This is a genomic window from Ruegeria sp. AG7 (assembly GCF_056541545.1).
Map to the genome: position 1 here is coordinate 56,125 of NZ_JBQFYP010000008.1, position 55,543 is coordinate 111,667.

At 57.2% G+C, this 55,543-nt stretch carries 59 protein-coding genes (2 of these 59 running past the window's edge); 28 read left to right on the forward strand and 31 right to left on the reverse strand.

The window, feature by feature from the left end; translation table 11 throughout:
- Positions 1-937: the 3' portion of an efflux RND transporter periplasmic adaptor subunit gene (locus ACR0BF_RS12370; RefSeq protein ID WP_480553804.1), read on the forward strand. Its footprint begins 290 nt before the window's first position; the window shows 937 of its 1,227 coding nt (coding positions 291-1,227); its start codon lies off the left edge, out of view; its stop codon occupies positions 935-937.
- A complete protein-coding gene (locus ACR0BF_RS12375) occupies positions 934-4,713 on the forward strand; it encodes an efflux RND transporter permease subunit (RefSeq protein ID WP_480625005.1) in 3,780 nt (1,259 codons plus the stop codon). The genes ACR0BF_RS12370 and ACR0BF_RS12375 overlap by 4 nt, the downstream gene beginning before the upstream one ends.
- A 43-nt stretch (positions 4,714-4,756) precedes the next feature.
- On the opposite strand, the gene ACR0BF_RS12380 is transcribed toward ACR0BF_RS12375, so the two are convergent.
- Genes ACR0BF_RS12380 through ACR0BF_RS12390 form a run of 3 tightly spaced genes read right to left on the reverse strand, consistent with a single transcriptional unit; the run spans position 4,757 to position 8,475 of the window.
- Complete coding sequence (locus ACR0BF_RS12380) at positions 4,757-5,155, reverse strand: DUF2147 domain-containing protein (RefSeq protein WP_480473428.1); 399 nt, start codon at positions 5,153-5,155, stop codon at positions 4,757-4,759.
- Positions 5,156-5,213: 58 nt separating this feature from the next.
- Positions 5,214-7,037: an ABCB family ABC transporter ATP-binding protein/permease gene (locus ACR0BF_RS12385; RefSeq protein WP_480625006.1), complete on the reverse strand. Its 1,824-nt coding sequence runs from the start codon at positions 7,035-7,037 to the stop codon at positions 5,214-5,216.
- A 58-nt stretch (positions 7,038-7,095) separates the two neighbouring features.
- Positions 7,096-8,475, reverse strand: a complete 1,380-nt coding sequence (locus ACR0BF_RS12390; RefSeq protein WP_480625007.1) for a LysM peptidoglycan-binding domain-containing protein — start codon at positions 8,473-8,475, stop codon at positions 7,096-7,098.
- Positions 8,476-8,602: 127 nt separating this feature from the next.
- Between ACR0BF_RS12390 and ACR0BF_RS12395 the strand changes: the two genes are divergently transcribed.
- The gene (locus tag ACR0BF_RS12395) at positions 8,603-9,154 is read left to right on the forward strand and encodes an LOG family protein (protein ID WP_480625008.1); all 552 of its coding nucleotides are present in this window, start codon (positions 8,603-8,605) and stop codon (positions 9,152-9,154) included.
- Positions 9,155-9,258: 104 nt separating this feature from the next.
- Here ACR0BF_RS12395 and ACR0BF_RS12400 read toward each other — a convergent pair whose 3' ends face one another.
- Entirely contained in the window at positions 9,259-10,137 is an 879-nt protein-coding gene (locus ACR0BF_RS12400; RefSeq protein WP_480625009.1) for a metallophosphoesterase, read from the reverse strand.
- Between the two features lie 4 nt (positions 10,138-10,141).
- A complete protein-coding gene (locus tag ACR0BF_RS12405) occupies positions 10,142-10,741 on the reverse strand; it encodes a superoxide dismutase (protein ID WP_480473433.1) in 600 nt (199 codons plus the stop codon).
- 100 nt (positions 10,742-10,841) lie between these two features.
- Here ACR0BF_RS12405 and ACR0BF_RS12410 point away from each other — a divergent pair, with 100 nt between their 5' ends.
- A complete protein-coding gene (locus ACR0BF_RS12410) occupies positions 10,842-11,603 on the forward strand; it encodes an FkbM family methyltransferase (RefSeq protein ID WP_480625010.1) in 762 nt (253 codons plus the stop codon).
- Positions 11,604-11,636: 33 nt separating this feature from the next.
- On the opposite strand, the gene ACR0BF_RS12415 is transcribed toward ACR0BF_RS12410, so the two are convergent.
- The 5 genes from ACR0BF_RS12415 to ACR0BF_RS12435 form a co-directional block, all read right to left on the reverse strand.
- Complete coding sequence (locus ACR0BF_RS12415; RefSeq protein WP_480625011.1) at positions 11,637-12,083, reverse strand: hypothetical protein; 447 nt, start codon at positions 12,081-12,083, stop codon at positions 11,637-11,639.
- Between the two features lie 734 nt (positions 12,084-12,817).
- The gene (locus ACR0BF_RS12420; RefSeq protein WP_480517543.1) at positions 12,818-13,384 is read right to left on the reverse strand and encodes a sarcosine oxidase subunit gamma; all 567 of its coding nucleotides are present in this window, start codon (positions 13,382-13,384) and stop codon (positions 12,818-12,820) included.
- Entirely contained in the window at positions 13,377-16,391 is a 3,015-nt protein-coding gene (locus tag ACR0BF_RS12425) for a sarcosine oxidase subunit alpha family protein (RefSeq protein ID WP_480517545.1), read from the reverse strand. The genes ACR0BF_RS12420 and ACR0BF_RS12425 overlap by 8 nt, the downstream gene beginning before the upstream one ends.
- Before the next feature lie 67 nt (positions 16,392-16,458).
- Positions 16,459-16,788 (reverse strand): sarcosine oxidase subunit delta, encoded by a 330-nt coding sequence (locus ACR0BF_RS12430; RefSeq protein ID WP_480473438.1) that lies wholly within the window; start codon positions 16,786-16,788, stop codon positions 16,459-16,461.
- 75 nt (positions 16,789-16,863) lie between these two features.
- Positions 16,864-18,108, reverse strand: coding sequence for a sarcosine oxidase subunit beta family protein (locus ACR0BF_RS12435; RefSeq protein WP_480517547.1), 1,245 nt, complete (start codon positions 18,106-18,108; stop codon positions 16,864-16,866).
- A gap of 176 nt (positions 18,109-18,284) precedes the next feature.
- On the opposite strand from ACR0BF_RS12435, the gene ccmI reads away from it, so the two are divergent.
- From ccmI to ACR0BF_RS12450, 3 genes are read left to right on the forward strand one after another with little or no spacing between them, the layout of a single operon-like run.
- Positions 18,285-19,505, forward strand: a complete 1,221-nt coding sequence (gene ccmI / locus ACR0BF_RS12440; RefSeq protein ID WP_480603176.1) for a c-type cytochrome biogenesis protein CcmI — start codon at positions 18,285-18,287, stop codon at positions 19,503-19,505.
- Positions 19,502-19,966, forward strand: coding sequence for a Holliday junction resolvase RuvX (ruvX, locus tag ACR0BF_RS12445; protein ID WP_480553814.1), 465 nt, complete (start codon positions 19,502-19,504; stop codon positions 19,964-19,966). Before ccmI ends, ruvX begins: the two co-directional genes overlap by 4 nt.
- A gap of 18 nt (positions 19,967-19,984) precedes the next feature.
- Complete coding sequence (locus ACR0BF_RS12450) at positions 19,985-20,218, forward strand: DUF1289 domain-containing protein (protein WP_209503450.1); 234 nt, start codon at positions 19,985-19,987, stop codon at positions 20,216-20,218.
- Positions 20,219-20,839: 621 nt separating this feature from the next.
- On the opposite strand, the gene ACR0BF_RS12455 is transcribed toward ACR0BF_RS12450, so the two are convergent.
- The 4 genes from ACR0BF_RS12455 to dusA are packed head-to-tail and all read right to left on the reverse strand — an operon-like array spanning position 20,840 to position 24,176.
- A complete protein-coding gene (locus ACR0BF_RS12455; RefSeq protein ID WP_480603173.1) occupies positions 20,840-21,568 on the reverse strand; it encodes a SpoIIAA family protein in 729 nt (242 codons plus the stop codon).
- Positions 21,569-21,604: 36 nt separating this feature from the next.
- Entirely contained in the window at positions 21,605-22,387 is a 783-nt protein-coding gene (locus ACR0BF_RS12460) for a hypothetical protein (RefSeq protein WP_480625012.1), read from the reverse strand.
- Complete coding sequence (locus ACR0BF_RS12465; protein WP_480492929.1) at positions 22,384-23,208, reverse strand: sulfite exporter TauE/SafE family protein; 825 nt, start codon at positions 23,206-23,208, stop codon at positions 22,384-22,386. Before ACR0BF_RS12465 ends, ACR0BF_RS12460 begins: the two co-directional genes overlap by 4 nt.
- Positions 23,209-23,225: 17 nt before the next feature.
- Positions 23,226-24,176, reverse strand: a complete 951-nt coding sequence (gene dusA / locus ACR0BF_RS12470; RefSeq protein WP_480603167.1) for a tRNA dihydrouridine(20/20a) synthase DusA — start codon at positions 24,174-24,176, stop codon at positions 23,226-23,228.
- 24 nt (positions 24,177-24,200) lie between these two features.
- On the opposite strand from dusA, the gene ACR0BF_RS12475 reads away from it, so the two are divergent.
- From ACR0BF_RS12475 to ACR0BF_RS12500, 6 genes are all read left to right on the forward strand, one after another.
- On the forward strand, positions 24,201-24,566 hold the full coding sequence (locus tag ACR0BF_RS12475; protein WP_480625013.1) for a hypothetical protein: 366 nt from the start codon (positions 24,201-24,203) through the stop codon (positions 24,564-24,566).
- 67 nt (positions 24,567-24,633) lie between these two features.
- Entirely contained in the window at positions 24,634-25,953 is a 1,320-nt protein-coding gene (locus ACR0BF_RS12480; protein WP_480625014.1) for a glutamine synthetase family protein, read from the forward strand.
- 58 nt (positions 25,954-26,011) lie between these two features.
- Complete coding sequence (locus ACR0BF_RS12485; protein ID WP_480625015.1) at positions 26,012-26,692, forward strand: type 1 glutamine amidotransferase; 681 nt, start codon at positions 26,012-26,014, stop codon at positions 26,690-26,692.
- Positions 26,692-28,050 (forward strand): glutamine synthetase family protein, encoded by a 1,359-nt coding sequence (locus ACR0BF_RS12490; RefSeq protein WP_480621997.1) that lies wholly within the window; start codon positions 26,692-26,694, stop codon positions 28,048-28,050. The genes ACR0BF_RS12485 and ACR0BF_RS12490 overlap by 1 nt, the downstream gene beginning before the upstream one ends.
- Before the next feature lie 8 nt (positions 28,051-28,058).
- Entirely contained in the window at positions 28,059-29,363 is a 1,305-nt protein-coding gene (locus tag ACR0BF_RS12495; RefSeq protein ID WP_480625016.1) for an NAD(P)/FAD-dependent oxidoreductase, read from the forward strand.
- A gap of 113 nt (positions 29,364-29,476) precedes the next feature.
- Positions 29,477-30,691 (forward strand): DegT/DnrJ/EryC1/StrS family aminotransferase, encoded by a 1,215-nt coding sequence (locus tag ACR0BF_RS12500; protein WP_480625017.1) that lies wholly within the window; start codon positions 29,477-29,479, stop codon positions 30,689-30,691.
- Between the two features lie 48 nt (positions 30,692-30,739).
- On the opposite strand, the gene phaR is transcribed toward ACR0BF_RS12500, so the two are convergent.
- The 3 genes from phaR to ACR0BF_RS12515 all read right to left on the reverse strand — a co-directional run bounded on the left by phaR (position 30,740) and on the right by ACR0BF_RS12515 (position 33,807).
- Entirely contained in the window at positions 30,740-31,291 is a 552-nt protein-coding gene (gene phaR, locus ACR0BF_RS12505) for a polyhydroxyalkanoate synthesis repressor PhaR (RefSeq protein ID WP_480473452.1), read from the reverse strand.
- Positions 31,292-31,426: 135 nt separating this feature from the next.
- Complete coding sequence (locus ACR0BF_RS12510) at positions 31,427-31,873, reverse strand: phasin family protein (RefSeq protein ID WP_209503426.1); 447 nt, start codon at positions 31,871-31,873, stop codon at positions 31,427-31,429.
- Positions 31,874-32,004: 131 nt separating this feature from the next.
- The gene (locus tag ACR0BF_RS12515) at positions 32,005-33,807 is read right to left on the reverse strand and encodes a PHA/PHB synthase family protein (protein ID WP_480625018.1); all 1,803 of its coding nucleotides are present in this window, start codon (positions 33,805-33,807) and stop codon (positions 32,005-32,007) included.
- A gap of 111 nt (positions 33,808-33,918) precedes the next feature.
- Between ACR0BF_RS12515 and phaZ the strand changes: the two genes are divergently transcribed.
- Positions 33,919-35,190: a polyhydroxyalkanoate depolymerase gene (gene phaZ, locus ACR0BF_RS12520; protein WP_480553820.1), complete on the forward strand. Its 1,272-nt coding sequence runs from the start codon at positions 33,919-33,921 to the stop codon at positions 35,188-35,190.
- Positions 35,191-35,195: 5 nt separating this feature from the next.
- Complete coding sequence (locus ACR0BF_RS12525) at positions 35,196-35,783, forward strand: DUF6151 family protein (protein WP_480625019.1); 588 nt, start codon at positions 35,196-35,198, stop codon at positions 35,781-35,783.
- Here ACR0BF_RS12525 and ACR0BF_RS12530 read toward each other — a convergent pair.
- The 4 genes from ACR0BF_RS12530 to ACR0BF_RS12545 all read right to left on the reverse strand — a co-directional run bounded on the left by ACR0BF_RS12530 (position 35,774) and on the right by ACR0BF_RS12545 (position 38,971).
- Positions 35,774-36,490 (reverse strand): alpha/beta fold hydrolase, encoded by a 717-nt coding sequence (locus ACR0BF_RS12530; protein ID WP_480625020.1) that lies wholly within the window; start codon positions 36,488-36,490, stop codon positions 35,774-35,776. The genes ACR0BF_RS12525 and ACR0BF_RS12530 overlap by 10 nt on opposite strands.
- Positions 36,491-36,573: 83 nt before the next feature.
- Positions 36,574-37,188 (reverse strand): hypothetical protein, encoded by a 615-nt coding sequence (locus ACR0BF_RS12535; protein WP_480625059.1) that lies wholly within the window; start codon positions 37,186-37,188, stop codon positions 36,574-36,576.
- Positions 37,189-37,229: 41 nt separating this feature from the next.
- Positions 37,230-38,222 carry an alpha/beta hydrolase gene (locus ACR0BF_RS12540; RefSeq protein WP_480625021.1) on the reverse strand — a complete coding sequence of 331 codons (993 nt, stop codon included), beginning with the start codon at positions 38,220-38,222 and terminating at the stop codon, positions 37,230-37,232.
- Complete coding sequence (locus tag ACR0BF_RS12545; protein WP_480603152.1) at positions 38,222-38,971, reverse strand: alpha/beta fold hydrolase; 750 nt, start codon at positions 38,969-38,971, stop codon at positions 38,222-38,224. The genes ACR0BF_RS12540 and ACR0BF_RS12545 overlap by 1 nt, the downstream gene beginning before the upstream one ends.
- Before the next feature lie 194 nt (positions 38,972-39,165).
- On the opposite strand from ACR0BF_RS12545, the gene thrS reads away from it, so the two are divergent.
- From thrS to ACR0BF_RS12570, 5 genes are all read left to right on the forward strand, one after another.
- Positions 39,166-41,124, forward strand: a complete 1,959-nt coding sequence (gene thrS / locus ACR0BF_RS12550) for a threonine--tRNA ligase (RefSeq protein WP_480603150.1) — start codon at positions 39,166-39,168, stop codon at positions 41,122-41,124.
- A gap of 221 nt (positions 41,125-41,345) precedes the next feature.
- The gene (locus tag ACR0BF_RS12555; protein WP_480625022.1) at positions 41,346-41,648 is read left to right on the forward strand and encodes a BufA1 family periplasmic bufferin-type metallophore; all 303 of its coding nucleotides are present in this window, start codon (positions 41,346-41,348) and stop codon (positions 41,646-41,648) included.
- Between the two features lie 72 nt (positions 41,649-41,720).
- Positions 41,721-42,578 (forward strand): MNIO family bufferin maturase, encoded by an 858-nt coding sequence (bufB, locus tag ACR0BF_RS12560; protein WP_480625023.1) that lies wholly within the window; start codon positions 41,721-41,723, stop codon positions 42,576-42,578.
- Complete coding sequence (locus tag ACR0BF_RS12565; protein ID WP_480473461.1) at positions 42,575-43,336, forward strand: HvfC/BufC family peptide modification chaperone; 762 nt, start codon at positions 42,575-42,577, stop codon at positions 43,334-43,336. Before bufB ends, ACR0BF_RS12565 begins: the two co-directional genes overlap by 4 nt.
- On the forward strand, positions 43,333-43,851 hold the full coding sequence (locus ACR0BF_RS12570; RefSeq protein ID WP_480473462.1) for a DoxX family protein: 519 nt from the start codon (positions 43,333-43,335) through the stop codon (positions 43,849-43,851). Before ACR0BF_RS12565 ends, ACR0BF_RS12570 begins: the two co-directional genes overlap by 4 nt.
- A gap of 1 nt (position 43,852) precedes the next feature.
- On the opposite strand, the gene ACR0BF_RS12575 is transcribed toward ACR0BF_RS12570, so the two are convergent.
- Positions 43,853-44,221, reverse strand: coding sequence for a hypothetical protein (locus ACR0BF_RS12575; RefSeq protein WP_480473463.1), 369 nt, complete (start codon positions 44,219-44,221; stop codon positions 43,853-43,855).
- Positions 44,222-44,262: 41 nt separating this feature from the next.
- Complete coding sequence (locus tag ACR0BF_RS12580) at positions 44,263-44,580, reverse strand: ArsC/Spx/MgsR family protein (RefSeq protein ID WP_480473464.1); 318 nt, start codon at positions 44,578-44,580, stop codon at positions 44,263-44,265.
- A 215-nt stretch (positions 44,581-44,795) separates the two neighbouring features.
- On the opposite strand from ACR0BF_RS12580, the gene ACR0BF_RS12585 reads away from it, so the two are divergent.
- On the forward strand, positions 44,796-45,002 hold the full coding sequence (locus ACR0BF_RS12585; RefSeq protein ID WP_008758035.1) for a cold-shock protein: 207 nt from the start codon (positions 44,796-44,798) through the stop codon (positions 45,000-45,002).
- A gap of 84 nt (positions 45,003-45,086) precedes the next feature.
- On the opposite strand, the gene ACR0BF_RS12590 is transcribed toward ACR0BF_RS12585, so the two are convergent.
- Together ACR0BF_RS12590 and thyX are read right to left on the reverse strand one after the other, a co-directional pair.
- Positions 45,087-45,299 carry a hypothetical protein gene (locus ACR0BF_RS12590; protein WP_480625024.1) on the reverse strand — a complete coding sequence of 71 codons (213 nt, stop codon included), beginning with the start codon at positions 45,297-45,299 and terminating at the stop codon, positions 45,087-45,089.
- A gap of 149 nt (positions 45,300-45,448) precedes the next feature.
- The gene (gene thyX, locus ACR0BF_RS12595) at positions 45,449-46,357 is read right to left on the reverse strand and encodes an FAD-dependent thymidylate synthase (RefSeq protein WP_480517585.1); all 909 of its coding nucleotides are present in this window, start codon (positions 46,355-46,357) and stop codon (positions 45,449-45,451) included.
- A gap of 176 nt (positions 46,358-46,533) precedes the next feature.
- Here thyX and ACR0BF_RS12600 point away from each other — a divergent pair, with 176 nt between their 5' ends.
- The 3 genes from ACR0BF_RS12600 to ACR0BF_RS12610 are packed head-to-tail and all read left to right on the forward strand — an operon-like array spanning position 46,534 to position 48,370.
- Complete coding sequence (locus ACR0BF_RS12600; protein ID WP_209503395.1) at positions 46,534-46,962, forward strand: VOC family protein; 429 nt, start codon at positions 46,534-46,536, stop codon at positions 46,960-46,962.
- The gene (locus ACR0BF_RS12605; RefSeq protein ID WP_480517587.1) at positions 46,959-47,660 is read left to right on the forward strand and encodes a DUF1194 domain-containing protein; all 702 of its coding nucleotides are present in this window, start codon (positions 46,959-46,961) and stop codon (positions 47,658-47,660) included. Before ACR0BF_RS12600 ends, ACR0BF_RS12605 begins: the two co-directional genes overlap by 4 nt.
- Positions 47,657-48,370, forward strand: a complete 714-nt coding sequence (locus ACR0BF_RS12610) for a DUF1194 domain-containing protein (RefSeq protein WP_480473468.1) — start codon at positions 47,657-47,659, stop codon at positions 48,368-48,370. The genes ACR0BF_RS12605 and ACR0BF_RS12610 overlap by 4 nt, the downstream gene beginning before the upstream one ends.
- Here ACR0BF_RS12610 and ACR0BF_RS12615 read toward each other — a convergent pair whose 3' ends face one another.
- The 3 genes from ACR0BF_RS12615 to ACR0BF_RS12625 form a co-directional block, all read right to left on the reverse strand.
- Positions 48,371-48,868 carry a MarR family winged helix-turn-helix transcriptional regulator gene (locus ACR0BF_RS12615; RefSeq protein WP_480625025.1) on the reverse strand — a complete coding sequence of 166 codons (498 nt, stop codon included), beginning with the start codon at positions 48,866-48,868 and terminating at the stop codon, positions 48,371-48,373.
- A 78-nt stretch (positions 48,869-48,946) separates the two neighbouring features.
- Entirely contained in the window at positions 48,947-49,171 is a 225-nt protein-coding gene (locus tag ACR0BF_RS12620) for a succinate dehydrogenase assembly factor 2 (RefSeq protein ID WP_480476785.1), read from the reverse strand.
- Between the two features lie 29 nt (positions 49,172-49,200).
- A complete protein-coding gene (locus tag ACR0BF_RS12625; RefSeq protein WP_480473470.1) occupies positions 49,201-49,593 on the reverse strand; it encodes a helix-turn-helix domain-containing protein in 393 nt (130 codons plus the stop codon).
- A 92-nt stretch (positions 49,594-49,685) separates the two neighbouring features.
- Between ACR0BF_RS12625 and ACR0BF_RS12630 the strand changes: the two genes are divergently transcribed.
- Both ACR0BF_RS12630 and ACR0BF_RS12635 read left to right on the forward strand, forming a co-directional pair.
- The gene (locus ACR0BF_RS12630) at positions 49,686-50,888 is read left to right on the forward strand and encodes a pyridoxal phosphate-dependent aminotransferase (protein WP_480517594.1); all 1,203 of its coding nucleotides are present in this window, start codon (positions 49,686-49,688) and stop codon (positions 50,886-50,888) included.
- Between the two features lie 2 nt (positions 50,889-50,890).
- Positions 50,891-51,292: a hypothetical protein gene (locus ACR0BF_RS12635; protein ID WP_480473472.1), complete on the forward strand. Its 402-nt coding sequence runs from the start codon at positions 50,891-50,893 to the stop codon at positions 51,290-51,292.
- Here the strand turns inward: ACR0BF_RS12635 and ACR0BF_RS12640 are convergent.
- A complete protein-coding gene (locus ACR0BF_RS12640) occupies positions 51,289-52,659 on the reverse strand; it encodes an MATE family efflux transporter (RefSeq protein WP_480625060.1) in 1,371 nt (456 codons plus the stop codon). The genes ACR0BF_RS12635 and ACR0BF_RS12640 overlap by 4 nt on opposite strands.
- A gap of 107 nt (positions 52,660-52,766) precedes the next feature.
- Positions 52,767-53,690, reverse strand: a complete 924-nt coding sequence (ppk2, locus tag ACR0BF_RS12645; RefSeq protein ID WP_480473473.1) for a polyphosphate kinase 2 — start codon at positions 53,688-53,690, stop codon at positions 52,767-52,769.
- 121 nt (positions 53,691-53,811) lie between these two features.
- Between ppk2 and ACR0BF_RS12650 the strand changes: the two genes are divergently transcribed.
- Positions 53,812-54,690 (forward strand): alpha/beta fold hydrolase, encoded by an 879-nt coding sequence (locus ACR0BF_RS12650; RefSeq protein ID WP_480625026.1) that lies wholly within the window; start codon positions 53,812-53,814, stop codon positions 54,688-54,690.
- A gap of 70 nt (positions 54,691-54,760) precedes the next feature.
- On the opposite strand, the gene ACR0BF_RS12655 is transcribed toward ACR0BF_RS12650, so the two are convergent.
- Positions 54,761-55,369: a carboxymuconolactone decarboxylase family protein gene (locus ACR0BF_RS12655; protein ID WP_480625027.1), complete on the reverse strand. Its 609-nt coding sequence runs from the start codon at positions 55,367-55,369 to the stop codon at positions 54,761-54,763.
- Between the two features lie 152 nt (positions 55,370-55,521).
- On the opposite strand from ACR0BF_RS12655, the gene parE reads away from it, so the two are divergent.
- A protein-coding gene (parE, locus tag ACR0BF_RS12660) for a DNA topoisomerase IV subunit B (RefSeq protein ID WP_480553834.1) crosses the window boundary here: on the forward strand, positions 55,522-55,543 show its beginning. Its footprint extends 1,937 nt past the window's final position; only the first 22 of its 1,959 coding nucleotides appear in the window; the start codon lies at positions 55,522-55,524; its stop codon lies beyond the right edge, outside the window.

A 55,543-nucleotide genomic window follows, 5' to 3' on the forward strand; every position in this document is an offset into this window, starting at 1 on the left:
ACGCAAAGGTGCGTTTGTTGAGGCGGGCGATATATTATGCGAACTTGACCCCGGCACGCGCCCGGCACAACTGGCCGAGGCCATGGCGGGCAAGCTGGAAGCCCAAAGCCGCATTCCCGAAGCCGAAGCACGCCTGATAGAGGCACATGCGCTTGTGGCCGAGGCCGAGATCAATCTGACAGCCTCACGCAAGCTGGCTGAAACCGGATATGCGTCGGAAACCCGCCGGATTTCCAGCGAAGCTGTGATGAGCTCTGCAAAAGCCGGTGTGAAATCCGCCGAAGCCGGGCTGGAGGCCACGCGCGCGGGCATCGAAGCCGCCGCAGCAGCAGTCGAGGCCGCACAGCGAGAGATTGGCCGCCTGACCATCAAAGCCCCCTTCAAAGGTTTGCTGGAAAGCGACACCGCGGAACTGGGCAGCCTAATGCAACCCGGATCGCTTTGCGCGACTGTCATTCAACTGGACCCGATCAAGCTGGTCGGCTTCGTTCCCGAGACCGAGGTCAACCGGGTGCTTGTCGGGTCCGAGGCTTCGGCAACGCTTGTGACCGGTCGGCAATTGGGCGGTCGGGTCACGTTCCTCAGCCGGTCAGCGGACGAGACAACACGTACATTCGAGGTGGAAATCACCGTTCCGAACCCCGACTTGACCATTCGCGACGGTCAGACAGCCACCATCCTCATCGCGGCTGAAGGTACGAAAGCCCACCTGCTGCCGCAATCGGCGCTGACACTCAGCAACGAAGGTCAATTGGGTGTGCGCACAGTTGGCGCAGGCAATGTGGTTGATTTCATGCCGGTCCGCATTTTGCGCGACACAGCCGAAGGTGTCTGGATCGATGGCTTGCCGGAAACGGTTGATATCATTGTGGTCGGGCAGGAATTCGTGATCCGCGGTGTTACCGTTGCACCAACTTATCGGGAAGCCTCGCAATGACGGGTATCGTCGCATGGGCCGCAGGCAGGGCCCGAATGGTAATGGCGTTCATCGCCATTTCGCTGGTCGTAGGCGGCTTTGCATATGTCTCGCTTCCGAAAGAGGGTGAGCCGGATATCGAAATCCCTGCCCTTTTCGTTTCGGTGCAGTTTCCCGGGATTTCAGCGGAAGACTCAGAAAACCTTTTGGTCAAGCCGATGGAGACCGAACTGGCGGATCTCGACGGGCTCAAGGAAATGACGTCGACTGCGGCCGAAGGTTATGCCGGGGTCGCGCTGGAGTTTGAATTTGGCTGGGACAAGACCTCGATCATGGCGGACGTGCGCGATGCCATGAACACGGCCCAGGCTGATTTTCCCGAAGGTGCGGAACAATACTCGCTGACGGAAATCAACTTTTCCGAGTTCCCGATCGTCATCGTCAATCTGACCGGTGCCGTTCCGGAACGCACAATGGCCCGTGTCGCCAAGGATTTGCAGGACGAGCTTGAGGCGCTGGATTCCGTTCTCGAAGCGGGTATCGCGGGCAATCGTGACGAGTTGCTTGAGGTCGTTATCGACCCATTGCGGCTTGAAGCATACAACGTGACCGCAGACGAGCTGATCAATGTCGTGCGAAACAACAACCAGCTGATCGCGGCAGGCGAGGTCGAAACTGCGCAGGGTACATTCTCAGTCAAGATTCCATCGTCGTTCAAAACGGCGCAGGATGTTTATGGCTTGCCAATCAAGGTCAATGGCGACCGGGTTGTAACGCTGGGTGAGCTTGCGCAGATCAACTACACATTTGAAGATCGCGAAGGTACCGCCCGCTTCAACGGCGAGGCGACCGTCGCGCTGCAAGTTGTCAAACGCAAGGGCTATAACCTGATCGACACCGTTACGCAGGTGAAAGAAACCATAGCTCAGGCCAAGACCAAATGGCCGCCCGAGCTTCAGGCCGCGGTCGAGCTTGGAACGTCGAACGACCAGAGCCGCATTGTCGGTTCGATGGTCAGCCAGCTTGAAGGCTCGGTTCTGACCGCAATCGCTCTGGTGATGATCGTGGTTCTGGCCTCTTTGGGTACGCGGGCCGCGCTTTTGGTGGGCTTTGCAATTCCGACCTCATTCCTGCTGTGTTTCGCATTTCTGGCGGTCATGGGCATCAGTATCTCGAACATTGTGATGTTCGGCCTCATTCTGGCCGTAGGGATGTTGGTCGACGGTGCCATCGTGGTCGTGGAATATGCTGACAAGAGAATAAAGGAAGGCGTCGGCCCGATGCATGCCTATGTTGAGGCGGCCCAACGCATGTTCTGGCCCATCGTATCCTCGACCGCGACGACGCTATGTGCCTTCCTGCCCATGCTCTTCTGGCCCGGTGTTCCGGGCGAATTCATGGGGATGTTGCCCGTCACGCTGATCTTTGTTCTGTCGGCGTCGCTGATTGTGGCGCTGATCTACCTGCCGGTCATGGGCGGTGTTTCGGGGCGTCTGAGCCGCGTTTTCGACCGGTCTTCGAACTGGCTCCGTGCGCGTACCCGGTGGTGGGTTCGGGCAGTGATGGTGCCCCCGTCGCTTTATATGGTCTTCTTGGGTGCGATGCAGGTTCTGAACCCTGACTATCTACTGCCCGGAGGAGTGGTCGCTGGTGCCCTGCTGTTCCTGTTCGGGGCCTTTGCCGGGTCTGTAACACTGAGCGCGGCCAAGTTCGAACGGGCGGAAGAAAACCACGTCCACACCGCTGACGAACACACACCTTTCGGGCATGTGATCCGGTTCCTTGTCGGCAACCCGATCATGCCGATCGTGTCGCTGGCGGCAGTTTTCTCTGCCGTGTATTTTGTGACCTTCGTCTGGTTCCCACAGGAATCAAGAGGTGTCGAATTTTTCGTTGAAAGCGAACCGGAACAGGCAACAGCTTACGTCCGTGCCCGTGGCAACCTGTCACTGGCTGAAAAAGACAAGATGGTCCTGCAGGCCGAACAGATCATTGGATCTCATCCGGCGGTAATCAACGTCTTTTCCTTTGCCGGCGAAGGCGGTCTTGACCAGAATACCGGCGGCGCGCAGGCACCGGCGGACACGGTGGGGCGGGTCCAGTTTGAAATTATCCCATGGGAAGATCGTCCGAACGTTTCGGAATCCGCTTTGTGGGGATTGTTTGAGCGCCACTTTGTGGCACCCGAATATGATGGCGATTATGTAATCGGCGATCTTAACGCCAAACTGGCGACAATACCCGGTATCGTTGTTGAAATCCTGGCATTGGAACAGGGCCCGGCCTCGGCCAAACCGGTTCACCTGCGTATCAAGGGGGACGGTTGGGACGAATTGAGATCGGCCACCGTCGCCGCGCGCCAGGTCTTTGACGAAACGCCGGGGCTGATCAAAACCGAAGATACCCTGCCCCTGCCTGGTATCGATTGGCAGATCGATGTCGACGTGGCCAAAGCTGGTCGGTTCGGCGCTGATGTAGCCACTGTTGGTGCCATGGTGCAGCTTGTGACACGCGGCATCCTGTTGGGTGAGATGCGCCCAGACAATACGGATGAAGAGATCGAGATCCGTGTCCGATTGCCGGAAGAGGATCGCGTGCTGTCGACTTTGGATACGCTCAAGGTCCGCACTCCGGACGGGTTGGTTCCGCTGTCGAACTTCGTGACCCGGGAACCCGTGGCCAAACTGGCCCAGATCAACCGTGTCGACCAGCAACGTTACTATGACGTCAAAGCGGATGTTGAACCGGGGCTGAGCAAGGTTGTGACCAAAGGGCCGGACGGGAAAGAAGAACGTCTGGCTATAATGCGCGAAGTGACCGACGGCTACACTCCAACCGGCACCGTGTTGGACGGCGACGTAGGAAAGTCCTACGAGCTGGTTCAACTGACCGGTGCAGAGAATATAGACCAGCTACGTAGCGTGATTGACGCGGGAGACGCGCAGTTCGCCCTGATCAACCCGAATGAGCGGATCGCAGTACTGACCGAATGGCTGGAAACCAGCCCCTTCGCCAACTCGATCAGTTGGCAATGGACCGGTGATCAGGAAGAGCAGGAAGAATCCGGCGCATTTCTGGTGAATGCCTTCATGGGTGCTTTGGGGCTGATGTTCGTGATCCTGCTCGCCCAGTTCAACTCGTTCTACAATTCGGTGTTGGTGCTGTTGGCGGTTGTTCTTTCGACCACCGGGGTTCTGATCGGCATGATCGTGATGGAGCAACCCTTCTCGATCATCATGACCGGCACCGGCATCGTTGCTCTGGCAGGAATTGTGGTGAACAACAACATTGTTCTGATCGATACCTATCAGGAATACAGCGCCTATATGCCAAGGATCGAGGCAATCGTCCGCACCGCGGAATCGCGTATCCGCCCGGTTCTGCTGACTACGTTGACCACGATGGCAGGTCTGACCCCAATGATGTTTGGGCTTTCGCTGGACTTTATCAATGGCGGCTATTCCATCGACAGTCCCACCGCTCTGTGGTGGAAACAGCTGGCCACAGCGGTTGTCTTTGGTCTTGGCATCGCCACTGTTCTCACCCTGATCGTGACGCCGTCGCTTCTGGCGCTGCGTGTCTGGGTGACGACTTACGCTGTCTGGCTCAGCCGCGGGCTTGCCCGTATGACCGCGGGGCGGTCCAGTAAGATCGCGCAGGACATGGCTATTGGTCGCTCGGCCCGCAAACTACAGGCGACCGAGATTGTGTGGGATGAGCCGCACCAATCCGAGACCGGTTTGCAAGACGAGCCCACGGATCAAATTCCTGGATCGCCGCTAAAAGCCGCAGAATAAGAATGAAAGGACCGGGATTTCCGGTCCTTTTCGTTTTCTGTCGTCACAGTCGGGACCAGGTCTGGTGCGCGCAAATCGAATGTTCACAGCCTTTGACCATGAGCTTGTCACCCTGCAACGTCATCTGCGGAACAGCATCAACGTCGATCAGGGGAACCCAGAACTCACCCCCACCATATTTTCCGCCGCCTTCGCTCGACACGTCCCAGAACAGCTTTTTCCCGATATTCGGCGTTTGAACTTCTTTGCCGGAAGAATCAAAAGCCGAAAGTATCGTGCCGCAGAACTTGTCCGCGCAGGCGGATATCTGGATATGCGAGATCAGGTTCTTTCGATCAGGTTCGGTCTTCCACACGCCCTCAATCGGGTCAGCTGCGACCATAGCCGGGAGAAGAACCACAACGGCTACAGATACTAATCGTCTTGCTAATCCATTGATCATGGCATCCACCCTCATGCATGGCGCATCCTAGCACATTCCGCAGGGCAAGATGAGCCCCTCACGCGGCCTCACTGTCGGATTGCTGGCGGTTCCACAGTTGAGCATATCGCCCGGACCGCGCCAACAGCTCGTCATGGGTGCCCTGTTCGATGATCTCACCAGCTTCCAGAACCACGATCCGATCAGCCTCGGCAATGGTGCTGAGGCGATGGGCAATCGTGATCACGGTCCGCCCTTCCCCAGCGCGCGCCAGCGCATCCTTGATATCCTGTTCCGTGTCGGTATCCAGGGCCGAGGTCGCCTCGTCCAGCAACAGGATCGGGGGGTTCTTCAGCAATGTCCGCGCGATGCCAACCCGTTGCTTTTCGCCGCCGGACAGTTTCAAGCCGCGCTCACCCACCATGGTGTCGTATCCGTCAGGCAGCGAAGTGATGAAGTCATGAATCTGGGCGGCACGGGCTGCGGCCTCGACATCCTCCGGGGTGGCATCGTCGCGCCCATACGCAATGTTGTAGCGAATGGTGTCGTTAAACAGCACCGTATCCTGTGGCACAACGCCGATCGCGGCATGCAGGCTGGTTTGGGTCACATCCCGAACATCCTGCCCGTCGATCTTCAGCGCGCCTCTGGTCACGTCATAAAACCGGAACAACAGCCGCCCGATGGTCGATTTTCCAGACCCCGTCGCCCCTACGATCGCGACCGTCTGTCCGGCCGGAACCGTCAAGGAAACACCCTTGAGGATTTCCCTTTCAGGGTCATAACCAAAATGCACATCTTCAAGTGTTACCTCGCCACCATTGACCGCAAGGTCGGGTGCATCGGGGTGATCGATGACTTCGGCGGGTTGTTCGAGCAGATCAAACATCTGCCCCATATCTACCAGCGATTGCCTGATCTCGCGATAGACCGTCCCCAGGAAGTTCAATGGAACGGTAATCTGGATCATATACGCGTTGACCATGACAAAATCGCCCACGGTCAGGTTTCCATTCTGAACGCCAATTGCGGCCAGAACCATGACTCCGATCAGGCCGCAGGTGATCAGGAAGGATTGGCCAAAATTCAAGAACGCCAGCGAATAGGCGGTTTTCAGCGCCGCCCCGGCATAGGCTTTCATCGACACGTCGTAACGTGCAGTTTCGCGGGATTCCGCGTTGAAATACTTGACGGTTTCGAAGTTCAGCAAACTGTCAATGGCGCGCTGATTGGCTTCGGTGTCCTGATCGTTCATCTCACGCCGCAGCTTTACCCGCCATTCGGTCACGGCAAAAGTGAACCAGATATATAGGCCTATGGTGACAGCGACGACCACCAGATACCAGACGTCGAACAACCACATCAGTATGATCGCAACCAGCAACAGCTCAAGGATCAGCGGCCCGATTGAGAACAGCAGAAAGCGCAGCAGGAATTCCACGCCTTTGACGCCCCTCTCGATGATACGGCTCAGCCCGCCGGTGCGGCGCGAGACGTGATAGCGCATGGACAGGTTATGGATATGTCGGAACGTCTCCAGCGCCAGCGCCCGCAAGGCCCGCTGTCCAACAGGGGCAAAGGCGGCGTCCCGCAATTGCTGGAACCCAACCGTCATCATGCGCGCCACGCCGTAGGCAACCGTCACACCCACTGCGCCCAGCGCTAGCGGCGGCACGCCTTCACCTGCCAATGAGTCAACGGCGCCTTTGTAAAGGATCGGTGTATAAACCGCGATCAGTTTGGCCAGAACCAGCATCGCCATGGCAATAACCACGCGGCGCTTTACCCAAACCTCGTCCTGCGGCCAGAGGTAGGGCGCAACCTTGCGGATTGTGCGCCAGCCTGAACTGCGCCCGCCGCTCTGCACCCCGTCATTCGAGGCCATCGGAGATGTTCGTCTCATCACGTACCTTGTCTGCGGTCAGAGAAAGGCTCTGGCCCGCGACGGGCCAGCGCGTTGATTATTCCGGTATCGTAAAGATTTGCCCCGGATAGATCAGATCCGGGTCACGGATCAAGTCGCGGTTGGCTTCGAACAGGCGCACATACAGGATGCCATCACCAAAGCGGTCACGCGAGATCGCCCACAGCGTGTCTCCCCGCTGCACAGTGACCGACCGGATTGCCGGGGTGTCCTGCGCCGCCGTTCCGTCACCGCCACCTGATGCTGCTTCCAAAACTTCAACAGGCTCGCGCTTGAAGGGGGTTTCGACCCGGCTGAGGACCTTCCCGTCCGTGTTCACCGCGTCAACACGCAACGTGTAAACACCGGGGTCGATGCCGTCCAGATCACTCCGCCAGGATCCATCCTGTTCCGGAGCGAGGTCGGCAACAAGACGATTGTCCAGATACACCCTGATGGCCGCGCCGTCCTGTACTCGCCCGGTCAACTGGACATCACCGGTTTCAGAATACCCGATGGTATCCAGCGCGACCTGTTCCGGCGGGGTATCCCGAACCACGGGCGGCTGCACGAGCTCAACGCCTTCTTCGCCCGACCGCAGTACCGCGATCTGCTGACCAGTTTCAGTTGTCTCTACTGCTTCGTCGGCAACCTGCGTTTCGCCGGTATCCGGCGCGGTCGCTACAGGGTCTGATGTTTCGGTCTCAGCAGGAGTTTCGGTCTCTGGGTCGACCACTGCAGCGGCTATTTGTTCATCACTCTCGGCTGTTTCGCCCTGATCGGCAGCATCAGTTTGCTGCGCAACCGGCTCTTCCTCGACCGGCTTGGGCAGGGCGGCGATCAGATAGTCATCAGACCGGGTTGTTTGCCCGCTGCTTTTGCTGTGCAGGACTAGCCCCCGCGCGGCATCGCTGAAGGGGATCGAGACAAACTCGGCGAATTGCCCGCTGCTGTCCACCGTGAATGTGTGCACGGTTTCACCGTTCAGCAGAACCTCAATCTGGCTGCCCGGCTCGGCGTCACCTGACAAAAGCGCCGTTCCGTCTGCTTCAACAAAAATCTGATCCAAAACCGGGGGGGCCACGGGTGCCGTTGCATTCTCTTCCGTCGGGGCCGCTGCAGGTTCTGTGTCTGGAACCACATCTGTTGCCGCAGCCGTATCTTCAGCGGGTTCAACGGTTGGTGCCGCATCCGGTGTTACGGCGGCCTGCTCAGCTGGTTCTGTTGTGGTGGTTTCCGCGGGCGCTTCGGCCGCTTGTTCCTGCGGCTGTGTGGCCGCAACAGATGCGGGTTCCTGCGGTGCGCCCGCCTCAGGCTCTGGCGCTTTGGTGAAAGCGCCGGACAGATACACACCCCCAACGCCCAGCACGGCAACCAGGCCCGCAATCACACCCCAGACAAAATTGCCCGAGCTTCCGTTTCCCGATTTGGCGTCCATTGTTTTCCTTTCACCCCACCGTACAAAAGCTTTGTCTTCAAAAGCCTTCCAGCGGACAGTTGAGCCAATCTATCAATCCCGCTATCACGGGTCAAAACCTCTGACACAACCCCGGAGCCTCTCTTTCATGTCTCAGAAATCCGTCTGTGTGTATTGCGGGTCACGCAATGGGGCCGAGAAGGCTTATTCTGAAACCGCACGACAGTTTGGAAACCTGCTTGCACAGGAAGGCTGGCGACTTGTTTATGGCGCTGGGGATGTCGGGCTGATGGGTGAAGTTGCTCGTGCCGCGCAACAGGCCGGTGGCGAGACCTTTGGCGTCATTCCGGTACACCTGGTCAAACGAGAGGTCGGCAAGACCGACCTGACCCATTTCGTGATCACCGAAACAATGCACGAGCGGAAAAAGGTCATGATCATGAATTCTGACGCCGTTGTTGTCCTGCCCGGTGGGCCAGGATCACTGGACGAGCTGTTTGAAGCGCTGACCTGGCGGCAGCTGGGCTTGCACGACAAACCCATCGTGATCGTCAATGTGAACGGCTATTGGGACGCGTTGAAAACCCTGTTGCACCAGGTGATCGGCCAAGGATTTGCAGATCGGTCACTGGGCGACTTTGTTAGCTGGGCTGAGGATGCGGAGACAGCGATGACAGCCCTGCGCGACAAGCTGAGGTAAACCCGGCAGGTCGCGTAGGTGTTTGACCGAACGCTGCGGTGCATCGTTGCCGCACATATGCGGGTAAGAAATGGGGCTGGTCGATTTGGCGAAGCCTCAAGCCTTTAGGCAGACAATTCGATGACCGTGATCTCGGGGGTCACACCAAAGCGAACCGGAAGGATGGAACATCCGATACCGCCGGAAACAACCAGGTCCCGCCCACCTTCGCGCACATGCCCATAGGTATATCTGTTGCCGTATTTAGAGGGCACGATCGGCGACCAGCTAAACAGGCGGATCTGACCGCCATGCGTATGACCGGACAGCGTCAAGGCCACCCTGTCGGGCACTTGAGGGAAGATGTCGGGTTCATGCGCCATCATCACAACCGGGGCGTCGTCGGTGATTTGCGCCAGTGTCCCCGACAGATCATCCAGCCCCTCCGGTTTACCGTTACGCCAGATCGCAAGCTGATCTTCAAGACCCGCCAACCAGATACCAAAAGCTTCTAGCTTGATGGCGGCATTCGACAAAACCGTAATTCCGCTCTGTTCCAGCGCATCGACATATCGGTTGGGGCCAGCACCACGGCGCTGCGCCTGCCGGTCATCCCACCAGTCGTGATTGCCAAGTACCGCAAAGACACCGTTCTTGGCCTCAAGCTTAGCAAGAACCGGTGCCAGATCGTTCATTTCGACAGGACGTAAAACGCCTTTGTGGCTTGCGAAGAAATCACCCAGAAGCAGGATCATATCCGGCGCAAGCGCATTCGTGCGCCGTACCACCTGTTTTATTCGGTCCAGCCCGACCAAAGGCTCGCCCAGATGCAAATCGGCCAGCACGGCAATCCTGAGCGGTGGCGCTGTCCAATCCTCTCGGCGGACGCGCCATTTTCGCACGCGCAGCCGTAGGGCGGGTTCGATGAAAAACCCGTAGACTGATGTGATTAGGCCTGCCAGCGTCACCGCCAGCAGGCCCTTGATAAACCAGCGTCGGTTCAATGGTTTACATCCGCGACGCGACGTTTTCCCAGTTCACCAGATTGTCGAGGAAGTTCGACAGGTAAGCCGGACGCTTGTTGCGGAAGTCGATGTAGTATGAGTGTTCCCAAACGTCACAACCCAGCAGAGTGGTTTGGCCAAAGCACAGTGGATTCACACCATTCTCGGTCTTGGTCACAGCCAACGAGCCGTCGGCGTTCTTGACCAGCCACGCCCAGCCCGAGCCGAACTGACCGGCACCTGCCGCACTGAACTGCGATTTGAATTCGTCAACCGAACCAAAGCTTTCGGTCAGAGCTTTCTCAAGCTCACCGGGCATGGCGTTGTCGCCGGGGCCCATCATTTCCCAGAATTGGTTGTGGTTCCACAGCTGGCTGATGTTGTTAAAGATACCGTTCTGCGCGACGGCATTTGCGTCGTAGGTGCCAACGATGATCTCTTCCAGCGACTTGCCGTCCCATTCGGTGCCAGCGATCAGCTTGTTGCCATTGTCGACATAGGCTTTGTGGTGCAGATCGTGGTGATATTCCAGTGTTTCCGCGGACATACCCTTGGCTGCCAGCGCGTCATGTGCATAAGGAAGATCAGGAAGTTCAAAAGCCATGTCGGCCCCCTGTTTAAATTTGAGTTGCGGTTCCCAAGGTTAAATGCTTTGGCAGCCGCCGCAGGTCAAGGGCCGAGACAAGAAAACCCGGAGGCAGGCGATGCTGACACAGGCGCGCAAGATGTTCTACCGCGCCCGCGGTTACTATGCGGGCAACCTGAACGGCGAGCCGTTTCGTCTGGACCCTTATCATTCAAAGTTCTGGCGTAAAGCCTCCACTGGCCAGTGGGAGCCTGAAACCTTTGCCGTGATGGACCAGTATCTCTCGCCTGAAAACGATTACTTGGATATCGGCGCATGGATCGGGCCCACAGTTCTTTATGGTGCGCGTAAGGCACGCCATGTCTGGTGCTTTGAGCCCGACCCCACAGCGTTCCGCTACCTGGCTTGGAACCTCGACCTGAATGACATTCATAACGTTTCCGCTTTGGGTGTCGCACTGTCGGATAAGTTCGGTGTCGCCCGCATGGCCTCGGTTCGTGGAGAGCCCGGAGATTCTACCAGCTCCCTTCTGCACGACGGCGCGCACGGAACCGATACCCTGACGATTGCCTGGGATCAGTTCGCCGCAGTGAACGATCTGTCCGCCGTGTCTTTGGTGAAGATGGATATCGAAGGCGCCGAATTTTCCGTGCTGCCGACGCTGGTGCCATGGCTGAAGGAACAGCGCCCAGCCCTTTATCTTTCAACACATGCGGGACTGTTGGATTCGAAGACGCGGTTGGATCGTATGGAGGAATTGGCAGAGCTTCTTACATTTTACCCAACCTGCCGAACCAGTGAAGCGACCGGAACCGGATCACAGTGCTTTACCGACGCCTCCGCACTCTCCGGGTTCAAAACTTTTTTGCTAACCGGTTGAAACCCTCGAACAGAGATTCAACCGATCTGCCTCTCAGTACAAACTCGGCGACGAGACGGGCTTACACGCCCCGCTGCCGCTTGGTCGGTTTGACGCGTTCGCTTGCGGGAAACTGGCGCGGAGCTTTAAGTTGCTGGTATTGGGATCGAATGTTGCCGTGTAAGCAACCCTGTAGCTACCCGACGATTTAGCCTGTAGGGTCAAGTGCCAAGATAAACGATATTCACCATTTCGCGTTACTTTGAATTTCGTGTTAGCCGGGGTTTCTGGGGAAATGCCTGCTAGTTCATTCGAAGCGCGTATTGCACCATCGAAAGCTCGGGCGCGTTTGTTTTCGCTATCCACACTCAGATAAACCTTGGGAGGAATCCATCCCCTTCCTTCAATGCTATGGAGATCACATGCGTAGTTCTTGACATCAGCCTGCGCAGTCGCCGCAAACATCCCGGCGATCAGAACAAAAACAGAAAGCTTCATCATACCAATCCCACGTTTCAAGAGGCCGGTACCACGATTACTTTGCATTTGCCTTTCGCAAAGCCGTCACGTGGCAGGTAGCTGGAAGTGGAGGTAGACTTAACAATGGCTTTCATTGTGTTCCGATTCAGATTCAGCGTAAATGTTAAATTTAGCAGGTCAATCGCATCGTATCGCGATTCATTCGTCGCGTATGTTCGCCCACTGGCTGTATAAACATAATTCTGTGCGCCCCATCCAATCAAAAGCACTTTTGGGGAGTCGCGTTTCACTTCACCAGTGCTGAACTTGGTGTCAATCTTGGGGATGTCTACTTCCTGCAACAACGCTGAACGGCCAAGCCTATCTATTGAGAAGACCACGCGCTCAGGGGTCGGGCGATTAGCAATACCTTTGCCAAAATTTCATTCAAAGCTTTCTTTGTACTTTTCGGAAATAGCAACTGCGGGGAATGCAATAACGATCGAGGCGCAAAATGCGACTGCCTTGATAAAATTCATTAAACGTCAAATTCCTGTATACTTTTTTGATTAGCTTTAAAACACTTAGAGTTCAGGCTGTCCACATGCAATACGCGAGTTTTAGTTAACTTTCTCTGATTATGAGTGTGACGCTCACAAATTCAACACTGAACCAACGGAAAGCACTAACTTACAGATTTTGTATGGTAGGCTGTAAGCGTGAAAAAACCGCCCGCATATCGCGAACGGTTCAATTCTAACGCGCAATAGTTTTGGTCAGTAAACGCCAACCTCACTGCCCGGTTGCGCCGCAACCTTCAGCAGTTTGAAAACGTAATCCGCAGCCGAACGGAAGCAGACCACGCGGAAGGTTTCGGCATCGTCCATCCAGAACGCACCTGCCACTTGCGCCAGGCGCGAGCGGCGGATTTGGCCGGGTTGGAAGGCCTCGGTCGACAGATCAACCGGAGCGACTTTGCCCAACACTTCTCGTGCGCTGGCGCCTGATATCGTGAAGACCGCGCGGGCATCCGAGACGTTGACGGCCAGTGCGTGAGTTTTTCCCAAAGCTTTGATCATTGCGGCCAGTTTGGCCTCGACCTCGGCATAAGGGACCAGCACCAGCAGCTCGTCTGGTGACATCCAGCATACGCCGGTATCGCCGCTGACCAGCGCCGCGCGCTGACCGGGCACATTCTGCCCAGTCGCGTCCTTGACGGCCTTGGCGAGGCTTTTGTCGGACAAGTCGCCGCGCAGGGTGATCATGCCTTGCAGGCCACATTCCCTGACATTAGCGATGCCATCATAGCTGGCGTGGTTCAGTGCGCTGATGGGTTCAGACATTCTGCTTCTCCCCGTCCTTGTCGAAGAAGATCGGGTCCACGATCTTGGCTTTGTACGTTTTGCCGTCGGTGCCCGGGAACTCGACGATTTCACCCATCCGGTCGGGGCCGTGCTTGATCAGGCCCATAGCGATCCCTTTGCCAAGGTTCGCTGAGAAATAGGTCGAAGTGACACGCCCGATCATGTTGCGCTGACCATTGGCATTCACACCCTCGCCCACTGCATATGCGCCATCAGGCAGAACAGAACCATCCACAGTCTCAAGCCCGACCAGTTTCCAACGCTCTGGGTCGGCCATATGGCTGCGCGAATGGGCGCGTTTGCCAAGGTAGTCTTCTTTCTTTTTCGACAGTGCCCAGTGGAGCCCCAGATCCTGCGGGATCACGGTGCCGTCGGTTTCGTCGCCGATCATGATAAAGCCCTTCTCGGCCCGAAGAATGTGCAGACATTCGGTGCCGTAAGGCATCACACCGAATTCCTTGCCTGCTTCCATCAGGGCATCCCAGAACGCCTGACCCTGCGAGGCGGGAACGGCGATCTCGTAGGACAACTCGCCCGAGAACGAGATGCGATAGGCGCGGCAGTCGAACACGCCGATCTTGCCATCTCGCCATTCCATAAAGGGCAGCGTCTCGCGGCTGACGTCCATGCCGCCCAACTTTTCTAGAACCTTGCGGGCGTTTGGGCCGACTACAGCGACCTGAGCATATTGCTCGGTCACGTTGGCGACATAGACTTTCCAGTCCCACCATTCGGTTTGTAGCCATTCTTCCATGTGACCATGGATACGCTCGGCACCGCCGGTGGTGGTGTGGCACAGCCATGTGTCCTCATCGATGCGTGCGACCACGCCGTCGTCGATCAGAAAGCCGTTTTCCGAGCACATCAGGCCATAGCGGCATTTTCCGACCTTCAGCGTGGACATCATGTTGGTGTACAACATGTCCAGAAACTTGCCTGCGTCAGGGCCTTTGACGATCAGCTTGCCCAACGTCGAGGCGTCCAGCAGGCCAAGGTTTTCGCGGGTGTTCTTCACCTCACGGTTCACGGCGTCATGCACGGATTCACCGGGACGGACATAGGCGTAGGTCCGGCGCCAGTGGCCGACCGGCTCCCAATCGGCGCCGTTCTTGTCGTGCCAGTTGTGCATTGGTGTCTGTCGGATCGGCTGGAACACTTCACCCCGCGCTTCACCGCCGATTGCGCCCATCGAGATGGGTGTATAAGGCGGGCGGAAGGTCGTGGTGCCGACCTTCGGGATTTCGGACTCCAACGCATCAGCAAGAATTGCCAAGCCATTGATGTTGCTCAACTTACCCTGATCCGTCGCCATACCAAGTGTGGTGTAACGCTTGGTGTGCTCAACGCTCTCATAGCCCTCGCGCGCAGCCAGTTGGACGTCCGAGACTTTGACGTCATTCTGGAAGTCGAGCCAGGATTTCATGCGCAGCTGGATTTCTGCGTTTGCTGGCATCAGCCAGACAGCCTCCATAGGAGCTTCTGCAGTGGTTTCGCCAACAGGAGCCTTGATGTTTTTTGGCTTGAACCCTGCGGCCTTGGCTGCGGCTTTTCCCGCCGTGTGGGCGTCGGTCAGAACATCGCCCAGCGCCAACGCACCATTCGATGCCCCGGCGGCCAGAACAAAGCCCTCACCGTTTGCGCCCAGCGGCGGGCGCGAGGGATCGGGGCGGAAAAAGGCATTCGCGTCATCCCAGGTCAGCTTGCCACCGCAATGAGACCACATATGAACGACCGGCGACCAGCCGCCCGACATGGCCACTGCATCTGCTTCAACCTCTTCACGTGCGCCGCCAACACCTTCCTGGTTGCAGATGGCGACTTTTTTGACGCGCTTGCCGCCCTTGACCTTGGCAATGGCCTTGCCCGGATCAACGCGGATCCCCAACTGGCGGGCTTCCTCTGCCAGAGGTCCAGCCGTTGCCCGCGCGTCAACAATACGCAAAACATCCACACCCGCTTGCTTCAGCGTAATCGCGGTGCGATAGGCGTCGTCATTGTTGGTGGCGACGATGACACGCTCGCCCGGGGTGACACCCCAGTTCACGGCATAATCGCGCATGGCAGAAGCCAGCATCACACCCGGAACATCGTTACCAGCAAAGGACAACGGGCGTTCAATTGCGCCGGTTGCAGTCACAATTTGCTTGGCACGGATACGCCAGAGGCGGTGGCGCGGGCCTTGCACGCCCGGCGTGTGGTCTGTCAGGCGTTCATAGCCCAGCACGTAACCATGGTCATATACGCCCGCACCCATGCAGCGGGAGCGCATGGTGACGTTGTCCATTGTTTCGAGTTCGGAAACCAATTGCTCCACGAACTTATCCACAGGCTCATCATTGACCGTGCCGCCGTCAACCGGAGCGCGACCGCCCCAATGTGCGCTCTGCTCAATCAGCAGAACCTTGGCACCCGAAGCTGCTGCCGCCTTTGCCGCCTGTAGGCCAGCCACGCCGCCACCGATGACCAGAACATCGGTGAAGGCATAGAAGTGCTCATAGGTATCGGCATCGCGGCTGTCCTTGTCGGGCGCTTTGCCCAGACCGGCAGACTGACGGATGAACGGCTCGTAGACATGCTTCCAGAACGGTTTGGGGTGGATAAACATCTTGTAGTAGAAGCCAGCCGGCAGGAACCGGGCAAAGGCTGTATTCACTGCCCCAATATCAAAGTCCAAGTTAGGCCAATGGTTTTGCGAAATCGCAGTCAGACCGTTGAACAACTCGGTCGTGGTGGCGCGCTGGTTCGGTTCAAACCGGTTGCCCTGCCCCAGCCCGACCAGGGCGTTCGGCTCTTCGGCGCCGCTTGCAACGACACCGCGGGGGCGGTGGTACTTGAACGACCGGCCCATCATCATCTGATCGTTGGCCAGCAGTGCCGAGGCAAGCGTGTCGCCCTCATAGCCCTGCATCGAAGTTCCATTGAAGGTAAACGTGACCTTTTTCGACCGATCAATCAGCCGGCCTTGTTTTGCGAGACGGGTGCTCATTGTGCGGACCTTTCGCGGGTGGAGGCGTCGGAGCCTCCGGCGGGAGTATCTTTGAAAAGATGAAGCATCAGGAGAACTCTCTCCAGGTCCATCCAGGGCGCTTTGCGGCGATGGCCTCTTTGATGTCCTGCGGCGGCTCAGAGGTCTGAGCCGTGTAAGTGCCGAACACTTCCAGCGTGCTTGTGCAGCGTGCCGCATGAAACCACTTGCCGCAGCCATTGGCATGGCGCCAGCGTTCAAAGTGCACGCCCTTAGGGTTTTCGCGCATGAACAAGTAGTCGTGGAACTCGTCATCCGACGAGCCGGGACCAAAACGCTTCAGATGCGCCTCGCCACCGGCGGCCAGTTCGGTTTCTTCGGCATCAACGCCGCAGTAAGGGCAATTCAGGATCAGCATGTTGTCATCCTTTTGGCGGTTGGTTGGCGCAGCGGCCAACCGGAATTCTGTTATTTGGCAACCTCGGAACCACCTTCAGTGTGCCACCCCGGCGGCCACGCTTTCGTCGATGAAGCGGCCTTCCTTGAAGCGGTCCAGCGAGAAGGCCTCGGTCAACGGCGAATGACCTGTGGCCATCAGCTGTGCCATGCCCCAGCCGGACCCGGGAATCGCCTTGAAACCGCCGGTGCCCCAGCCGCAGTTGATAAAGCACCCGCCCAGCGGAGTTTTCGACAGGATAGGTGAGCGGTCACCGGTCATGTCGACGATACCGCCCCATTGGCGCAGCATCTTGAGGCGTGAAATCATCGGGAAGGTTTCGACGAGGGCGCGGACGGTTTCCTCGATATGATGGAAACTGCCGCGCTGGGTGAAGTTGTTGAACCCGTCGGTCCCCCCCCCGATCACCATCTCGCCCTTGTCGGACTGCGACATGTAGCCGTGCACGGTATTGGCCATGACAACCACATCCATGCAGGGTTTGATCGGCTCGGATACCAGCGCCTGCAATGCAATGGCTTCCAGCGGGAGGCGGAAGCCCGCCATCTCGGCCAGTTGACCGGAGTGGCCCGCAACGACGATACCCAGCTTGTCACAATCGATGGCACCCTTGGTGGTGTCTACGCCGACGACACGGCCATCCTGAGATCGGACACCCGTGACTTCGCATTGCTGGATGATGTCCATACCCATGGCTGAACAGGCGCGCGCATAGCCCCACGCGACGGCATCGTGACGGGCAGTACCGCCGCGTTCCTGCCACAGCGCCCCTAGAACCGGATAGCGGGGGCCGTCCAGGTTGATGATTGGCACCAGTTCCTTGACACGTTCGGGGGTGATCCATTCGGTCTTTACACCCTGCAGGGCGTTAGCGTGTGCGGTTCGCTGGTAACCGCGAATCTCGTGCTGGGTCTGCGCCAGCATCATCACGCCACGCGGGCTGAACATGATGTTGTAGTTCAGATCCTGGCTCAGATCCTCGTATAGGCCACGCGCCTTTTCATAGATCGCCGCCGAAGGGTCCTGCAGGTAATTCGAGCGGATGATCGTTGTGTTTCGACCTGTGTTGCCACCACCCAGCCAGCCTTTTTCGATCACCGCGACATTCTGAATGCCGTAGTTCTTGCCAAGGTAATACGCGGTCGCAAGACCATGCCCGCCAGCACCGATGATGATGACGTCATAACGTTTCTTGGGCTCGGGCGAACGCCAAGCGCGTTCCCATCCGGTGTGATAGCGCAGGGCCTCCCGCGCGACAGCAAAGGCTGAGTAGTGTTTCATAAGCGAATCCATCCGGTTCGGTGATTGCGCGCAGATATGCCGCGCGGCGACAGTTTAACCGCGCCGCGCAACGCCGCAATATCGCACTATTGCGACATGTCGTTCATTCGCGGCCATTTGTCCCTTTTGTTGGACGTCGCACAGGTCTAAGTCAGGACAGCATCTTCGGAGGGACCATGACGTTCTGGGTTCTGATTTTTCTTGTCGCGCTGTTGATCGCGGTGTTTTTGAGTTTCACACTGCTGCGTAAACGCCGTGGGGATGAACCTGCGGCGGCTTACGATCTGCGTGTGTATCGCGAACAGCTGTCCGGTGTGGACCGGGATCTGGCGCGCGGGGTGATTGGTGAGGCCGATGCGGAACGGGTCCGCACCGAAATCTCTCGACGAATTCTTGCCGCTGATGAACAGATGAAAAAGGGTGGCTCGGGTGCTGGGCCATCGCGGACCGTCTCGATTGTGACGATCCCGGTTGTCATGCTGATCATCATTGGGGGCGCGATGGCGATGTATCATCGTATTGGTGCCGTCGGGTTGCCCGACATGCCCCTGACCGCGCGGCTGGAACTGGCCGAGGAGGTGCGCGCCAATCGTCCGTCCCAGAGCGCCGCAGAAGAGCTGGCGACCCCACCTCAAACGGCGCATCTTGACGAAAATTACGCGTCTCTTCTCAAGCAGTTGCGAGAGACCGTTGCGGCCCGCCCGGATGATTTGCAAGGGCAAATGCTTTTGGCGCAGCATGAGACCAATTCGGGGAACTTCAAGGATGGATATACCGCGCAACAAAGGGTGATCGAACTGTCAGGCGACGCAGCCACAGCCGAGCACTACGCGGATTTTGCCGAGATGATGATCCTGGCTGCGGGCGGATATGTGTCGCCCGAAGCTGAAAAAGCCCTTGCCGAAGCTTTGAATCGCGATCCCCATCACGGCCCGGCCCGATATTATTGGGGGCAAATGCTGGTTCAGACAGGTCGACCGGACCTTGCCTACCGCATTTGGGTCGAAACGCTGAGGGAAGCCCCGGCAGGCGCGCCGTGGGCGGGGGCGATCCGGGATCAGATTGATGAGTTGGCCTTTCGGGCAGGGGTTTTCAATCCACCGGACCTGAGCGCGCCGTCTGGTCCAAGTCGCGAAGACATGGCTGCAGCAGCGGAAATGAGCCCGGAGGAACGGCAACAGATGATTCAGGGAATGGTGGATCAGTTATCCGACCGCCTGGCGACGGAAGGCGGCGCGCCCGAAGAATGGGCTCGTCTGATCGCCGCTCTGGGTGTTCTGGGCCAGGGCCAACGGGCCATGGATATCCACAATGAGGCGCTGGAGGTGTTTGCCGGAAACACCGAGGCGTTGCAGATCATTGATGCCGCGGCCCTCCAGGCCGGGATTGCGCAATGATCCACGACGTTTTCGAAGACTTCGCCAATGCGCTGCCCCCGATGCAAGCGCTGATGGGGCTGGATCTGGGTGAAAAGACCATCGGCGTCGCGGTTTCCGACCGGATGCGGGGCGTGGCCAGCCCGTTGGAGACCGTAAGGCGCAAGAAATTCACACTCGATTCCGCCCGATTGATCGAAATTGCTACGGATCGCGAGATTGGCGGCATCCTGTTGGGTCTTCCCAAAAACATGGACGGCACAGAGGGTCCGCGCTGCCAGTCTACGCGGGCATTTGCGCGAAACCTGTCCCGTCTGACGGATTTACCAATCGGATTCTGGGATGAACGGCTGAGTACGGTTGCGGCAGAAAAAGCACTGCTTGAGGCGGATACGTCACGAAAACGTCGCGGACAGGTTATTGATCACGTTGCAGCAGGTTATATCTTGCAGGGAGCACTGGACAGACTGCGCTTTTTGTAACAGGTCGGAGACCGATCGATGACGAATATGGTTTGGAAGCGCAATGAGGTCGAAAGCCCTTGTGTCCAGATTTGTGTTGTCCATCCGGCCGAGCGCATCTGCACCGGATGTTACCGCACGATTGACGAGATTTCTCGCTGGTCCAGGATGGACAGCAGCGAACGCGCTGAAATCATGAACGACCTGCCGTCTCGTAAACCGCGACTCAGCAAGCGGCGCGGCGGGCGTGCCGCTCGTATGAATGGCTCCTGATCGATCAGTGAATACGTTTTGATGACATTTCTGGCGGCTGTGTGACCCGTCTCTGGATAGGTGTGTTCGGCGCGGTGCCACGCAGTTCTTTCTGAAACAGAAGCGCAATCTCGGATTGGCTGGTTTTGGGCCGCCGATCATCATTGCGCGCGCATTCCGATTGCAGCACGTCAGCTGCACGTTTGGTCTTTCTTGTATTAGTGAGTCTTCCGATCAAAGTCTTAAGTGGCATTGCGGACGTCCCGTTTCCAGTAACCGTGCCACTGCGGGTCGAGTTCGAGCTCCGAGGGGGTCTAGCTCTTGAACATTGAGGTTCAACGTGAGTGGTAACCCGCAGCGACAGGGTGTGGCTAAAGGTATTTCCCGTCACAAGTAGGGGAAAACACGCGGCCTTTGATCGTTTTTGACGCCTCAATCAAGAAAAACTCTCAAAAGCACATAATTTCCTAACGTCACTATTCGACCCGACTTTGCCGGGACTGGGAAAGCTGGGGCCGAAGCTGCGGGAAACCCGCCGTCAGCAGTCGAATCATGCCTGACATCGCACGACCGGATTTGAGGCTGCATCACGACCTTGACCGATTGGGTGTTGCCTGCTCAGGCGTTCCACAGTCGAAGGTTTTATCCGGCGGCAAGCCAAGCCCTGGCGTTCTCGTACTCTTCGGACGGGAAAAACTGTGTCCGGGTCCCTAACACATGGCTGGCGACCTTCTGCGCCATGCGCTGCCAGCTTTTGTCCCCAACGATGGCAGCTCGGTCCAGTTGTCCGATATGTCGGCTGGCCAACCGAAAATGCGCCGCAAGCGCTGACAGCCCTTGCCAGCCGTCAAACTCCCTGAGGTCTATCAGCAGGCGAAACCCTAGCCGGTCCTGTAACACTGCATCCAGATCACGTTCTGCCTGTTTGTACCATTCAGGGTCCAGCTTGCCCAATAGGCTGATCTGAACACATGGACCGCTCAGGTCAGTCACGTGGATCGACCCAAGGGACTCGCGCATCCAGCGTCGGGCCGCCTCAAGCTCGGCCAGATCAAACACCTGAACCGGACAGGGCAGGATGGGGGCCGCCAGACGAACGCTTGTCTGCACCCAACCCTGATCAGCAACAACTGCGATCCGGTCGAAACCGCGCCAATGGCTTAACCCCAGCTTGGTGTCGGACCAGGCTGCGCCCAGATCATACCCCTGGAATTCAGGTTGTATGATCGCCAGTAGCCGAACCGTGTCGTGTTCCGTTAGCGCAGACTCGATGGCGGGAACCAGAGTATTGGTGTAATCGGCGCTGGTCACTTGCCCCGACAACTCGACTTCTATGAGTGCACCGTCAGAATTCGTATGAACCGTCATCATCGGTCAAAACCTCCAAAGCCAAATAATGACAGGACGTTAGGCGGATTCGATCCATTCGGCTACTCCACCGGCGCATTCGGGGCGGAAATAGGCGATCATTCGACCATCCTGCTCCGCCGTCGCCCCTTCGGCCCAAGGAGCAACGCCGTGCAGGCAATGGCGGTGAAGCAAATAGGCCTCTCCCGGCTTTGCAGGCAACTCGATCCTTGGGCAGGTCGCAAACACCTCGCGACGGGCGGATTGGTAGATGTCGGTTATGTCTACTTCGTGCAGGACCTCAGGTGGCATCCCTTCAAGCGCCTGCCTGAACGCGGTCCGCAGAATGTCATGACTGCCGTCCCACACCACCATCGGAGACGCGTCTGAGCTGGCCTCAGTCAGTGGAATGCCCAGAATCCAGGCATGAGGTTCATCAACCCGGCGGCGGCGATCCTGCCCTGTCGGGCGCAAACCGTCCACATGGGCCGCATCCCTGTTTCGACGGTACCGGGTGGCCGCTTCATTCTCGCCCCGGCGCGGGCGCGGATAACCCGGATAAACAACCGAAACCTGCCCCTTGTGCAGCGGTAAATCTCCAAAGTGTTTGTCGATGAACACCATGGCCTTTCCGGTCAGAGGCCCGGACTGCCCGACCCTGCCCTTCGTGTCATTGGATAGTGCGTCGACACCGATGAACCACGTACCTTCGCAATCCAACCATTCCGCGTGGGCCGGGTCCGTTGTCGACGCCCGTGCGGCAGGCAAAGCGTGGTTCACCCATTCGGCCAAAACCGGATCATACGGGAATTTCACCCAGCCCCGGGCAGAAAAATCGCTCATAAGCCCACGGCCTTGCGCAGCATGTTCAGCGCGACCAGCGTTAGGAACACGGCGAAGACACGTTTCAACGGTTTTGGGTCCATCGCATGGGCCAGCTTTACCCCCCAGGGCGCGGTGATCATAGTCATTGCGACAACGATCCCGAAGGACACAAGATTAACCGCGCCAATGGTCAACGGGGGGCGATGCTCGGGCGCGATATCTACAAACAAGAACCCAATGACCGAGGGTACGGCGATGATCACGCCAAACCCGGCCGCGGTCGCGACCGCGCGGTGGATAGGGGTGTTATAGAGGCTCATCAGCGGCACACCGAAACTGCCTCCTCCGATGCCCATCAGAACGGAAAGAAACCCGACCAGAGGGGACAGGACGGCCCGCTTGATTCCGTTGGGCATTGCGTCGCCCAACCGCCATTCTGCGCGACCCAACCCAAGATAGGCACCGATCACCATGCCCAGAATTCCGAACAGTGCCTGCAAGGCCTCGGTCCGCAGCGCCGATGCGACCAGCACTCCGACAATTGCGCCGACGACAATACCCGGACCCCAACCGCGCAGGATATCCCAATCCACGGCACCCTTCTTGTTGTGGGCTAGAACAGACCGCATCGACGTTACAATGATCGTGGCCAGCGACGTCGCCAGACAAAGCTGCATCAGTTGCGGGCCGCCATAGCCAAGCGTCTGAAACGCATAGAAGAACGCGGGGACCAGAACGATACCGCCTCCCACTCCCAACAGCCCGGCAAGCACACCGGCCAGCGCACCGATCACAAGCAAAAGGCCCATCATCTGGGCCAGCAACATTGTCTCGGGCATCGTCCCCCCCTTGCCGTTTAAACCTCGACCATCGGCGCAATATGGTCCAGGGCCTGTAGCATGACTTCTGGCCCGGCCCCTTCATGCACGGCCCCTTCGGACAAGGCGCGCCGCCATGCCCGCGCACCAGGGCGCCCCGCAAAGAGACCCAGCATATGCCGCGTGATCTGGTGCAAACGCCCGCCATTGGCAAGGTGCCTTTCAATATAGGGCACCATTTCTTGAACAACCGTCAGCGGATCGCGAACGGTTCCAACGCCAAAGATGCGCCAGTCGGCATCTGCCAGGATATCACCGGGCTGATGATAGGCCGCCCGACCAATCATGACACCGTCAAGACCCGCGTCCAGATGTGTTGCTGCTTCATCCAAGCTGGCGATACCACCATTGATCGATATATGCAGATCCGCAAACGCGGCTTTCATCCGATGCACAAGGTCATAATCAAGCGGTGGAACATCGCGGTTTTCCTTAGGGCTCAGCCCCTGCAACCACGCCTTGCGCGCATGGATCGTTACTCTTTGACAGCCCGCCGCACTGATCTGCTCAAGAAACGCAGGCAGAACTTCTTCGGGCTCTTGGTCATCCACACCGATGCGGCATTTGACCGTGACATCTACATTCGCCGCTTCGCGCATTGCTGCGACGCATTCTGCAACCCGCGCCGGATCTTTCATCAGAACCGCCCCGAAAGTACCAGACTGCACCCTGTCCGACGGGCATCCACAGTTCAGATTGATCTCATCATATCCTGCATCTGCACCCAATCTCGCCGCTTGCGCCAGCTCCTCTGGATCGGACCCGCCCAGCTGTAAAGCCACGGGATGTTCCTGCGGTGAATGATCCAACAGATGCAGCGCCCCTCCTCGGACAAGCGCCGGTGCCGTTACCATCTCGGTATACAGCAAGGTTTCCGTGCTAAGCCGCCGATGAAAATACCGACAGTGGCGGTCGGTCCAATCCATCATGGGGGCAATGCTCAGAGTAGCATGGTGTTGAATATTATCTCTTCCACGTGCAGTCAACTCAACCATCCTCAAGAATACGAAACCCGCAGCTATCATAGAAAAATCGCCAAAATAAGCCAATTCTTGAGGACTGGGCAAACGAAGCTGATTTGCGGGTTCGGACGTCGTATCAAATCCGATCGCCGCGCTTTCAACACTGGGAATATCCAGCCGCTCCCTGACTTGCCGCAGACAACGCCATTGGATAATATGATCAATGGCTTAACAGATGTTTCCGTGATGTTTTCACTGAAGGAAACGCAAGGCGCGAGCTTTGTCAGCAAGACCAATTTCGTACTCGCCCAAAAACTATGCCGAGCAGTCACATCTGTCCCAAATATCAAAATTTGATCAAATTTGGTGACAAATCTGATCCATTGAAGTACATCACGGGGAAACAGAATTGACGGAGCCCCCAATGGACCTGAGCGCCTTGCACAGTTTTCGCGTGACTGCATGTGACCTGAACGGTCAGATGCGGGGCAAACGCGTGCCCCCTGAGTATGCGGGCAAGCTGGAGAAAGGCGCCGTGCGCATGCCGTTCTCGGCGCTCAATGTCGATCTCTGGGGCGCGGACATTCACGGCAGCCCGCTGGTGTTTGAAACCGGCGATGCGGATGGCGTGCTGCGCCCAACCGACCGGGGCCCGGTGCCTGTGCCCTGGCTTCCGAAAGAAACGGCGCTGGTTCCGATGAGCTTGTATGACGATGCAGGTACCCCGTTTGCGGGTGATCCGCGCCACGCTCTGTCTGCTATTCTTGACCGTTATGCCAAACGCGGTTGGTCGGTCGTTGCGGCGACCGAGTTGGAATTCACACTCATCGATGCTTCGGGTGCGCAACCGCAACCTCCGTTGAACCCGATCACCGGGCGCCGCCTGCTGCATGAATCCGTTCTGTCGGTCGCTGAAATGGATGCGTTCGAGGATTTCTTCACAGACCTCTACGATGGCTGCGCCGCCATGGATATCCCCGCGCAAACCGCCATCTCGGAAAGTGGCGTTGGCCAGTTCGAGATCAACCTGAATCATCAGGATGCCATGCGCTGTGCCGACGATACGTGGCTTTTCAAGGCGTTGACACGCGGCCTGGCGCGCAAACACGGGTTTGCCGCAACATTCATGTCGAAACCCTATGCAGATGATGCAGGCAATGGGATGCATGTGCATTTCTCGGTGCTGGACCATCGGGGGCGCAATGTGTTCGACAATGGCGGGCCTGAAGGGACCGGCATTCTGCATTCCGCCGTCGCGGGTTGTGTGGCGGCCATGCCAGGCAGCACGTTGATTTTTGCGCCCCACGGCAATTCTTACACCCGGCTTGTACCGGGTGCGCATGCCCCGACCGGGGCCTGCTGGGCCTATGAGAACAGAACCGCCGCAATTCGAATCCCGGGCGGGGCAACAGCAGCGCGGCGCATCGAACACCGCGTCGCAGGTGGTGACATCAACCCCTACCTGATGCTGGCCGCGGTTTTGGGCGCAGCCCTTGCCGGGATCGAAGACGGTCTGCGGCCCCCTGCCCCGATCACAGGCAATGCCTACGATATCGAAGACCTGCCTCAACTGATGCCAGACTGGGCGGCCGCAATTGACAGATTTGAGACCGACCCCCTGGTCGCCCGGCTTTTCTCGGCGGATCTGATCCAGTACCTGATCATGACCAAGCGACAGGAAATTGAACGATTTGAGCGTATCGCTCCTGAAGATCACTGGCTGAGCTATCTCGAGGCGGTTTGACCCCCTTGCCGCCTCATTCGGACTCAGCTAGAGTGAATTTGATCAAATTTGGTGACACATGAAAATCGGCATATTACAAACCGGCCACACACCAGATGCGTTGCAAGGCGAATTCGGCGACTATGATGAGCTGTTTCCTGCACTTCTCGGTGGCAACGGATTTGAGTTCCAGACCTTCGCCGTGGTCGACGGCATATTCCCAAGCGGCGCGGATGACGCAGATGGCTGGGTCATAACCGGTTCGCGCCACGGCGCGTACGAAAACCTGCCGTGGATCGCCCCGCTGGAAGACTTGGTCAGAGAGATACAGCAAAGCGGAAAGCCACTGATCGGCGTATGCTTTGGGCATCAGATCATCGCGCAGGCACTGGGCGGCAAGGTCGAGAAGTTCAAGGGCGGATGGGCCGTCGGACGCACTGAATACGAGTTTGACGGCAACACAGTCTGGCTGAATGCCTGGCATCAGGATCAGGTTGTCGAGTTGCCCGAAGGCGCGCGCGTTCTTGGTCAGAACGCATTTTGCGAAAACGCGATGCTGGCTTATGGAGACACGATCTGGACGGTTCAGGCCCACCCTGAATTCACCAATGGTTTTGTCGCGGGCCTGATGCGCACACGGGGAAAAGGCGTCGTCCCCGAAGACCTGATGCGTGAGGCCACAAATCGCGAAACCGCCCCGGATGACAACGCCACAATCGCGCGCCATATGGCCGAGTTTTTAAAGAAAGAGAGAGCCTGATGGCTGATTGGACTGATAAACTGCCGGAAGCCGCCAAAGCCTATTTCCACGGACAGCGGCTGGACGAGGTTGAATGTATCATCTCGGACCTTCCCGGAATTGCACGTGGCAAGGCCGTGCCTGCCACGAAATTCGCCAAGCAATCCTATTTTCACCTGCCTGACAGCATATTCTTCCAGACCATCACGGGGGACTGGGGTGAAGCCGCAGGTGACGACGGGTTCATCGAAAAGGACATGATCCTGAAGCCCGACTATTCGACGGCTTCAGCCGCACCCTGGACAGGGGACTGGACGCTGCAAGTGATCCACGACGCCTATGACCGGGATGGTGATCCGATCCCTTATAGCCCCCGTAACGTGTTGAAACGCGTGGTCCAGCTGTATCACAACCGAGGCTGGAAACCGGTTGTTGCGCCAGAAATGGAGTTCTTTCTGGTCGCCCCCAACGTCGATCCCGCACAGGAAATCAAGCCGATGATGGGGCGTTCTGGCCGCCCGGCTGCGGCGCGGCAGGCGTATTCGATGACCGCGGTGGACGAGTTCGGCCCGGTCATCGACGATATCTATGACTTTGCCGAACATCAGGGGTTCGAAATTGATGGCATCACCCAGGAAGGCGGTGCGGGCCAGTTGGAGATCAACCTGCGCCACGGCAACCCGGTCAAACTTGCTGATGAGGTATTCTACTTCAAACGCCTGATCCGCGAGGCGGCGTTACGGCACAATTGTTTTGCAACCTTCATGGCCAAACCGATCGAGGAAGAGCCGGGTTCGGCCATGCATATCCATCATTCGATTATCGACATGGAGACCGGCCAGAACATCTTTTCGGGTCCGCAGGGCGGCGAAACAGACGCGTTCTATCACTTCATTGCCGGGTTGCAGAACCATCTGCCCGCCGGTCTGGCCGTGATGGCACCTTATGTGAACTCGTATCGTCGCTACGTGAAAGACCACGCCGCGCCGATCAATCTGGAATGGGCTCGCGACAACCGCACTACAGGCATTCGCGTTCCACTGTCCGGACCTGAATCGCGCCGTGTCGAAAACCGCATTGCCGGTATGGATTGCAACCCGTATCTGGGCATCGCCCTGTCGCTGGCGTGCGGCTATCTGGGTCTGGTTGAACAAGAACGCCCGCGTCGTCAATTCTATGGTGACGCCTATGAAGGTGAAGGGGATATCCCCCAGGTCATGGGCGATGCGCTGGATATGTTTGACGAAGCCACCGCCCTGCACGAAATCCTTGGCCCCGAGTTTGCCCGTGTCTATGGCATCGTGAAGCGGGCCGAATATGAAGAATTTCTGCAGGTCATCTCTCCGTGGGAACGGGAACATCTGCTGATCAACGTCTGAGACTTTTCGTGAATCTGCTCTATTCCAATGACCGCAAGGGCGAATACCCTGCCAGCTGGTATGCCGCGACGGCGAACCCAACGGAACGCTTTCCTGTTTTGGCCGAAGATATTACGGCGGATGTCTGCGTCGTGGGCGGTGGCTACACAGGCCTGTCCGCAGCATTGCAACTGGCCGAGGCGGGGTTCGATGTCGTTCTGCTTGAAGCCCACCGTGTCGGATTTGGTGCCTCGGGGCGCAATGGTGGCCAGCTGGGCAGCGCGCAGCGGATGGATCAGGAAGACCTCGAGCGTCTTGTTGGCGACCCGGATGCCGCAAAGCTGTGGGACCTGGCCGAAGACGCCAAGGATCTGGTCAAATCACTGATCGCCAAGCATCAGATCGCGTGCGACTTGCAACCCGGCGTCGCGGTTCTGGGTCTGTCAGCTTCGGAACGAAAAGAGCTGCACACCCATGCAGGCCATCTGTCCGACCGTTATCAGTATGACCAGATCAAGCTGCTGGATGAAGACGAAGGCCACAAACTTTGCCCCTCACCCGCTTACAAGGGTGGGTATCTGGACATGGGGGCTGCTCATTTGCACCCATTGAATTTTGCGCTGGGGTTGGCGCAGGCGGCGGCCAAAGCGGGTGTTCGCATTTTTGAGGGCACCGAAGTCATCGATATTGACGAAACCCGGCCTGCACTGATCCGGACCGCCAGGGGGAACGTTAGGGCCGACCATGTTGTGCTGGCCTGCAATGGCTATCTTGGCAATCTCAACCGGACCGTCGCGGCCCGTGTCATGCCCATCAACAACTTCATCGCAGCGACTGAACCCCTTGGCAGCGAGGCCGCGCGGGTCCTGACTCAGGATGTCGCGGTCGCGGATACCAAGTTCGTGGTGAACTATTTCCGCCTCAGCGCCGATGGCCGGCTTTTGTTCGGTGGCGGCGAAAGTTATGGCTATCGTTTTCCTGCGGATGTCGCGGCGAAGGTCCGCAAGCCGATGACCGAAATCTTCCCACATCTGCGCGATGTCAAAATCGACTACGCATGGGGTGGGACGCTGGCCATTACCATGCGGCGGATGCCTTATCTGGTGCGTATCGCGCCCAATATTCTGTCTGCTTCCGGCTATTCCGGTCATGGTGTAGGCACCGCGACCCATGCAGGGCAATTGATGGCACTGGCCATTCAGGGCCAATCTGAAGGGTTCGATACAATGGCCCGCGTGCCAACCCTGCCCTTCCCAGGCGGGTCTGCCCTGCGCAACCCGCTGCTTGTGCTGGCAATGACATGGTTCGCCATGCGGGACCGGCTTGGGATCTGATCCACGTTACTTGTGACATATTGGTGAATTTCCGCTGGCGCGGCGATTGAGGGCTTGGATTGCCGCCTGAATAGCTTTATCTTTACCAAAGATAGAATTCGGGAATTCCAAATATGACGCTTCCACCAAACGTTCATGACGCCGAACCCATCCCAGAAGCAGCAAAAGAAGCCATCGACGCCCTGATGCAGTCGGGCGACTTGTTTCGCTATACCGCCCCGCAAGATGCCCCGGTGTCTTTGCTGGAGGCCGAGTTTGCCGAACTTCTGGGCACAAAATACGCTCTCGCTGTTTCATCCTGTTCTGCTGCGCTGTTTCTGTCGCTCAAGGCACTGAGTCTGCCGCGCGATGCGCGCGTCCTGATCCCCGGCTTCACATTTGCCGCGGTTCCCTCGTCGGTCATTCACGCGGACTGCATCCCGGTTCTGTGCGAAGTGGGTGAGAATTATCGCATCGACATGGCCGATTTCGAGGGCAAGCTCGACAGCGTTCAGGCGGTGATCATCAGTCACATGCGCGGCCACACATCTGATATGGACGCGATCATGGCGCTGTGCGACGCGCGTGACATCCCGGTGATCGAAGACGCTGCGCATTCGCTGGGCACGACCTGGCATGGCAGAAATATCGGCACCATCGGCAAGGTCGGCTGTTTCTCGTTTCAGTCCTACAAGATGATCAATGCGGGCGAAGGCGGTATTCTGATCTCAAACGATGCTGATCTGGTGGCCCGTGCCGTCATCATGTCGGGCGCGTACGAACATAACTGGAAGAAACATAAAGGACCGCACGGCGACAACTCGCCCGAATTGGAAGAGGCCTTCGCCCGCTGGCAGAACAAGTTGCCACTGTATAACCTGCGCTTGAACAACCTGAGCGCCGCTGTGATCCGCCCGCAGATCCCGGAACTGGCCCGTCGTGTCCGCGATGGTCTTGCGAATCACGACTACGTTGCCGGGCGCTTGAATACCTCACCCCATATCAATGTGCCCGCGCCCTTGCCCCCCGAGCAGCGCGCGCCGGATTCTATTCAATTCAATCTGGTTGGGTTGCAGGAACACGAGATTCGCGCATTTGCCGCCGCATCCGAGGCACGCGGTGTCAAAGTTCAGGTCTTTGGCCTGAGCCAGGACAATGCACGCGCTTTCTGGAACTGGCAATTTCTGCCGGAAAAGTTCGAGCTGCCGCAAACACGTGACATGCTGATGAAAGCGTGTGACGTCCGACTGCCCGTACGCCTGACACGCGCAGAGCTGGACGTGATCGCCGATATTCTGCTGGCCGCGGTCGGCGAAGTGACCGGCCCAATGCCGGTCTACGGCACCTGAGATTAGAACTGACCCACTAAAATGGTGGGCCTTTTCCTCAGGCTCACCTTAATTCAGTTTTGAAAGCTTCTGTTGAAGTTCGGCCAACTGTTTCTTGATATCGTCAAGATCCTCTTTCGGCTCTGACTTTTCGCTTTCCTTCTCTGGCGAGGACCATCTGCCAGACAACCCACCAGTCATAGCCTTCAGAAAGGCCTGCTGCTGTGCTTTCAACGCTTCAAAACCCGGCATCTGGGACATCGGGTTCATGGCGTTCATGTTTTCCATCATCTTGCTTTGGCTTTCGCGCAGCATATCGAACGAGCTTTGCAGGAATTGCGGCATCATGCCCCCGCCAGGCAGCATGTAACTGCGCACAAGATCGTTCAGAACATTGACAGGCAGCACATTCTCGCCGCGGCTTTCATGTTCAGCAATGATCTGCAGCAGATACTGCCGCGTCAGGTCGTCGCCGGATTTCAGGTCGATGATTTGTACTTCGCGCCCGTCACGGATGAATCCCGCGATATCTTCGAGCGTCACGTAATCGCTGGTCTCGGTGTTATACAGCCGACGGCTGGCATAGCGCTTGATCAGCAGCGGTTTTTCTTGGTCCGACACCGGGTACCCTCCCCAAGGATGATGCGTTGCAGCACAGGTTATGCGAGTGCAGCACAAAAAGAAAGGGCAGGTCAATGGACCTGCCCAACGCGATTGCACCTATAGGGAGGGTCGGGTGCGTTTCGCTGACTTTTCTTACTTCGCAGCAGCAGCTTTTTTAGCGGCTGTGGTCACGTCGTTGGTTGCTTTTTTAACAGCGGCGGATGCTTCTTCCGCAGCTTCTTTACCAGCAGCCATCAGCAGTTCGACGGTTTCGGTCTGAACTTTTTTCGCGATTTCTGCGAAAGCGGCCATGTTCTCGGCTGCAACTTCAGCAGACGCGCTTGCGAAATCGGTTGCTGCTTTTGCGTAGTCGGCAGGCTCTGCCTTGGCTTTCGACATCTCGGTCAGTTTGGCCAGCGTGTCTTTGGTCCATTTGCTCGAGATTTCTGCCGATTTCTCTGCAGCTTCCAGAGCAACGCCCGACAGCTTTTCATTCAGCGAAGCGGTCGATTTGAATGCGCCTTCCATTGCGGTTGTGTCCACGGGGAATGCACCCATCATGTCTTTCATGATCGCGGTAAAGTCTTGGGTCTTAGCCATTGTCATAATCCTTTTAGCCAGTCCGGGCCCACCCCGGGTTTCATCAGCTTGAGGACAATATGATTGCTGCAGCGCAGCATTGCAAGTTTTTTCTTGCTGCGCTGCAGAAAAAATCAAGTTTCAGAATGAAATCAGGCGTTTGGTTTTGCCACTACATACGTTCCGGGTGCAGCTCCCAGGCTCGGGTGCTTCGAATCGCCAGGTTCACGGGCCGGTACCTGCTTGCCCGACCGTTTCTTAAGCCAGGCATCCCACATGGGCCACCATGACCCTTCATGAAAATCGGCTTCCTTTAACCAGGTGGCGGCGTCTGTTTTCAAATCCGGGTTGGTGTAATGCCCATACTTTTTCTTGCTGGGCGGGTTCACGATGCCCGCAATATGACCCGACTCGGAAACCACGAAAGTTTTTGATCTCGAGCCCATCTTTTGCACACCGCGATAGCAGTCTTTCCACGCCGCGATATGATCGGTTTCGCATGTGATGGCCATCAGGGGCACATCAACGTCACCGAGCTTCAGCTTATGCCCCAGTACCTCAAAGCCATCGGTCGCGAATTCATTGCGCTGGCATAGCCCACGCAAGTACTCCACCGCCATTTTCGCAGGCAGGTTGGCTCCGTCACCGTTCCAGTACAGCAAATCAAAGGCCGGGGGCACTTCCCCCATCATGTAACTTCGAATGGCCGGGCCATAGATAAGGTCACGTGATCTCAGGAATGACATTGTGCGCGCCATGATCCACGACCGCAGAACACCTTCCTTTTTCACTTCTTCTTCGATTCCGTCGATAAAATCGTTTTGAAGGAAAGGCGTGAACTCTCCCTGATCGGAAAAATCCGTCAATGCGGTGAACAGGGTCGCCGATTTGACCGACTTGTCTCCTCGCTGTTTCAGCAGAGACAGCGTCAGGCTCAGGGTGGTACCTGCAATGCAATACCCCACCGCGTTGACCTGTTTGACCTTGCAAATCTTCTTGGCCGCCTCGATCGCGGTCAGGAAACCGTCCTGAATGTAGTCTTCCATGCCGGTTTCGGCATAGCTTTCGTCCGGATTGACCCAGCTCACTACAAACAGGGTATATCCCTGCTCGGTGATCCATTTGATCATGCTGTTCTGGGCTTTCAGGTCCAGAATATAGAACTTGTTGATCCAGGGCGGGAACAGGACAATCGGTGTCTCATATACAGTTTCGGTCGCCGGCTTGTACTGGATCAGTTCCATCATCCGGTTACGATAAACCACCTCCCCCGGCGTCGTCGCCAGGTTACCGCCGACCTCAAAGGCACTCTCATCTGCCAGTTTGACGACCAGCTCGCCATTGTTGGCCTCAAGATCTGACACAAGGTTTTCCAACCCCTTGATCAGTGACTGGCCCTCGGTTTCGACCGCTTTTTGTAATGCATCCGGATTGGTCGCCAGGAAGTTTGTCGGCGCCATCATATCGACGATTTGCTGCGAGAAATATTGCAGCCGCCTTTTGTCCTTGGCATCCAGATCGTCCACGGACGCAACAGCCTGCGCGATCGCTTGCGCATTGGTCTGGTATTGCTGGCGGATCAGTCGGAAATAGGGATTGGTCTCCCAAAGGGGGTTCGAAAATCGCTTGTCTTCTGTTTTGGGGGCTTCGCCTTCCGCGTCAGACGCAGTCAGCGCTTTCTGCGCCTCGGCAAAGTTCAGCACTGACTTGCCCCAGAATTCTATCTGCTGTTCCAGTAGTTTGGCGGGATTTTGCCAAGCCTCCGCCCAGTAGGCACTTGCTGCTCGTGCGAAAAGCTCTTGATTCGGGCCGTCCAGCGCGGGTGTGTGCGGCCGTTTTACAGCCATGACCTCAATCAGGCGCTTGGACAGCTTCTCGACCTTTTCCATATTTTCTTTAAGGCGTTCAATATGTTCTTCGGATACGTCTGGCATGTGGTCTTCACTAGTTGTCATTTTAACAATTCCCCCCTAACCTCGCTGCTATGCAGAATAACGTCGTGGGTGCTGGGGGGCAAAGCGACGAATGGTCCGAACTCTCAGGCTGACACTCAGGAGGCCCCATTTATGCGCTACATGATGACCTACGACCTGATGGAAACTGCGCGAAACACCAACCAGTGGCTTGGTGCAACCGCCAGCGCGATGGCGTCTTATCCGATGTTTTCCATGGTGCCGAACCCCGCATTCAACTGGATGGCCGCCTGGGGTGAAGTGACCGAGCGTACGTTCCAGCGGATGGTTGCAAAGCCCGATTGGGGTATTCGCACGTTCACCTGCGAAGATGGCAAGGATCATCTGGTTGAAATCACGACCGTTCTGGAACGCCCTTTTGGTGATCTGGTACATTTCCGCATCAATGGCCGAAAAGAACAACCGCGCAAAGTGCTGTTGGTTGCCCCGATGTCCGGTCACTATGCAACGTTGCTGCGGTCGACAGTCAAAAGCCTTCTGGTCAATTGCGAAGTCTACATCACCGATTGGCATAATGCGCGCGATATCCCTGTGTCTGCAGGTAAATTCGATGTCGAAGACTACACGCTCTACCTTGTAGATTTTATGAAAGAGCTTGGACCGGACACCCATGTTGTTGCCGTTTGCCAGCCTGCGCCTCTGACCTTGGCCGCAACGGCATACCTGGCCGAGATTGAACCCAAAGCTCAACCAAGCACCCTGACGCTAATAGGTGGCCCCGTCGACCCGGACGCAACGCCGACCGATGTGACAGACTTCGGTCGTCGCGTCACCATGGGCCAGTTGGAAGAAACAATGATCCAGCGTGTTGGCTTCAAGTACAAGGGCGTTGGACGTATGGTCTATCCGGGTCTGCTGCAATTGGCCTCGTTCATGTCCATGAACGCAGATCGTCACTCCAAAGCGTTTTCCGACCAGATCCAGCGCGTCATGCGGGACGAGGCCTCGGACCAGGATGCCCATAACCGTTTCTATGACGAATACCTGGCCGTGATGGACATGACAGCCGAGTTCTATCTTTCGACGGTCGAGCGGGTCTTCAAAAATCGAGAGATTGCGAGAAACGAGTTCGTGGTCGCGGGTCACAAGGTGGACATCAGTAAGATTACCGATGTTGCGGTGAAGACTGTCGAAGGTGCAAATGATGACATCTCCGCACCCGGCCAGTGTATTGCCGCGCTGGATTTGTGCACCGGCCTGCCGGACAGCAAAAAGGCAAGCCACGTCGAACCCGGTGCCGGTCATTATGGTATCTTCGCAGGCCGCAGCTGGCGCGACAACATTCGCCCTCTTGTGATTGATTTCATGAACGAAAACGCGCGAAAACCAAACCGTCGCGCGGCCAACTCCAACAAGGTAGCCTAACCGACATGAGCGGGTCAGCGCAAAATGGCCTCGCCTTTTCCTGTCTATGCGGCAACTTGCAGGGACGTATTTCAACCCGCGGTGTTAGGCAAGGCACACATGTTGAGTGTTTCTGCAATGATTGCCGAGCCGCTCAACTGTATTTCAAGCAACCGGACCCCGCACCCGGACCTGTCGGGATTTTTCAGATCGCACCGGATGAGATCGAAATCAGCACAGGAAGTCAGTATCTTGCGGCGATGCAACTCAGCCCCAAGGGCATGCTGCGTTGGTACGCCAGTTGCTGTAACGCACCTTTGGCGGCAACGCCCAAAACCGCGAAACTCCCGTTTGCTGGCGTTATCGTCGGCCGGGTTGCGGGTGGTGCTTCGGCGCTAGGACCCGTCACGACACGCGGGTTTGTTCCCCAACCAAACGGAAAGCAAAAGCACGAAAATCCCGGCCCCGCCATTTTTGGCCTGTTGCGCAGGGCCGTCGGATCGCGCCTGTCCGGGCGATGGAAGAACACACCGTTTTTCGATCGAGAAACCGGTAAACCCGTGGTGACGCCAACTGTCATTTCAAAGACCGAACGCGCGATGCTTTACCAGTAATCAAACCGTTGCTGGGCGTCCAACCAGGTTTGCAGTGCCTCATTGACGATGTCGGGCGTCTCGAGGGTCGGCAAGTGACCGGACTTTTCAATAACCAGCAGTTCCGCTCCGGGAATGAGTTCTGCCATGAAAGAATGCTGTTTGACCGGCGTCAAAGTGTCATGCGCACCACACAGAACCAACGTGGGCACCTTGATGCGACGCAACGCGGCCTGTTGATCCGGGCGGCGTTGCAGGGCACGCATCTGACGCACGAAAGTTTCAGCACCCAAATCCTGCGCCATTGCCAGCAAACCGTTCAGGATGGGAATACGCTGCGGGCCCGGTGCCAGCGCGTCGGAACTTACAAGTTTCCGCATGACCTCCTCCAACCGGCCACCTTGCGCGCCAATGATCAGGTCTTCGCGACTGGCCGCCATTTGAGGCGTGTCCGCCTGCGCATCAGTTGCCATCAGGCACAGGCGCGACACACGTTCCGGTGCTCGGCGGATCAGCTCTAACGCCACCACACCACCCATGCTTAATCCAGCCAGTGCAAACCGATGTGGAAGCTGGTCCAGCAGACCCGAGGCGATCTCTTCGATACGCTCACCTGCTGAGAGCGGCGCAACGGTTACGGGTCGCGTCTGCGAAAACACCTCGATCTGAGGGCGATACAGTCGGGCATCGCACATCAGTCCAGGTAGCAGTACCAGCGGCTCGATCACGCGGGGCCTCCATACGCTCGGTTTCCCGAGCCCTTGGGTTTGCAGTCAGGTTGAGAGTTTATCACATTCAAACAAGCGGAACGTCACGGATAGGCGATTGCCCGAAAAGCTGGAAAGTCCGCATAGCGGGACCGTCGTGAAGCGGCACTTTCCTCGGGCTCAGCGCCGGGTTTCAGCAGGCATCCGCGTGGCGCAATATAGCTGTCAATCCGGCGCTGCGGTTTAGGGCGCCACACCAAATTGAAAGCGCAGAGTTTCGGAAAGAACCAGATCTCGGAATAATCCAGGTGATCATGCATCCACCATGCCAGATCGCGCCAATCCCGGCCCTGCGCATACTGATCCGCGAACCAGGGGACAACAACAGACGCCCCGGCAATCCGCTCGTCCCCGGCTCCACGATCCCAGATGTGGCACTCCAACGGGTAATCATTCCGGGCACAGTTCAGTCTGTTTTCATTGCCAAACCTGTTCAGCGACGGCGAGCGATAGCCCGAGCGCACGGCGATCCTGCCAAAGGTCTCTTCCAGCGGGTCCAGCAGAGTTTCACAGAACGCACGTCCTGTCTCGATAGCCAGATCCGGATAGTCTGGAATGTTCTGTTTTTGGTGAAAGTTCCCGATCTCGGAATAGAGGAAATCGCGCATGAAGAAATACCGGGACAGACGAACGCGCCCTAAGGTCTCAAGGCTCCACATACTGCCCGGCTTACGCATCTTACCGCGACCCGAGGCCGCCATCATTCCACCCCCAGCCCTTTTAACCAATCCAGGATACCGGCCACAGCCGCGTCGGTCTGCCCTGGCGACATCAGGCGACCGGCAATAACATGAGATGACGGATCATCCTCGGCACCAATTGTCACCAGTTTGACGGATGCTGGCGCACCCCACGCTTCGGCGACCTCGTGTGTGCGGCCAGGGCGCACCACCTGATCGTTGTCCGAGAACCAGAACAGCACGGGCACAAGGGCGTTCGAGAAATCCAGCGCAAATACTTTCTCGACCAGAACGGACATCGGCACGACCGACTCCCATGGATAGATAGTAGACCAATATTTGTTCTTTTCCGGGTCCGGCCCCGATACATCGCGTTCGTCCCCCATCAGGACCGGTAACCAATCCCTCGCCCATGGCAAAGTGGGAATCCATGCCGCGGCCGTGTTGACCCCGAAATTCGGAGAGACAAAGACCATGCCGACAACATCTTCGCTGAGGCTGGCATCCAAAGCGGCGGCGGCTGCAAGCGTCGCACCGGTCGACGTTGAGATCACGATCACCTTGTCCCCAACAGCACGCGCGGCCGCCAATGCCTCGGCGGTGTCCTGCATCCAGCCCGAGGCAGTGCCTTCCGCCATGGCTGATCCGCTTCGCCCATGACCTTGCAGGCGTGTGTAAACCAGATTGGCCCCCAGCGCGTCTGCCACAAGGTCCGGCACTGGCCGGATTTCCTCGGAACTTGCTGAAAAGCCATGGATGTAAAGAACGGAATACGGGGTGCGCCGTTCGTTAAAGCCATCCTGCCAGATCACTCGTTTTTCGACACCCGGAACGATATCGTCAAACGCGGCTTCGGTGCTTTCGAAATAAACCTGTACGCCCTCACCAAACTTGCGCGGATCAAAGCTTGGGCTCAGGTTCACCTCTTCGCGCGGGCCAAACCAGTAGATAAGGCCGCCGATGACAATCAACGCAAGGAACAAGCGCCCCAGAAGCCATCCCAAACGCCGCATCACGCGTCTCCCAACACATCCAGAACCGCCGCCTCGATCAAGCCAAGACATGCATCATCCGAGAACCTGTGATCGGCATCCTTGACCAAAAGAAGCTGCATGTCCGGCCCTGTTGCGTGGTCCAGCAACCGAACGGCCGTTTCAGTCGAAACGGCCGTATCCGCTGTTCCCTGTAGGAAACGAACCTTGAACGGCAGGTTCAACGTGTCGCGCAGTACAAGGCGCTGCCGCCCATCTTCGATCATCCGTTTGGTGACGAAGTAAGGTTCCATGTAATCGGACGGCAACTCGACATGCCCGACAGTTTCCAGGGCGGCTTTCTGGTCATCGGTGAAGGATGCCCAATAGCCATCTTCCGTGAAATCCGGCGCGGCGGCGATCGTGACCATACCTGCAATCCGGTCCGGCAGGGCCTTGGCCAGCAAAAGCGCCTGCCACCCCCCCATGGACGAGCCGACAGCGATCAGCGGCCCCTTGGTCAAGGCATCGACCGCAGCGACAGTATCCTCATGCCAATCCCCAATGCAGCCATCCTTGAACGCGCCAGAGCTTTCGCCATGACCGGAATAATCAAACCGCAAAAAGGCCCGCCCCCGCGCCTGCGCCCAAGCTTCCAGATGGACTGCCTTGGTGCCTTCCATATCCGACATAAGCCCACCCAGAAAAACCAGGGTCGGCCCTGAGCCTTCGGTTTTGTGATAGGCCAGTTTTCGCCCTTGTGCTGTTTCCAGAAAATCCGTCGCCGCCATGAAACCCTCTTACGCTTTGGGGAACATCATGCACGGCAGCCCATTGGTCGCAATTCCCGAATTCGGGGTGTCGTGGCGTCAGTGACCGTACCCTGCGACCCTTGACAGGAATTGCTGCACCTGCCACATCAGCCAGACGCAAATAACCCGCAACCGGGCGTTCAGTGGGCGCCAAACCGACGAGGAGAGCCGACATGGCCCTGGATTCAAAATCCGTCTCTCTCACTTTCCCAGATGGCAATGCACGTTCCTATGACGCAGGGGTTACGCCTGCGCAGGTGGCTGCCGATATTTCAAGTTCGCTGGCCAAAAAGGCCATCTCAGCCACCGTTGACGGCCAACACTGGGACCTGCAATGGCCCATCGAAGCCGATGCACAGATTGCCATCCACACCATGAAGGATGACGCGCAGGCCAACGAACTGATCCGCCACGATCTGGCCCACATCATGGCCCGCGCCGTGCAGGAAATCTGGCCTGCGACCAAGGTCACCATCGGCCCCGTTATCGAAAACGGCTGGTATTATGACTTCGACCGGGAAGAACCGTTCACGCCCGAAGATCTTGGTCTCATCGAGAAAAAGATGAAAGAGATCATCAACAAGCGCGACCCTGTCACCACCGAGGTTTGGGACCGCGAGCGGGCCATCAAGTTCTACAAGGCCAATAACGAGCCCTACAAGGTTGAGCTGATCGAAGCCATTCCCGGGGATGAGCCGTTGCGCATGTACTGGCACGGCCACTGGCAGGATTTGTGCCGCGGTCCGCATCTGCAACATACCGGTCAGGTTCCCGGTGATGCGTTCAAGCTGATGTCCATCGCCGGTGCCTATTGGCGCGGCGACAGCAACCGCGCGATGCTGCAACGCATCTACGGCGTGGCCTTCACCGGCAAGGAAAAACTGAAAGACCACCTTCATATGCTGGAAGAGGCCGCAAAGCGCGACCACCGCAAACTAGGCCGAGAGATGGACCTGTTTCACATGCAGGAAGAAGCCCCCGGTCAGATTTTCTGGCACCCCAATGGCTGGACCATCTACACCCAGTTGCAGGACTACATGCGACGTCAGCAGCGCAAGGGTGGGTATGTCGAGGTAAACACGCCGCAGGTTGTTGACCGCAAACTGTGGGAACGATCAGGCCACTGGGACAAATATCAGGAAAACATGTTCATCGTCGAAGTCGACGAGGAACATGCCCGCGAAAAGGCCGTCAACGCGCTCAAACCGATGAACTGCCCCTGCCATGTCGAGATTTTCAAGCAAGGCCTGAAATCCTATCGCGACCTGCCGCTGCGCATGGCCGAGTTCGGATCGTGCAACCGGTACGAACCCTCTGGTGCATTGCATGGCATCATGCGGGTGCGCGGGTTCACGCAGGACGACGCCCATATCTTTTCAACCGAAGAACAGATCGAGGCGGAGACCGCCGAATTCATCCGTTTCCTCAGCGTGATCTACAAGGATCTGGGGTTCGAGGATTTTTCGGTGAAATTCTCTGACCGTCCCGAAACCCGCGCCGGGTCGGACGAGGTATGGGACAAGGCAGAAGCGGCACTTTTGTCCGCCACCCGTGCCGCCGGGATCGAACCGGAACTGAACCCGGGCGAAGGTGCATTCTATGGTCCGAAACTGGAATTCGTTCTGACGGACGCCATCGGGCGTGACTGGCAATGCGGCACCTTCCAGGTCGATTTCGTTCTGCCCGAACGGCTGGACGCCACCTATATCGGCGCCGACGGGGCCAAACACCGCCCCGTCATGTTGCATCGCGCCACGCTGGGATCCTTCGAACGCTTTATCGGTATCCTGATCGAGGAACACGCAGGCAAATTGCCGTTCTGGCTGGCCCCGCGTCAGGTCGTCGTCGCGTCCATCACGTCCGACGCGGACGACTATGTCGCCAAAGTGGTCGAAACCCTGCGCGCGGCAGGTGTGCGGGCCGAGGCTGACATCCGCAATGAAAAGATCAACTACAAGGTCCGTGAGCATTCGGTCGGCAAAGTACCTGTAATTCTGGCCGTCGGTCACCGCGAAGTTGACGAGCGCACCGTAAGCGTGCGGCGACTGGGTGAAAAACAGACTCAGGTACAACCGCTTGATGTTGTAACAAAAGAGCTGGCACGCGCCGCCACCCCGCCAGATCTGCTGTAACAAACAGCACCATATCCAAAAAAATCCGACCCCTCCTATGGGGTCGGATTGTAACATTTCACCCTTTCTTCATCAAAAACAGTGTATTACGCTGCAAGGGGGCAGGCCGCCCCATGACGCGCTTGTGAGACACGGGCTCGTGAATTCAACTCTGCCCACCAAGCCACTACCTTTGTCATTGTCACAAGCAGACATACCCAGTCATCAAGAGGATTACCGAGATGTCGAAAACAGCTAAATCCCTGGTTATCGCAACCGCAGTCGCAGCCGCCGTATCGGGTGCCGCAACCACAGCAAGCGCACAGGCAAAAGAAAAGTGCTACGGTGTATCGCTGGCCGGCCAGAACGACTGCGCCGCAGGTCCCGGAACCACATGCGCGGGCACCTCGACCGTTGATTATCAGGGCAACGCATGGACCCTGGTTAACGCAGGCACCTGCGCTGACATCGAATTGCCTGCGGAAGCAAACGGCACACCGCGCAAAGGTTCGCTGGAAGCGCTGGAACGCGACCTGCCGGCATAAGATTGGCCTGACGATTTCAAGGGGCGGGCACCATCGCCCGCCCTTTCCCTTTCGTGATCGAGGAACTGGCCCATGTTGGATGACACCCACCGGTCAAACCGCCTGCCTGCAGCGCCGGGCGTAGGTTACAAACCGCAACATTTTGCTCAGGTACTTGAACACGCACAGCCTGTTGCATGGCTGGAAATCCATGCCGAGAACTATATGGGCGACGGCGGGCGGCCCTTGGCGCAGCTGCGCCACCTCTCCGAAAAGTTCCCAATCTCGGTCCATGGCGTTGGCCTTTCCATTGGCGGTGAAGGCGCGCTGGACCCTGATCATCTGGCCCGGCTAAAACACCTGGTAGGCTGGCTGAACCCTGCAAGCTTTTCCGAACATTTGGCCTGGTCCACCCATGACAGCCATTTTTACAACGACCTGCTGCCCCTTCCCTTTACCGACGAAACTCTTGCGCGGGTTTGTGAACATATCGACCAGGTCCAGCACACGGTCGGGCGCCAGATGCTGCTGGAAAACCCGTCCAGCTATCTGGCCTTCGAGGAAAGCACCTGGTCCGAACCTGATTTCCTGAGGGAGATTGCCAGGCGCACCGGTTGCGGCTTGTTGCTGGACGTAAACAATGTCTTTGTCTCGGCCACCAATCTGGAATTCTCGCCGCAAAGTTATATTGACGCCTATCCGCTTGAAAAAGTGTCGGAAATCCACCTTGGCGGCCATGATGAGGATGAAGACGATCACGGTCATCCGCTGCTGATCGACAGTCACGGACGAGAAGTGGTCGACCCGGTGTGGACCCTGCTGGATTATGTGCTGGAGCGTTCGGGGCCAAAACCCATTCTGATCGAATGGGACACTGATGTGCCGGATTGGCCCGTTCTGCGAGATGAGGCCGTTCGCGCGAAATCCGCACTGGACCGGATACCGGTATGAGTGTTTCGCAATCTGAATTCCGCGCGGCCATGATGGATGCGTCAGCGCCCGTTCCCGGCGGATTGCTGGACGGTGGCGCGCGCCCCGCCGGTCGCCGGTTCAGCGTGTACCGCAACAATGTTGCGGTGTCGCTGACCGAGGCGATGCATCAGGCGTTTCCCGTGATTGCCAAATTGCTAGGGGCGCAGAACATGGATGGGCTGGCCGGGATTTTCCTGCGTCAACACCCGCCCTCCTCTCCTCTGATGATGTTTTATGGCGAGGCGTTTCCTGATTTTCTGGCCGGAATGCCCCAACTTGCCCATCTCGGATACCTGCCCGACGTGGCCCGGTTAGAGATTGCCTTGCGCAAGTCCTACCACGCCGCCGACAGCGAACCTGCGCCGGCAGACGTTTTAGCGGTCGAGCCCGAGCAGGTCATGCAGGCCCGGTTGCAGTTTGCACCGGCCATGCAGGTGATCCGCTCGGACTGGCCCATTCACGCTATCTGGCGCTTCAACATGGAAGCCGATGCCCCGAAACCAGATGCACGGGCCGAGGATGTGTTGATCACGCGCGCCGAGTTCGACCCGACACCCAATCCGCTTCCAGCGGGTGGTGCAGACTGGATCGCCTATATGCAGAACGGCGACACAATCGGCGGGGCATTTGAAAAAACGACTGCTGAACTGCCTGAATTTGATCTTGGAACCACTCTGGCACTGCTTCTGAAGGGTGGTGCAATAACCTCTGTGACTATCGAAAGGCCCAAGACATGACTGCTCTGATCTCAACCTACAATAACACCATGGGAAAACTGGACTTTGCGTCTGGCTGGTTGACCCCTACGCTGGCACGGCTGGTCTTTGTTGCGGTTCTTCTGGTCTATTACTGGAACTCGGCCATGCTGAAGATCGACGGATCGATCTTTTCGCCTTCGGCAGGTGCCTTTGGTCAGATTTTCCCCAAAGCGGCAGAAGCTGTTCTGTATGACGTGTCCCAAATGACGTTCTTCCAACGCATCGTCATCTTCATGGGAACGGTTGCCGAATTTGTGCTTCCGACGCTACTTCTGGTTGGACTATTCTCGCGTCTGGCGGCTTTGGGCATGATCGGTTTTATCTGGGTGCAGACCCTTGTCGACGTCACCGGACATGGCGTGAAACTGGGCAGCCTGTTCGACGCGGCCCCGTCCCTGATGGATCAGCGCACGATGTGGACCTTCCTGATGCTGGTGATCGTCGTCAACGGCGCAGGTCCGATCTCACTCGACCGGATCCTGCGCCTTAAGTAACTTAGAAATGTGCCTTGGGCTGGTCCGGTTTTCCCGCGGCCAGCCCAAGTACTCCGGCGACAGCAGCAAATGTGATCGGGAACATGGTGAAAACACCAAAGCCGAACGCGTAGTACATCGCGGCCGCCGACACCAGCAACAAGACCCCGGCAATCAACGCGCGCGCTGGCGCCATGGCCCCGCCCGCGATTGCCAAGAGGGGCGCGATAATCGAAATGGCTTGCACCAGATCAGGATTGTCGACCTGGCTTAGCATGCCTTCAATTTCACCGACATGGTCAACCACGACCACCTTCGCATAGCCGAAGAACCCGACGATCATGCCGATCAACCCGGCGATTACACCCAATAACATTGCGGCATTACGCATTGAAAATCCTCATTGTTGCTTTCAGGCAGATAGGCACTCGTTCAAGAAATGCCAAGCTGAGCACGGGTTTCAGCCGTCCAGCCCAACAACAGCCTGCCATCCGCTTCGATCAGTGGGCGTTTCATCAGGGCCGGATGCTCTCTCAAAAGCTCCAAAGGGGCCTTGGCACGCTGGGTTTCGTCCAATCCGCGCCATGTCGTCGATCTGGTATTAAGCAAGTCATTGCCGAACTCAGCAAAGGCCCGTGACAGCACCGAATCCGGCACACCGTCGCTGCGTACGTCAAAAAACTTGGCGTCTGGAAGTGATTTCAATGCCTTGCGACAGGTGTCACAGTTTTTCAATCCATAAAGCTGCATGTCTTTGACGCTCCTGCCCTTGCTTCCTTTTTAGGCAATCTTGCCCGTTTCTTGCGGTTATTCTTGATTTTTTACTTCACCGTGCAATGTTGAAAAAGGCGAAACGCACGAATTGGACTGTTCAGCATGCGCTACGCAGTTTTTTTGTGTGGTGACGCTGACCACAGCCCCCACCAATTTGTGGGACAATGCGTAAGTAGAAGGAGACACGGGACATGCCAACCGGCACCGTGAAATGGTTCAATACCACCAAAGGCTATGGATTTATTGCCCCTGACGAAGGGGGCAAAGATGTGTTTGTACATATCTCGGCCGTAGAACGGTCCGGCCTCACCGGACTCGCAGACAACCAAAAAGTTTCGTACGAGTTGCAGGACGGACGCGACGGCCGCCAAATGGCAGCTGATTTGAAACCACTGTAACGACTTCCCGCTAAACACGCGGTAGATCATTAAGGATGACGGCCAATTTCCGGCCGTTATCCATCCCCCACCGGTTTCGTTCCATTACCCTCGCGCGGGCTTGGCGTCGGCGTGGTTATTCCAGTTTTCGCCCGTAGCCACGATGCAAGATGTGCCTGTCGCGTAGGTGACAACCATTGTCCAGTCCCCGCGCTGACTTGCCCAGACTTCCATAACCTGTTCCGGCCCGCGAACACCCGATGCCACGCGCCGAACTGACTTTCCAGTTTCTGGTGCAGCCGGGGCGTCAGTTCGCACAGAACCTCAGCTATGGGGATTTGGCTCGCACAGGTAGGGCAAAACCAAAAACCAGACATAACAGAGCAAGGTTCAAAAAGCGGGCCATGGAACCAATGTAACAATTCCATGACGACACGTATAGACAAAAGCTATGCAGCTTGTCGGTTCTATCTGCGAATGATCGCCTCGAACTCACGCCATTCGCGCGCCGTCATCCCCGAGTTTTCCTGCGTGACCGCCTCTCCTGCCAGCATTCGTTGCAGGCTTTCGACCATCTGGGCAGACAGGTTTACCGCACCCAGCCGATAATCCTCGAACGCCTTATACGCAAACGGCACCCAATCAGCGACGATCTTGCACATCGCCTCGGCATAAACGCGGATTTCATACTGAGCATGTGGGTCGGCACGCAGGCGCAGGAAGTGGAACAGATTATGCAGGTCCACCTTCCAATACCACTGCGTATAAACGTTTGCGGGTAGGTTCATGCGGGCCAGTTCACGGGCAAGCCCCTGTTGCCCGTCCTGGCTGATCATGGACTCGTAGTTGTCATAGCACCGCGTGCTGTCCGCCTTGAGGGTTTCCAATACGCGCGCGGCCTCTTCACCTTCCAACGTTGCCCCGCGGCCCTGATTGTTTACTTCGGACTGTGCCGCCACATGTTCAGGGGCGGGAATATAAAACTCGCGATCCAGAATTGAATACCGTGCCGAGTATTCATTCACATTGGCGGTCCGGTGCCGGATCCACTGCCGCGCCACGAATACTGGCAATTTCACATGCAATTTGACTTCGCACATTTCGAAAGGCGTCGAATGCCAGTGCCGCATCAGATACCGGATCAACCCTTCATCATTCTGAACAGATTTGGTGCCTTTGCCGTATGAAACGCGCGCAGCCTGACAGATGGCGGCATCGTCCCCCATATAGTCGATCACGCGGACAAAGCCATGATCCAGAACCTGATGCGCTGTGTACAGGTGATCTTCCATTCCCGCCGAGACAACTCGACGCGTGGGATGCGATTGCGCGCGTTGCGCGTCGATCTCGGCCTGTTGATCAGGGGACAGCGGCATCGAATCTTCCTTTCTGGCAATGAGTCGCCTGCCACTATATATCGCCGATCCCGGCACAGGAACCGCGATATATGCCGCAGCGGACGCAAAAAACAAATTGCTGCCGAGGGCTCTATCGACACGTCGAGGAGGAGCGCTAAGCTCTTGGCAATGTGAGTCGAAAAAGGATGGCCGAAATGGCGTTGAAATATCTTCACACCATGGTCCGCGTGAAGGATCTTGAAAAATCCATGGCATTTTACGAGCTTCTGGGTCTGAAAGAAACACGTCGGTATGACAGTGAAGCCGGGCGATTTTCTCTGATCTTCATGGCCCCTCCGGGACAGGAAGACGCCCCGATCGAGCTGACGTACAATTGGGACGGTGATGACGAGTTGCCCGCCGACAGCCGTCACTTCGGCCATCTGGCCTACGGTGTCGACAATATCTACGAGGTTTGCCAACATCTTCAGAACAACGGTGTTACGATCAATCGCCCGCCAAGGGATGGTCGCATGGCTTTTGTTCGATCGCCCGACAATATCTCGGTTGAGCTTTTGCAGAATGGCGAAGCACTGGAACCAGCCGAACCCTGGGCCAGCATGGAGAGCAGTGGTCACTGGTGATCCGTTGGCTGATAGCGTTTGGGCTGGTCGTTCAGGCCAGCCCTGTCAAGGCCGAGCAATGCCGCTTGGCGCTGGCCTTGGCGATGGATATTTCCGTTTCAGTCGATGAGGCCGAAGATGTGTTACAGCGGCAGGGGTTAGCCGCCGCATTGATTGCGCCCGAAGTGCAAGAGGCCTTCTTTTCTTCACCTATGCCGGTTGCCCTGGCGGTATATGAGTGGAGTGGCCGCTCAACCCAAAATGTCGTCCTGAACTGGACAATGATCGATGATGTTGGTGATCTGCTGTTCGCATCCAGCCAGGTCAGCCAATCCGCCCGATCTGACAGCGGATCAGCAACAGCTATGGGCTATGCGTTGGCATACGGTGCAACCCTTATGGAGCAAGCGCCGCAATGCTTGTTTCAAACCATTGACCTGTCCGGCGATGGCACGAACAACGATGGCTATGGGCCGCAGATCGCCTATCGGCACTTTCCCTTTCAAAACACTGTCGTGAATGGGCTTGTGATCAACGCAGCCGATTTCGAGGGAGAGCTGTTCCTGATCCCTTTCTTCGAAAATAACGTCCTGCACGGGCCCGGCGCCTTTTTGGAAATTGCCACCGGGTTTGAAGATTTCGAGCGCGCCATGCGAAAGAAACTGAAACGGGAACTGAGCGGCTTGCAGATCGGTGCATTGCGGATTGAAGGCCCATGATACGTCGCGTGATCGTCTTACTGGCTTGCCTGATATCAGGACCTGCCTTTGGCGAATGCCGTCAGGCCCTTGCGCTGGGGCTGGATGTGTCGGGTTCGGTCGACAGCCGGGAATACAGGCTGCAACTGGACGGGCTGGCGGCGGCCCTGAGCCGCCCCGAAGTTGGCCAACTTATGTTGTCGGACGGCGCAACCGCCTTGCGTCTGGCGATCTTCGAATGGAGCGAGCGGGGACATGAACGGATGCTGCTGGAGTGGACAGAAGTACGGTCCCCCGCCGACCTGATCGCAATCAGTGATCGTTTGATCCGCACCTCGCGCAGCGCAGCGCCGCAGGGAACGGCGTTAGGGTCGGCCATGTTATTTGGCTCTTCCCTGCTTGATCAGCAAAGGGGGTGCTGGCGCCGTACGCTGGATTTGTCCGGTGATGGCAAACATAACCTCGGACCGCATCCACGTGATGTGAAAGCTAGTTTACGACATGACGGGATCACAATTAACGGGCTGGTGATCGGTGCCGACGATCCGAAAGAAGGTGATCGGAGATATGTTCAGGTCGGTGAACTATCAGCCTATTATTCAGCCTGGGTCATTTTGGGGCCAAACGCGTTCGTAGAAGTGGCGCTGGGCTTTGAGGCATATGAAGAGGCCATGACCCGCAAACTTCTTCGTGAGCTGGACAGCCTTGTTCTGTCTGACGCCCGCCACTGATCAATAGATATACCGTATCTGATCCGTCCAGTACCGTTCAACGCGACGCAGCGAACTGGTGATATCCTCAATACCGTCAAGCCCAAGCACCCCCCTGCCTTGCAGGCCTTCGGCGTGACGTGCAAACAGCTTGGACACGATATTGCGGATTTCTCTGCCCTGCGGCGTCAGGCGTACGCGAACTGAACGGCGATCAATCTCGCATCTTTGGTGGTGCATATAGCCCATCTCAACCAGTTTCTTGAGGTTATAGCTGACATTGCTGCCCTGATAGTATCCACGGCTTTTCAGTTCGCCTGCCGTGACTTCGTGATCACCGATATTGAACAGCAATAACGCCTGAACCGCATTGATTTCCAATATGCCGACACGCTCAAACTCGTCCTTGATGACATCCAGCAACAACCGGTGCAGACGCTCCACCAGGACCAGTGCCTCAAGATAGCTGGTTATGAAGCCCTTAGTCTCTGGTGTGGAGACCTGCATTTCCATACTCATCCGACCCTCCGATTCCGTCGCGCTGTTTGACACACGATGAACCGAAAATCCGAAAAATCGGTTAAGCGGAACTTTGCCTTATTTCTGAAAGGTTTGCGCTATGTCTGCAACCAGGCTGGCAAATCGCGCCGGAGGCTGCACCTGCCCCGTAACCCATTGATAAAGGTCCTGATCGTTTTCGTGCAACAGCGCATCATAGATATCCAGACCGTCGGCATCCATGTCGGCCAGATTGCGCCCAGCATAGGCTGACAGGATAATGTCCATCTCTTTGATGCCGCGTCGCATCGACCGCATTTGCATGCGCTTGATGCGCACATCCCGGGGCTCGCTCAATTCTTCTGCTCCAGCATCTGACGCATTTTCTTTTCCAGACGTGCCGCGCGTTCGGAACATGCGCGCATCTCAGCGCGGATGGCGCGCAGCTCGGCCACGGCCGAGGACAGTTCCGTTCCACCTTCGCCCTCACCCACAGGTGCATCCATGCCGTCGCCCTCGCCGGTCAACAACCACATGATCGAGACATTGACCATGCCCGCCATCATCGACAGCCTGTTGGCCCGGGGTTCGGACAGATCGTTTTCCCAATCTGAAATTGTCGCCTTCTTGACCCCAAGACGCCGTGCCAGTTGCGCCTGTGTCATTCCCGCGGCTTCGCGTGCTCCGGCCAGACGGTCTCCGAATGTCGCAGAATCCGGACCATACCAGTCGTTTTCATCATTCATTCGGGTCTCCAATTCACTTTATCTATAAGGCTTGATCGTCACTCTGACGCACCCTATGACAGTCGGGCTGAACATACAAACCGAGGCCGAGCATGAGTTTTCTGTCTGCGACACTGTCACGCGTCAAACCTTCACCCACCATCGCTATGACAGCCAAGGCAGCCGAGCTGAAGGCCGCCGGGCGTGATGTCATCGGCCTGAGCGCCGGTGAGCCGGATTTTGACACGCCCCAGAACATCAAAGACGCCGCTGTTGCGGCCATCGCAGCAGGCAAAACCAAATACACCGCGCCGGACGGCATCCCCGAACTGAAACAAGCGGCATGTGCCAAGATGAAACGCGATCATGGGCTGGACTATTCGCCGGCCCAGATCTCGGTCGGGACCGGTGGCAAACAAACGCTGTACAATGCCCTGATGGCGACGATGAATGACGGTGACGAGGTAATCATCCCTGCGCCGTACTGGGTCAGCTACCCCGATATGGTGCTTTTGGCGGGGGGCACCCCTGTTATGGTCGAAACGACGCTGGAAAACAGCTTCAAACTGACCGCAGAACAACTGGAAGCCGCCATCACGCCCAAAACAAAGTGGTTCATCTTTAACTCGCCCTCGAACCCGACGGGTGCAGGGTATAGTCGGGATGAACTGAAGGCGCTGACCGATGTACTGATGCGTCATCCGCATGTCTGGATCATGTCGGACGACATGTACGAACATCTGGCCTATGACGGGTTCGAGTTCTGCACCCCGGCCGAAGTAGAACCCGGTCTATTTGACCGGACCCTCACCTGCAACGGGGTTTCAAAAGCCTATGCCATGACCGGTTGGCGCATCGGTTATGCCGCCGGCCCAGTCGAGATCATCGCGGCCATGCGCAAGATCCAGTCGCAATCAACGTCGAACCCCTGTTCGGTCAGCCAATGGGCTGCTGTTGAGGCCCTGAACGGAACCCAGGATTTTCTGGCCCCGAATAACGAGACATTCAGGCGCCGACGCGATCTGGTGGTTCGGATGCTGAACGAGATCGACGGCGTCACCTGCCCAACGCCTGAAGGGGCCTTCTATGTCTATCCGTCTATCGCCGGATTGATCGGGAAAACGACGCCGGCAGGGACGGTCCTTGTAGACGATGAAGCCTTTGCAACCGCCCTGCTGGAAGAAGCCGACGTGGCCGTTGTGTTTGGTGCCGCCTTTGGCCTGTCGCCGAATTTCCGCGTCAGCTATGCTACGTCCGACGCGGCACTGACCGAAGCTTGCAGCCGCATCCAGCGTTTTTGTGCTTCTCTGAGGTGACCATGTCCGCCGAACTGCCTGAGTATTACTTTCGCATACGTGAAAACGGTGCTGCGGTGTTTCGGATCGATACTGAAAACCGTCAGCGTCGGATCGAAATGGATCAGATTGCCGTCATCAATATCCGCAATGGTGAGGTCAAGCCGCACGGGCAGCGGACGCTGTCAGACCGGGATCAGGCCGAGATTGCCCAATGGATGGAAGAGCGCCGGGCCCTGCTGGCCCAGCGCGACATCGACGACATTCATCGCGCGGTCGACTATCTGAATCTGACCACGCAATGGGCTCAGTCCAAGGCCAGCGACACGCAGCTGGAGGATGTGACCGACAGGTTATTGATGGCCATGCACGACCTGCGTACGGTATTGGTCCGGAAAAAGGCAGATCGTCTGGACAAAGACTAAGCGGGCTCGGCTGATATCTGTATCTGCTGTACCGAATACATCCAGAACCGGGTCATGAGAAGCACGGCCGCGAAGGCGAGACCAAGCACCAGCCCCAGCCAAACACCGATGCCGTCCATATGACGTACAAAGCCGAAATAATACGACGCCGGAATTCCCCCGACCCAATAGCTGAGCGCCGCCATGACCATTGGAATCTTGGCATCCTGCAACCCGCGCAACAGGCCCAGCGCAATCACCTGCGCGCCATCGACCAGCTGAAACAACGCCGCCATGGCAAGCAAACCGGTTCCGATGGTCAGGATTTGTCCCCGCTGCGGATCATCTGCTTCCATGAACAGGGAAATCAAAGGCTCGGCACAAGTCAGGAACAGGATGATGGTTGCCACCGACATGACCAGCGACATACCAGTCACGGAGATTGCGCCCTTTTCCAAATGCGCCCTATCCCGACGACCCAGCGCATTGCCAGCCCGGATGGTCGCTGCATTTGATAAGCCCAGGTGAACCATGAAGGTGGCCGAAGCCAGGTTCAAGGCGATCCCATGCGCAGCCAGCGGGACCTGACCCAGCCAGCCCATCATCACCGCAGAAGTCGCGAACAGTGAAACTTCGGCCAATGTGGTCAAGCCGATGGGCACACCCAGCTTCCATACGCTGGCAAACATTTCCCAATCCGGTCGCCAGAACCGTTGGAAGAGGCTGTGCTCCGGCAACGTCCGGACCACGTAGATAACGACCGCAATCAGCGAAACAACTTGTGTCGTAATCGAGGCGATTGCCGCCCCTGTCACGCCCAGTTCGGGGGCGCCCCAGTTGCCGAAAATCAACGCATAATTGGTCAGCCCGTTCACAGCCGCCGCCGCAATTGTGATCCACAAAACGATCTGCGTTCGCTCCAATGCCGCAAGATAGCTTTTCAACACCATCACAATGAGGGCCGGAAACAATCCCCAACCGGCGACTCTCAGATATTCGGCTGCGGTTGCAGCGACTTGCGGTTCCTGCTTCATGGCGATCAGGATCGGATAGGACCACCACAGCAAGGGCATGACAACTACGGCATACAGCAACGACAACCACAGACCCATCCGGGTCGAGCGGCGAATGCTGGTTTCGTCCCCTTCCGCCGCTGCTGTGGCCACCATGGGCATGACTGCCCAGCCAAATCCCGCTCCAAACAAAAACAACACGAAATAATAACTGTTGGCCAAGGTAACGGCCGCCAGCGCCTCGACCCCGTACCAACCCAGCATGATGGTGTCGGTCAAACCGATCGCGTATTGCGCCAGATGACCGCCAACCAGTGGCAGGCCAAGAACGGCAATAGCCCGAAAATGGGCCGGGTATGTCATCACCTTTGTCATCGCTCCAGCCATATGCGCGGCTTTGGCGCGGGACAAGAGCGGATCGGCAATATTTCAGATTGAGACTTTGGTGCCCGACCTTTCCCTGTGGCCGGGCATTTTGATGCTCAGCGGGCGTCGGGATGCAACGCGGTGCCCAGAATATGCTCGGATCGGTGAATAACGTGATGCGCCTGCCCTACGATCAGCGGATCAGGCTCGCACACGATATCGTGATCCTTGCCAGGGTAATCCAGCGAGGACAGGAAGTGACGCATACAGTTCAGGCGCGCGCGTTTCTTGTCATTCGACTTGATAATCGTCCAGGGTGCATCAGCCGTATCCGTGTAAAAGAACATGGCCTCTTTCGCCTCGGTATAGTCATCCCACTTGCTGAGGCTCGCCTTGTCGATCGGAGACAGTTTCCATTGCTTCAGGGGGTCGGTTTCGCGGCTTTTGAAACGGCGCTGCTGCTCTTGCTGTGTAACCGAGAACCAGTATTTGTATAGCTGAATGCCCGAGCGCACCAGCATCCGTTCCAACTCGGGCGTTTGCCGCATGAACTCAAGATATTCGTTGGGCGTGCAGAACCCCATGACCCGTTCCACACCCGCACGGTTGTACCAGGACCGGTCATAGAACACCATTTCGCCTACGGTCGGCATCTCCTGAATGTAGCGCTGGTAGTACCACTGGCCTTTCTCTTCCCAGGTGGGTTTGTTCAATGCAACGACACGTGCCTGACGCGGGTTCAGGTGCTCCATGAACCGCTTGATCGTACCCCCTTTGCCTGCGGCATCGCGCCCTTCGAACAACAACACAAACCGCTGCCCCGTTTCCTGCGCCCACAGTTGAACCTTCAAAAGCTCGGCCTGCAGATTGGCTTTTTGCGTCTCATACACCGACCGGGCCATTTTGCGGCCATAGGGGTATTTCCCACTTTCAAATGCCTGCCGGATTTTCTCGGGGCTGGGCGCTGAGGGGTCGGTGTCTTTGGCGAGCGTGGTCTTGATCTGGGTGGGTTCTGCGTTGGTCGTGGCAATGGCGTCCATACATCCTGTCCTTTTCTACTGTCCCGAACGGTGGCTAGCAGAAAGCTCGGAAATGCGCTTTGATTGGTATCAAATAGATGCCTCAAAAACCCATAGTTTCCAGCGCGGATCACTTGTTCCAATGCAAACGTCTTTTTTCAAGCTGAACGGCCATTCTTTCCACGTCAGGACATGGGGCGACAAAGCCGCGCCACCGTTAGTGATGCTGCATGGTTTCCCCGAATACAGCGGCGCTTGGGCTGATCTTGCACCTCATCTGGCAGAACGCTTTTATTGTATTGCTCCGGATCAACGCGGTTATGGCCAAAGCTGGTGTCCCGAAGGGGTGCAGAACTATACCCTGTCACAATTGGTCACGGACATAGCGGCGCTGATAGAATCCTGCGGTGCGCCTGTTGCGCTGCTGGGTCACGACTGGGGCGCATCGGTAGCTTACGGCGTCGCCATGTTCCGACCGGAACTCATAGATCGGCTAATCATTGCAAACGGCGTGCACCCGGTGCCGTTTCAACGCGCCATGGCCTCGGGTGGCGCACAATCCATAGCCTCGCAATATATCAATCTGCTGCGAGCACCTGATGCCGCGCAAAAACTGTCCGAAAACAACTTTGCGATGCTGGAACAGTTCTTTCGCCATGGTATGGGGCTGGACTGGTTGACCGAAGCTCGCATGGCCGACTACCGCACTGAATGGGCCCGTCCCGGTCGGCTACAGGCGATGCTGAACTGGTATCGTGCTTCTCCGCTCGTTGTCGCCAAACCCGGTGTCCCCGCAACAGACCTGCCCGACCTGCCGCTCGACCGGTTGCGTGTCAGGTGTCCACACCTGTTGCTTTGGGGGCCGGATGACAAAGCCCTTTTACCCGAAGCCACTGAGGGGCTCGAGGCGTTTGCCACCAACCTCACCCGTGTCACGATCCCCGGCACCGATCATTGGCTGCATCATCAAAACCCGCAGGCCGTGGCGCGGGCCGTTCTGGAATGGACAGGCCAAAGGTAATCAGGCCCCGCCCGTGCGCAACGGCCAGCCAGGCGGCCTTTGTCGCATCGCCAACGATATCTTCAGCACCTTACCGGTGCCCCCAGTCGTCAGGGTTGTCAGAGTTGTTCGGCGACAACCCCAACTCATCACCATCGGTTGAGCACCCAAGCCCCAGAACCGTCCGGTTTGCATATGAAAAGTAGGAGCAGACCTGATTGATCTCGAGGATTTCGCCATCATCCCACCCCGCGTTGCGCAGGGCGGCGACGTCCGCCTCGACCAGATCGGCCGGCGCTTCGGTCAGCTTGCGGGCATAATCCATCGCAGCCATTTGCGCCGCATCCAGCGGTGCAGCCAAGGGATCGCGCGCCTCAATCGCTGCCCTGATCGCGTTGCCGCGCGCCGCGTCACCCAGCAAGCGCTGAAGACCCGCAAAGTGATGCTCGACGCAATACCCGCACCGGTTCAGCGAGCTGACCCAAACCCCCAGCACTTCCAGAAACCATTTCGGTATCTTGTTGCCCGAATGATGCAGCACCGCCTTGTACATGGCCATATGGCCTTCCATCGAATGCGGGCGAAGGCTGTGTGCCATCATGATGTTGTCTACGTTATTGTTCGGCCCGGTCACGCGCTCGTAGAGTTTCTTCAACTTTCCAGTCGCTTCTTCGAAAGGAACAGTTCTGATCCAGCTCATTTATTCACCTCCGCTTTACCGGGATCAAAGGACGGGTTATCTGCACGGATTGCAAGCGGCTTGACAGAAAATCCACAACACCTCGCGTCCCTCTTCCCCCGGACCACATCACCTGCCATAATGACGGAAACCCAAAAACAAGAGCAGCACCCATGCCTGAAGATCTGTTGACGC

What these genes read in the sequence shown, in the direction of transcription:
- ACR0BF_RS12375 (WP_480625005.1), top strand. Translation starts at nt 934, where the DNA reads ATGACGGGTATCGTCGCATGGGCCGCAGGCAGGGCCCGAATGGTAATG.
- ACR0BF_RS12380 (WP_480473428.1), bottom strand. Translation starts at nt 5,155, where the DNA reads ATGATCAATGGATTAGCAAGACGATTAGTATCTGTAGCCGTTGTGGTT.
- ACR0BF_RS12385 (WP_480625006.1), bottom strand. Translation starts at nt 7,037, where the DNA reads ATGAGACGAACATCTCCGATGGCCTCGAATGACGGGGTGCAGAGCGGC.
- ACR0BF_RS12390 (WP_480625007.1), bottom strand. Translation starts at nt 8,475, where the DNA reads ATGGACGCCAAATCGGGAAACGGAAGCTCGGGCAATTTTGTCTGGGGT.
- ACR0BF_RS12395 (WP_480625008.1), top strand. Translation starts at nt 8,603, where the DNA reads ATGTCTCAGAAATCCGTCTGTGTGTATTGCGGGTCACGCAATGGGGCC.
- ACR0BF_RS12405 (WP_480473433.1), bottom strand. Translation starts at nt 10,741, where the DNA reads ATGGCTTTTGAACTTCCTGATCTTCCTTATGCACATGACGCGCTGGCA.
- ACR0BF_RS12410 (WP_480625010.1), top strand. Translation starts at nt 10,842, where the DNA reads ATGCTGACACAGGCGCGCAAGATGTTCTACCGCGCCCGCGGTTACTAT.
- ACR0BF_RS12415 (WP_480625011.1), bottom strand. Translation starts at nt 12,083, where the DNA reads ATGATGAAGCTTTCTGTTTTTGTTCTGATCGCCGGGATGTTTGCGGCG.
- ACR0BF_RS12420 (WP_480517543.1), bottom strand. Translation starts at nt 13,384, where the DNA reads ATGTCTGAACCCATCAGCGCACTGAACCACGCCAGCTATGATGGCATC.
- ACR0BF_RS12425 (WP_480517545.1), bottom strand. Translation starts at nt 16,391, where the DNA reads ATGAGCACCCGTCTCGCAAAACAAGGCCGGCTGATTGATCGGTCGAAA.
- ACR0BF_RS12430 (WP_480473438.1), bottom strand. Translation starts at nt 16,788, where the DNA reads ATGCTGATCCTGAATTGCCCTTACTGCGGCGTTGATGCCGAAGAAACC.
- ACR0BF_RS12435 (WP_480517547.1), bottom strand. Translation starts at nt 18,108, where the DNA reads ATGAAACACTACTCAGCCTTTGCTGTCGCGCGGGAGGCCCTGCGCTAT.
- ccmI (WP_480603176.1), top strand. Translation starts at nt 18,285, where the DNA reads ATGACGTTCTGGGTTCTGATTTTTCTTGTCGCGCTGTTGATCGCGGTG.
- ruvX (WP_480553814.1), top strand. Translation starts at nt 19,502, where the DNA reads ATGATCCACGACGTTTTCGAAGACTTCGCCAATGCGCTGCCCCCGATG.
- ACR0BF_RS12450 (WP_209503450.1), top strand. Translation starts at nt 19,985, where the DNA reads ATGACGAATATGGTTTGGAAGCGCAATGAGGTCGAAAGCCCTTGTGTC.
- ACR0BF_RS12455 (WP_480603173.1), bottom strand. Translation starts at nt 21,568, where the DNA reads ATGATGACGGTTCATACGAATTCTGACGGTGCACTCATAGAAGTCGAG.
- ACR0BF_RS12460 (WP_480625012.1), bottom strand. Translation starts at nt 22,387, where the DNA reads ATGAGCGATTTTTCTGCCCGGGGCTGGGTGAAATTCCCGTATGATCCG.
- ACR0BF_RS12465 (WP_480492929.1), bottom strand. Translation starts at nt 23,208, where the DNA reads ATGCCCGAGACAATGTTGCTGGCCCAGATGATGGGCCTTTTGCTTGTG.
- dusA (WP_480603167.1), bottom strand. Translation starts at nt 24,176, where the DNA reads ATGATGGATTGGACCGACCGCCACTGTCGGTATTTTCATCGGCGGCTT.
- ACR0BF_RS12480 (WP_480625014.1), top strand. Translation starts at nt 24,634, where the DNA reads ATGGACCTGAGCGCCTTGCACAGTTTTCGCGTGACTGCATGTGACCTG.
- ACR0BF_RS12485 (WP_480625015.1), top strand. Translation starts at nt 26,012, where the DNA reads ATGAAAATCGGCATATTACAAACCGGCCACACACCAGATGCGTTGCAA.
- ACR0BF_RS12490 (WP_480621997.1), top strand. Translation starts at nt 26,692, where the DNA reads ATGGCTGATTGGACTGATAAACTGCCGGAAGCCGCCAAAGCCTATTTC.
- ACR0BF_RS12500 (WP_480625017.1), top strand. Translation starts at nt 29,477, where the DNA reads ATGACGCTTCCACCAAACGTTCATGACGCCGAACCCATCCCAGAAGCA.
- ACR0BF_RS12510 (WP_209503426.1), bottom strand. Translation starts at nt 31,873, where the DNA reads ATGGCTAAGACCCAAGACTTTACCGCGATCATGAAAGACATGATGGGT.
- ACR0BF_RS12515 (WP_480625018.1), bottom strand. Translation starts at nt 33,807, where the DNA reads ATGACAACTAGTGAAGACCACATGCCAGACGTATCCGAAGAACATATT.
- phaZ (WP_480553820.1), top strand. Translation starts at nt 33,919, where the DNA reads ATGCGCTACATGATGACCTACGACCTGATGGAAACTGCGCGAAACACC.
- ACR0BF_RS12525 (WP_480625019.1), top strand. Translation starts at nt 35,196, where the DNA reads ATGAGCGGGTCAGCGCAAAATGGCCTCGCCTTTTCCTGTCTATGCGGC.
- ACR0BF_RS12535 (WP_480625059.1), bottom strand. Translation starts at nt 37,188, where the DNA reads ATGTGGAGCCTTGAGACCTTAGGGCGCGTTCGTCTGTCCCGGTATTTC.
- ACR0BF_RS12540 (WP_480625021.1), bottom strand. Translation starts at nt 38,222, where the DNA reads ATGCGGCGTTTGGGATGGCTTCTGGGGCGCTTGTTCCTTGCGTTGATT.
- ACR0BF_RS12545 (WP_480603152.1), bottom strand. Translation starts at nt 38,971, where the DNA reads ATGGCGGCGACGGATTTTCTGGAAACAGCACAAGGGCGAAAACTGGCC.
- thrS (WP_480603150.1), top strand. Translation starts at nt 39,166, where the DNA reads ATGGCCCTGGATTCAAAATCCGTCTCTCTCACTTTCCCAGATGGCAAT.
- ACR0BF_RS12555 (WP_480625022.1), top strand. Translation starts at nt 41,346, where the DNA reads ATGTCGAAAACAGCTAAATCCCTGGTTATCGCAACCGCAGTCGCAGCC.
- bufB (WP_480625023.1), top strand. Translation starts at nt 41,721, where the DNA reads ATGTTGGATGACACCCACCGGTCAAACCGCCTGCCTGCAGCGCCGGGC.
- ACR0BF_RS12565 (WP_480473461.1), top strand. Translation starts at nt 42,575, where the DNA reads ATGAGTGTTTCGCAATCTGAATTCCGCGCGGCCATGATGGATGCGTCA.
- ACR0BF_RS12570 (WP_480473462.1), top strand. Translation starts at nt 43,333, where the DNA reads ATGACTGCTCTGATCTCAACCTACAATAACACCATGGGAAAACTGGAC.
- ACR0BF_RS12575 (WP_480473463.1), bottom strand. Translation starts at nt 44,221, where the DNA reads ATGCGTAATGCCGCAATGTTATTGGGTGTAATCGCCGGGTTGATCGGC.
- ACR0BF_RS12580 (WP_480473464.1), bottom strand. Translation starts at nt 44,580, where the DNA reads ATGCAGCTTTATGGATTGAAAAACTGTGACACCTGTCGCAAGGCATTG.
- ACR0BF_RS12585 (WP_008758035.1), top strand. Translation starts at nt 44,796, where the DNA reads ATGCCAACCGGCACCGTGAAATGGTTCAATACCACCAAAGGCTATGGA.
- thyX (WP_480517585.1), bottom strand. Translation starts at nt 46,357, where the DNA reads ATGCCGCTGTCCCCTGATCAACAGGCCGAGATCGACGCGCAACGCGCG.
- ACR0BF_RS12600 (WP_209503395.1), top strand. Translation starts at nt 46,534, where the DNA reads ATGGCGTTGAAATATCTTCACACCATGGTCCGCGTGAAGGATCTTGAA.
- ACR0BF_RS12610 (WP_480473468.1), top strand. Translation starts at nt 47,657, where the DNA reads ATGATACGTCGCGTGATCGTCTTACTGGCTTGCCTGATATCAGGACCT.
- ACR0BF_RS12615 (WP_480625025.1), bottom strand. Translation starts at nt 48,868, where the DNA reads ATGAGTATGGAAATGCAGGTCTCCACACCAGAGACTAAGGGCTTCATA.
- ACR0BF_RS12620 (WP_480476785.1), bottom strand. Translation starts at nt 49,171, where the DNA reads ATGCAAATGCGGTCGATGCGACGCGGCATCAAAGAGATGGACATTATC.
- ACR0BF_RS12625 (WP_480473470.1), bottom strand. Translation starts at nt 49,593, where the DNA reads ATGAATGATGAAAACGACTGGTATGGTCCGGATTCTGCGACATTCGGA.
- ACR0BF_RS12630 (WP_480517594.1), top strand. Translation starts at nt 49,686, where the DNA reads ATGAGTTTTCTGTCTGCGACACTGTCACGCGTCAAACCTTCACCCACC.
- ACR0BF_RS12635 (WP_480473472.1), top strand. Translation starts at nt 50,891, where the DNA reads ATGTCCGCCGAACTGCCTGAGTATTACTTTCGCATACGTGAAAACGGT.
- ACR0BF_RS12640 (WP_480625060.1), bottom strand. Translation starts at nt 52,659, where the DNA reads ATGACAAAGGTGATGACATACCCGGCCCATTTTCGGGCTATTGCCGTT.
- ppk2 (WP_480473473.1), bottom strand. Translation starts at nt 53,690, where the DNA reads ATGGACGCCATTGCCACGACCAACGCAGAACCCACCCAGATCAAGACC.
- ACR0BF_RS12650 (WP_480625026.1), top strand. Translation starts at nt 53,812, where the DNA reads ATGCAAACGTCTTTTTTCAAGCTGAACGGCCATTCTTTCCACGTCAGG.
- ACR0BF_RS12655 (WP_480625027.1), bottom strand. Translation starts at nt 55,369, where the DNA reads ATGAGCTGGATCAGAACTGTTCCTTTCGAAGAAGCGACTGGAAAGTTG.